This window comes from Zymomonas mobilis subsp. pomaceae ATCC 29192, from assembly GCF_000218875.1.
GTDB classification, from domain to species: Bacteria; Pseudomonadota; Alphaproteobacteria; order Sphingomonadales; family Sphingomonadaceae; genus Zymomonas; species Zymomonas pomaceae.
On record NC_015709.1, the window covers coordinates 1,610,344 to 1,667,729 of the forward strand.

Genomic DNA, 57,386 nt, shown 5'->3' on the forward strand with positions numbered 1-57,386 from the left:
TGGTGGAGAAATGGATCTCCACAATCCGGCCGATATGCCCGATGTTACTAAAATCGAATCCATTGATGAGCCGTGGATTGAAGCGACTATCTATGTGCCGGATCAATATCTTGGGGCTATTTTGAAATTATGTCAGGATCGCCGCGGGATTCAGAAAAATATGACCTATGTCAGCGGTCGCGTCCAGCTAGTCTATGAATTACCGCTCAATGAAGTAGTTTTTGATTTTTATGATCGCTTGAAATCAATAAGCCGTGGTTATGCGAGTTTTGATTATCATCAGACGGGGTATCAAGAAGGTGATCTCGTCAAAATGACGATTATGGTAAATGGTGAAACGGTCGATGCGTTATCTATGATCGTTCATCGACAGGCTGCCGAAGCTCGTGGACGACAGATGTGTCAGCGGATGAAAGAATTAATTCCAAGGCATCTCTTTAAAATTCCGATTCAAGCTGCGATCGGTGGTAAAGTGATCGCGCGTGAAACCATCGGTGCTATGCGAAAAGATGTGACGGCTAAATGTTATGGTGGAGATATTTCGCGTAAGAAGAAACTTTTGGAAAAACAAAAAGAGGGCAAAAAGCGGATGCGGCAATATGGTAGCGTCGATATTCCGCAGGAAGCCTTTATCGCTGCTTTACGAATGGGAGATGACGGTTAAACCGCCTTCTTTTCTATAAAATTGCTTCTAATCTAAGGAAAATATTTATGACTGATACGCCTCCTGATCATCTTTCGGTTTTCCCTGACAGTGAATGGTTTGATGCGGCCCCTTTACGGCGTGGTGTTGGTATCCGCTTCAAAGGTCATGAACGCACGGATGTTGAAGAATATTGTGTGTCAGAAGGTTGGGTTCGGGTCGCTGCGGGTCGTAGCCGTGATCGTTTCGGACGGCCTATGACGGTTAAACTATCTGGTGAAGTCGAAGCCTTCTATCAGAATGATAATGCTGAAAGCGAAGCTAAAAAAGAGAGTAATCAGGATACAACCACTGCCTAATCAGGGAAACGTATTACGTTTAGCAAGCTTTTCGACAAGTGGCATACCTTATCGGCTTCGCAATCCGATTGGCGTAATAATGTCACCTGTGTTCATAGGGCAGACTGTCTTATCGTTTCTCGTCTCTAAAGCCCTAAAAGCAGGAGCGAAAGAGTGATATTTGCCCATTCGCCGCTTGTCGATTTGCGATCCCAACCTTTTTTTGAAGATAAAAATCGTGCCTTTTGGATGCTGCAATCGGTCGGATGGACGGGCTATTTTGTCCTGAGAGCTTTAGGTGGTCTCGCCAATTCAATGGGGCTGCTTTATATTGTTCCGACGGCTCTTGCGACCGTAACCGGTTATTCTATTACGCTTTTAATGTCAGTTGCCTATCGTCGTTTAATTCATGCGACACCTGTTGTCACATGGAGTATTTCTATCTTCATTTTAGTGGCAGCTTCTGGCATTTTTTCAATGATAGAAGTTTGGGCTCATGCCACTTTTTATCGGTCGGTTTCTATGCCGGTAGGCATCGAGTTTTTAGGCGCTATTCTTTTGGATTTTGCGTTGCTGATTGCATGGTCGGCGCTTTATTATGGTATCAATTATTATCTTATGCTGGAAAAGCATATGGGACGGATTCACCGGATAGAAGCCCAAGCTTCGGCAGCCCAACTAGCTATGTTACGTTACCAGTTGAATCCGCATTTTTTGTTCAATACTTTAAATTCTATTTCAACTTTGGTTTTATTAAAACAAACTAGCCGCGCCAATGCGATGCTCTCTCGGTTATCCTCCTTTTTACGCTATACTTTGGCGAATGAGCCTACCGCTATGGTGACGCTGGAACAGGAAGTTGAAACGTTAAAGCTGTATCTTGAAATTGAAAAAATGCGTTTTGAAGAACGCTTACGTCCGCATTTTGATATTGATCCTGATGTTGCCCAAGCAAGGTTACCGTCTTTATTGCTTCAGCCCCTTATCGAAAATGCGATAAAATATGCTGTGACACCTTGTGAAAATGGCGCTGATATTTCGCTTTCGGCCCGTTTTGAAAATGGTCATGTGCGTATTGATGTAGTGGATAGTGGCCCCGGTGTTATTGAAGAAGATGAAAGCGACGCTTTGGAAGAGTCAGCTTCTATAAAGATTTCGGATGCCAGTAGAACCTCGATTACGACGGAAAATTTGAAAACAGATACTGTAAAATCAGTTATGACCGAGAAAAATCATCATAACTCTGGTTCAACGGGGGTAGGATTACCCAATATAAGAGACAGACTTTTTCAGGCTTATGGGACAGAACAAAGCTTTCAGACTTTTAATCGTGCTGAGGGTGGATTTGCCGTTGTTATTGAGATTCCCTATCAGACAGAAGATAAGACAGTCAGGAAATAATCATGGCTATTCGTACAATTATTGTTGATGATGAGCCTCTTGCCGTTCAAGGCTTGCAATTAAGGCTGGAAGACTATCCTGATATTCAGGTTATCGAGACCTGTCTTAATGGCCGTGAAGCGATCCGTGCTATTAAAACACATAAACCTGACTTGGTCTTTTTAGATATTCAGATGCCCGGTTTTGATGGTTTTTCTGTCTTGCAAGGTATCATGGAAGTAGAGCCGCCTTTAGTCGTTTTTGTCACAGCCTATATGGACCATGCTTTACGGGCTTTTGAAGCCAATGCAGTTGATTATCTGATGAAGCCTGTTGAAACCGATCGTTTGGCTGATACTTTAGAAAGGGTTCGGGGACGGCTAAAAAATCGACGTGCTGTTGATGAAGCAGAAAGATTAAAGGAAGTTCTGGCCGAGGTGGCGCCTGATGCGGCTGAAAATCTAACCGATCTAAGCAAACAACCTACTGCAAGCCGCTATGAAAAAATTATCAACATTAAAGACCGTGGTCAGATTTTTCGCGTAGATGTCGATACAATCGAACGGATCGACGCCGCTGGTGATTATATGTGCATCAATACAGGTGATAATACGCTTATTTTACGAGAAACGATGAAAGATCTCGAACGCAGATTAGACCCGCGTCGTTTCCAACGGGTGCATCGCTCTACGATTGTCAATCTTGATCTTGTGCGTCAAGTTCGTCCCCATACCAACGGCGAATGTTTTTTGATTCTGCAATCAGGTGCCGAAGTCAAAGTGAGCCGTAGTTATCGAGAAGTTGTTGCCCGGTTTGTTTATTAAATAATTTGAGTATCCTCATTATCCAACTGTAAGCGGTTTGCTGTGAAAGTCTGTTCTCTGTTCTTTTCCTGTTTCTACCGCTTTTTTAGGTAAGAACAGAAAACATGTCTTTTAAAATAGCCTATATCATCAATTCTGTAGAAGGCGGCGGGGCCGCCTTACCTATACCCTGGATTGGCGAAGTTCTTAAAAAGGGAGGGGCTGATGTACGTATTTTTGCTCTCACGCGTCGTAATGGTCGCGCTTTAAGGCCCATTCAACAGGCGGGTCTTGATATTGTTGTAAGGGAGGGGGGTGAAAAGGATCACTTAGCGGCCTATTTATGGCTTAAGAAAGAAGTCAAAAGCTGGGGGGCAACTCATCTTTGGACATCCCTTACACGGGCCACTTTATTAGGCCAAACGGTTGGTCATCATTACAAATTACCTGTTATTAGCTGGCAACATTCTGCCCGTCTCAAGAACATAAATACCTTTTTATTAAGGCAATTCCAACGACGTTCAGCTTTTTGGCTTGGGGATTCTCAACAGGTTACTGACTTAACAGGCGCACGATTGCATATCCCGCCCGCACGGCTTTTTTGTTGGCCTATTTTTCGGGCTAATCCCGATGCTCCACACGCTAAGGCATGGCAACAAGGCGAAGTTCTCCGTATCGGCAGTTTAGGGCGTTTGCATCCGTGCAAAGGCTATGATTTTCTTATTGAAACGGTAAAACAATTTAAAACACTGGTAAAACAGCCTTTTACGCTTGATATTGGGGGCGAAGGTCAAGATAAAGACAAACTAACCGCGGCTATAAACGAAGCGGGTTTACAGGATGTTATCCGGTTAGTCGGCTATGTTGATAATCCCCAAGCCTTTCTTGCTAATCTGCATCTTTATGTGCAGCCCTCTTATTGGGAAGGCTTTTGCGTGGCCGCTCATGAAGCTATTCAAGCTGGGTTACCCGTTATTGCGTCTGCAGTGGGTGAGATGCCACATTCCATTGACAATAACAGAACAGGCTTTCTTGTCCCCCCTCAGGATAAAACAGCCTTAGTAAAAGCTTTTATAAAGGCTTTGGCCCATCCCGAAAAATTATCCGCGATGGGAAAGAGAGGAAAGGAAAAACTCTTCCAAAGATTAAGCCCTGAAAGCTTTGAAAAAACAGGTCTGGAAATCGTATCAGCTTTCCAAAAACTGTGATTCCCCTTTAAAAAAGACGTTTTCTCACTTCATATTGCAAAGCAATCAGCGCGCCTTTGGCAGAGCGTGCCCGATGTTTAACATCAATCAAGGTTACCTCGCCAGCCGCGGATAGCGTATGTACGCCGTCAATGGGATAAGGAAAACCAGAAGGTTCCCCCAAAGGTGCGCCTAGACGCGTTTCTACTTTATCGCGGGATAAACAGTCAAAATAGAGCGGTCGGATAGCCTTCCCATAAGTTTGGGTACAATCTTGAACCGGCAGCACCAGCTTGCTTCCCATAATAAAGGGAGTGCCTCCGGCACGACTACCTGAAAGTCCACGGTGAATAGGGTTATGGGGATGCGGATGCCACGGGCCCGACAGTGTTTTTGCCCATGCTACTTCCAAACGCGTTTTTCTAAATTTTAGAGGCCATGCCGGACTATAGAATAGCCACCATAATCCGTCATAATAAACCGGGGTGGCATCAATCGGAATACAACCGGGGTTAATAATAGAAGCGGCTTCCCAACGATAAGGAAATTCTACAGCCCGATAAAGGGTAAGCTGTCCACTATGCCATGCTTCTGGCAGCATCCATATTTCACCTTCCGCCTCTATTAGATAAGGGTAAGAAAGATGCCATGGTTCAGATAGAATAATACGACGATCTAATAAACGATAACTTTTATCGTAGATGAAAAGCTCGATCGCTCCCTTCTTGTAGCGATAGTCAAAATATTCACAGAAAAGATATAATTTATCATTTTGCCATAGACCAAAAGGATCGGCACGAAAACGATAATTACCAGCATCGGGTAACCAAAAACATTCAAGACCTGCTAGAGAACCACGGCCTACAATTTCAGCTATTGGTGCCTTGATGATTGCCGAATGCCATATATCTTTTCGCAAACCCATGAAGATTCTTTCCCGTTATAGTCATCCTTATTCTCATCCTATGCAGGAAGAGATATAGCTTTATCTATTTTCTATCAGAAAAGCGGATGAATAGAGATTTCTTTTATCCTAATTTTCTAGGATACCTTTCTTCTTCTATCTGATGCGCTATTTTCAAAATAGCTTTAGCTGCCCTATCTTCTGATGGTTCGTCAGTCAGGTTAAAACTTTGGTTGAATAACGCTTGCTGCACAGGTTTATAAATAGACTGCTGCCGTTCAAAGCTTAGCTCTAAGGCCTTATCTAGTTCTTCCTGTACATCAGAAATAACATCTCCGGTTTTCCAATGCAGATAATTCGGATCATCTTGCCAATCAACCTGATGACTATTAATAAAAATGCAAGGCCGTGGTCGATAGAGGAATTCATAAATCTGGCTTGATACATCCCCGAGATAAATATCCGCAGCACTAGTATAGGTCATATTGTTTGAAGCCGGACTTCCAAGATCGATATGGATATTGGGGGCCTTCCAGTATTTTTTAGCAATTCTTCCCGGCATACTAAAGCGGAGCTGATCGATTGTCAGGACAAAAGGGCGATGGAACAGCATAACATGGGGTGCAAATATTAAATTATAGCGGTCGCTTTTTAAAAAATACTCTAAAATTTGTCGCCCATGTTGATACCATGAAGAGAGATGGGGCGCAGGATGGGGATTATAAAGCACCGTCGGACGGCCATTAGCCTGCATCGGCAACAGCGGTGGTTTATCTGGGAGCAAACTGAATTTGGGATAACCGATTACCGAAATTTTATCAGGGCTAACCCCGGCTTCTTGGATAAGACGATCTTGAATCTTTGGTCCTGATACTAAAACATGGTCAAATAAAGCACTGGCCTTATCAAAACCGACCGCACGATCGCCCGCGCCATGCCGTGTGTGAATAATTTTTAGATGATTTAGATGATAGCGACTCTTTAAAATAAGCGAGGTTTTTTCGGCTACGACCAGAATATCCAAGGATCGAAAAAAATTGAGATTATCGTGATAAATACTTAGTTTTTTCGCAGGTAAAAATTTTTCAAGCGCCTGTGCGAGAAAACGTGTGAAAGGTTTCCGTAACTGTAATTCCAAAACGGGTAAATGCGGCATCCCAAGTTTAGCCGCCAAACGCCTTATTTCAGCAGTCAGCTTATCATTAGTCGTTGCAATGATGACCTCCATTTCTGGAGCTATGCGCATAAGAGCAAGTGCTGTCGGCAGAGCATGGGCGATCTGATGAGCTTGATCATGATTAAATAAAAACGCAATTTTGATCGGTGGAACAGCCATGCTTTATAATACCATCTGAATAACAAGGATTCTGTAAAACGTATTTGTTTTAATGATTTATGATGTCGGTAAGCTTTTTAACCCTGCGACGCGCATCGGAAAGCATCTGTGCTGTTCATTCTGTTTGTTTGCTAGCAAGGCCATCCCGCTTTCATTATTCTGATATTCTCAGTTCGAGGTATAGAAGCCAGAAAAATGCCTATTTTATGACAGGCTATCTTAAAAGATTGTGAAAAATACATAATTATTCATTTTTTAAGTCATCTTTAGTTTTTCCGAAGTTTTATAAAATAAAATAGCAAAGAGAAATAACCCGCAACTTTCTAAAATACAGGCATGGATACCTGCACCATAAAGACCAAAATGAATAAGCATCCAAGGCAATAAGGGATAAAGACCGATATTGATAAAAATCGTAATCAAGACCGGATGATGGGGACGGCTGATTGTTGTCAAACCCGAAAGAATCGGAGTCGCAATGAGGCTGATTGCCCGCGCGGTTGCAACTAATAAGACAAGAAGGCTCCCGCTATCAAAGGTTTTTCCACCAACAGAAACCATTAACTGTCGGCCAAATAAAGCAATAAGCGTTAGGAAAATAACAGAAACGATAACCGAAAGACCTGATCCCCGCCAAACCGTATGTTGCAACATACGATAATTTTTACGCGCAGCTATCTTAGCCAAAACAGAATAGCTGGCCTGCAATAAGAGAAGAGCGGGCTGTTGTAAGATATTACTAGCTTTTTGAGCTAAGCTAAAAAGTCCTGTTGCGGATGTGCCTAGGCACCAACCAATAGTCAGAGGAACAAGGTTGGGCGTTAATTCTCGCAAAGTTAAATCAAAATTAGTCATGATAGCAAAATGAATTAGACCCGGTTGTTCTTTTGGAACGCTGCGCCATGCTCCGAAGAAAGGCTGATTATGGGATAATTTGGGCCATTCATGGGCAGCTAGAGCCCACATAGCAAGGCATTCAATAACCGCTGAAATCATCCATACCATGATAAAACTATCTAAACCGCCCCTTGTTAACCAAGCTATTAATGTTCCGATAAGACGAAACAGCGGCATAGTTACCTGATGTAATCCGATAAGATCGAAGCGATGGGCTAACTGTAAAATACCTTGGGGGGTCTGTCTTACGGTAGCTAAAACAGCGAGACTAAAAATTTCCGCTTCTGTCATAATATTGGGTGGCCATCCCAGATGTGGGCCAATAATCGGTGCAAGAATTGCGGCAATGATAACAGCTATAATGCCGCAGCTACCTTCAATAACAGCCATGCAGCGCACAAGACGGGCAAAAAAAGAATAGCGCTTATTTTCCAGTGCAATGGCTCCGTAACGGACAACTCCGTGAAAGCCTGAAAAAGCGACTAAGTTACCAATAAGGAGACTATAGCCATAAAGAAGCGTTAAAACACCGTAACCCGTTGCACCAAGATAGCGCGTTACAATTAAAAGATAAACAATACTAATCAGGCCACCGATAGCTTTTCCACCAACTAGCTGAATAAAATTAATAATTATCTGTAGTAATCCTGATTTTTCAGACGATTTTGATGGTATTTCATCTGTGCTTTTAGAAGAAGAAAAATCACCCTCTACTTTTTTAGAAGAATTTCCTGTATCAGAAGAACTAGATGTCATAATAAATTCATTTATAAAGCCGGTCCTTTTTATTTAAAAAAGACCGGCTTCTGGTGAAATGTAGGGTGATAAGTGCATCACCTGATTATTTATTCGGTACCCTATCGTAAAATGACGTTTAGGCAGCCCCGCTAGCGATTTCCAAAGATTTGAATCGTTTCTGATATGTTTTAGTCAGAGTCTCTGCGAGTAAATGGAATTCCTTCTCGCAAGGGCTTCCCTTACGCCAGACCAGCGAAATTGTCCGTGAAGGATGTTGTGAGGCTAAAGGCCGTGCATCAATTTGGGTATTTTCTAATAATCCCGCATCGATAGCCATTTTAGGTAAAAGGGTAATGCCTAATCCATTATCAACCATTTGTACGAGTGTATGAAGCGAAGTACCCATCATAGTTGCTTCAGCCCGTAATTCTGGTCTGTTGCAGGCCGCCAGTGCATGGTCTTTTAGACAATGCCCATCTTCGAGCAATAACAGCCTTTTTTCGTCAATTTGATCCGGTGTAATGACATCGGGCAGATTGGTGTTCTCACCCGGAGGGAAGGCGACATAGAGTCTGTCATCAAATAGATCAACAGAAGCAATATCACCGCAATGATAAGGAAGCGCTAATAAAACGCAATCCACATGTCCCCGATGGAGAGAATCGCAGGCCGCATTTGTCGTCTCTTCTCGTAAGAAGAGTTTAAGCTCTGGCCATTCCTGGCGCAAATCAGGCAAAATACGAGGTAGTAAGAAAGGGGCTATAGTAGGAATAACGCCCATCCGCAATTCGCCGCATAAAGGTTTCCCTGCGGCACGCGCCATATCGCTTAATTCTTCAGCTTCGCGAAGCACGCGCTGCGCTTTTTCTGAAATACGTAAACCTAAAGGCGTAAAACGGACTACGCGGCGTGTTCTTTCTACCAGCGTAACCCCAATCAGAGACTCAAGCTCACGCAGTCCTGCCGACAAGGTCGACTGGGTGACGAAACAGGCATCTGCTGCCCTTCCGAAATGGCCATGATCCTTGAGGGAAACCAGATACTGCAATTGTTTGAGCGTAGGGAGGTAGGTTGTCATTATTGTCCCTCTCGATCAATGCAAGCTTCATAATCAATTTGATCACAGAAGGGCAACTGTTATTTATAGTTTCAGTAGTAAAGCAGACATTTTGCTGCGATAACTGAGTAAGTGATCTGGTATTGAATTGATACGTACCTATAATATTACAGTTATTGTAGCCCATTCTGTGAAATTTAGGAGTTCTAAAAATGCTTACGGTTGGTGATAAATTTCCTGCGTTGAAATTACCTGTTCAGCAAGGCATCTCAGCTTTGCCAAACGGTGAAACTATTGACCTTGGCGAGACGAATGGCAAGTGGAAGGTTGTCTTTTTCTGGCCGATGGACTTCACTTTTGTCTGCCCTACGGAAATTGTGGGCTATAATGACATTAAAGAAGACCTCTCTTTACGTGATGCTGTTTTGATCGGTGGTTCTTGCGACACAGCCTTTGTACATTATGCATGGCGGAAATCGGATGAACGACTGGCCAATGCTGATTTCCCCTGGATTGCCGATAATTCCAAAAAATTGGCTTCAGCCTTGGGTATTGTTAATGAAGAGGCCGGCGTGGCCTATCGTGCAACTTTCATCGTTGATCCTAATAATGTGATCCAACATGTAACGGTTAACTCTTTGAATGTGGGTCGGAATCCCGCTGAAGCGCTTCGTGTTCTTGATGCCTTACAGACCGATGACCTTTGCCCTTGCAATTGGCACAAAGGTGAAAAGGTATTAGATCCAACGGCCTAAATTATAGGCTTGGTATCTTAGAAGGGTCGTTAGACCTGACTTTCATAATCCTTCTTTTTAGTTCAAAGCAGCCTGATGAACGCGTCAGGCTGTTTTTTTATTAGAGCTGCTTTTTTGCACTATTTGCAAAGCTTGAGGTCTTTAACCAGGTTTTAAAATAAAATTTTTTTGTTTTGATAGCAAAAGATAGATTTTTTTCCTGAAAGTGCAGCGCTTGTTCCTTTCCTATTCCCCGTAATGCTTTATGGTATTTTCTGTTCTCTTTTTTAGAGAAGAAACCGATTTTGAAATAGAGTACATCTTTATAAGGTACCGGCTCTAAGCTACAGGATATGAAAACTGCACAACAGAAGCCTTATGCGGAGTGCCTTTTTTCTCAAAAGAGAGGGTAATCCATGCTAAATTCTTTTATTTCATACCTTGAATCTATCAAAATGCGTGATCCTGCCCCTCGTTCACGCTGGGAGATTTTACTCTATCCTGGCGTATGGGCACTTGCTTTACATCGGCTGGCGCATTGGCTTTATCAGGGAGAGTTATATTTCCTTGCTCGTATGATAAACCATATCTCGCGTTTCTTGACCTGTATTGATATTCATCCCGGGGCCAAAATAGGCCGCAATTTTTTTGTTGATCATGGGTTTGTCGTTATCGGAGAAACCGCTTGTATCGGGGATAACGTTACCCTTTATCAATGCTCTACCCTAGGGGGGACCGATCCGACTAATGGTGTCGGTGGCAAACGTCATCCCACTTTACGTAATGGCGTGATTGTAGGATCAGGGGCCCAGATATTAGGGCCTATCGAAATCGGGGCTAATGCCCGCATTGGTGCTAATGCTGTTGTTACGCGTGATGTAAATGAAAATGCTGTTATGGTGGGCATCCCGGCACGGGCTACTAATGAAGAAGAGGTTCCCGACAAAAAGATTGATACTAAAAAGGCTGAATTTATACCTTATGGAACCCCTTGTGGTGACCAGCTAGATCCTAATTTGCATGAAATACAATTGATGCATACTGAAATAGCTTTGTTACAGAAAAAAATTGAAAATTTTATCGCCAATCAGACTAAGACTTCTATCCCGCCGATTGGGCCTGATAAAGGCTTGCAGCCCTATTCCGATCCCGATATGCTTTCTAAAGGCAATGATAGCGCAGGTTCTTCAGCTTAATGAGTGTTATTACGCCTTTTTCTTCTGCCCATACGCCTCGTCAGGTCGGTTTTACACGGCCTGAAATTTTACAGTTGATGGATGTTTATGGACGTATGGTAGCCGCTGGTCACTGGCGTGATTACGCCCTTAACTTTGAAGCGCATAAAGCGCATTTTTCTGCTTTTCGTCGCACAGCTGAACGACCAGAATTCCGTATTGAAAAGCAGCCGGCACTTCGCCTTAAGCAAGGTATGTGGGTTCTGTATGGTGAAGCCGGACAAATATTAAAACGATCACACGAATTAGAAAGTGTATTAGCCCCCATCGAGAGGCGACTCATAAAATTGATTTCTGAATGACAACCCTTCATTTATTTAATTTTCGTTAAAATCTAGCTTTTTCTTGTCTCTAATTCCTTTCTCCTGCATGAATAAAGAAGGAATAACGATAAGGGAAAAGGCTGTAGTGTCGAAAAATACCGATTTCGGTTCACATATGTCTGTAAAAAGACAGTTTCATACGCTTTATATCTTACCTTTATTTTTGGCGATTCCTGTAGGCCTCTTGGCACAGGCCTCTGCCTTGACCCAAAATAAATCACCTTTTGGTCATTGGCAAAACATTCAAGAATCTCAAGCTGATTTTGTTAATGGCTATAATTCTTCAAAAATAACAGTGAAGTGCGACAAGCCGGCACAACGTCTTGTTCTTGGATTTAGTGGATATTCAGAGCCACAGATCAAAATTGCGACGCATCACTCAGCGCAGGATTACACGCTTTTACCGGATGAAAAAGGTCAGCCTATTCTCGTTTTTAAACGGCATGATTCTTTGATGAAGACATTAGCCAGTGAAACGACTCAGGTAACTTTTGAAGGCCATCATTCTAATAAATGGATGATGCAGAACAACCATCAGCTGGCCCGCATCATCCAATATTGTTGGCACTAATTTTTATTCAGCCGCAATGGTTTCGTTGGTATGAATACCTAAACTTGAGAAATAACGCTTAATATTGCGCGCGGCCTGACGAATACGATGTTCATTTTCTACAAAGGCCAAACGCACATACCCTTCGCCTTTTTCGCCATATCCAACGCCCGGGGCGACCGCTACTTTTGCATGGGTAAGAAGGCGTTTTGAAAATTCAAGACTGCCCAAATGGGCCAATTCGGCTGGTAACGGTGCCCAAGCAAACATAGACGCTTTTGGTGCCGGAATGGGCCAGCCGGCACGCGCAAAACTTTCTACCATGACATCTCGACGATGGCGATAAAGTTCGCGATTTTTAGCAATGATTTCTTGAGGGCCATTGATAGCGGCAACAGCCGCCGCCTGAATAGGCGTAAAGGCTCCGTAATCAAGATAGCTTTTGACGCGGGTTAGTGCCGCAATCAGCTTTTTATTTCCAACCGCAAAACCAATACGCCATCCCGCCATAGAATAGGTTTTTGATAAAGAGGTAAACTCAACAGCCACATCTTTTGCCCCCGGAATCTGGAGAATAGAAGGGGGAGGATTGCCGTCAAAATAAATTTCCGCATAGGCAAGATCGGATAAGACCCAGATATTATGCTTACGGGCAAATTCGACAACCCGTTCGTAAAAAGCCAGATCCGCGACTTCTGCTGTCGGATTAGAGGGATAGCCGATAACCATAGCGCTTGGTTTAGGCACCGTAAAATTAACGGCTCTTTCTAAATCCCTAAAGAAGTTTTCATCCGGTGTGGTTGGAATAGAGCGAATCGTGGCACCGGCAATGATGAAACCGAACATATGAATCGGATAGCTAGGATTGGGGGCAAGAATCACATCACCCGGGGCTGTGATTGCTTGGGCAAGGTTAGCAAGACCTTCTTTCGACCCCAACGTCACTACCACTTCACTGTCAGGGTCAAGATCGACCCCGAAACGGCGCTGATAATAAGCCGCCTGTGCCTTTCGTAAGCCCGGAATACCGCGAGAAGCGGAATAGCCATGCGCATCCGGCTTACTCGCTACTTCAGCTAGCTTATCAATTACATAAGAGGGAGGGGGTTGATCAGGATTCCCCATACCAAGATCAATAATATCCTCTCCTGCCGCCCGCGCGGCGGCCCGCATCGCATTGACTTCTGCGATAACGTAAGGGGGCAGACGGCGGATGCGGTAGAATGGCTCGGACATTTTTACTCCTTGGCCGAATAAAAAAAGTGGAAAAACTCTATTTATAATACGCTTTTATCCGGCGAAAATACTATAGGATTTTCTGCAAGCGGTGATAAGAAGATATTATGTTTTTTTACAAAAATAGTAGAAAGATATTTTATCATAAAGATAGCCTTAAAAGATAGTTTAAGCGGACCATTTTTACCGATATAAGTGTTCGCATTATCTTGTTTATGGCTTTTTGTGGTGTCATATCACCCTAAACAGCAGTCTATAGGCAATTGCCGATTTGCCGAGGCAGGCATAGCCGCCTTTCTTCAACAATTTACCTTAGGGGATATCATGAGCGGCGATAAGGATTTTGATCAGGATAATGAAAATGACGTCACAGTCATTACCCGCACCACACCCCAGACAAAAAAACCACAACCCTATAAAGTCTTAATGTTAAATGACGACTATACCCCGATGGAATTTGTGGTTCTTTGTCTTCAACGTTTTTTCCGTATGGGAATCGAAGATGCTACTAAGGTGATGTTACAAGTGCATCAACGCGGTGTCGGGATATGCGGAATTTTCAGCTATGAAGTGGCCGAAACCAAAGTTAATCAGGTTATCGACTTTGCGCGGCAGCATCAGCATCCATTACAATGCACTTTAGAAAAAGCCTGATGATTTTATCCGGTACTTCAAGCCCGACAGACTAACTAATATACCATGAATCGTTTTTTCCTGATTTTTCAGGATTAAGGGCGCTTGGCGGCAGGATTGTTTAAAGATAGAGACAGGCTATGGATCGTATTAAAATTCGCGGTGGCCAACGCTTGAAAGGCCGTATTCCTGTCTCGGGCGCTAAAAATGCTGTTTTAGCGCTGATGCCTGCTAGTCTTTTAACCAGTGAGCCCTTAACGCTTATCAATCTCCCGCGACTAGCTGATGTTGATAGCTGTTGCCATTTGTTGAATGAGCTAGGCGTTTCTACCATGATCGCCCGTTGTAAGGGGGATCATCCCGGCCGTGAGATTACCTTAACGGCCGCTTCTATTGCTTCAACCGTCGCCCCCTATGACATCGTCCGTAAAATGCGGGCGTCAATTCTTGTGTTGGGGCCATTATTAGCGCGAGAAGGGGAAGCAACTGTTTCGTTGCCGGGTGGTTGTGCTATCGGTAACCGTCCTATTGATTTACATTTACGAGCTTTAGAGGCCTTAGGCGCTGATATTGAATTGGCGGCAGGTTACGTGCGTGCGCGGGCACCCGATGGTGGTTTAAAAGGGGGTATTATAAGTTTCCCGGTGGTATCAGTAGGGGCCACTGAAAATGCTATCATGGCCGCTGTTCTAGCGACAGGCGAAACCATTATTAATAATGCCGCGCGTGAACCAGAAATTGTTGATCTGTGTCGGTGTTTGCTGGCGATGGGCGCTAAAATTACAGGTATTGGTAGTAGCCGTCTAGTTATCCATGGGTGTGATCGATTACATGGGGCAACGCATGTTGTCATGCCTGATCGTATCGAGGCTGGTAGCTATGCTTGTGCCGCCGCGATTACAGGGGGGGATGTTTTTTTACAAGGCGCACGGGCTATTGATATGGCCGAAGTGCTGGTTGAATTGGAACAAAGCGGTTTAGGTATAGTAGCTGAAGAAGAGGGCGTAAGAATTACAGCCGATAAGCCTTTGGAATCCTTAACCCTTTCAACGGCACCTTTCCCTGGATTTCCGACAGATATGCAGGCTCAGTTTATGGCTATGCTTGTTCTGGCAAAGGGAACTAGCGTTTTGACCGAAACGATTTTTGAAAATCGTTATATGCATGTACCAGAATTAGTGCGGATGGGCGCCGATATTCAGGTCCAAGGGCGTATGGCTGTCGTAAAAGGCGTGCCCCGTCTATTTGGTGCCGAGGTCATGGCTACAGATTTGCGGGCTTCTATGAGTCTGATCATTGCCGCTTTGGCGGCTGAAGGGGAAACACAGGTGCATCGTGTTTATCACCTTGATCGGGGTTATGAACGATTGGAAGAGAAATTGTCAGCCGTAGGGGCTGATATTGAACGCGTAGATGGTTAAAAATTGGGAACAGATCGAATGCGCATCTGTTCCTAAATTATAGGTTTAAATTTATTGGACTATCAGAATTTTTATTTTCTGAAATTCAGTTCATTCTCGATAGCTTGTTTTTTTAAGCCTGATAAATTGAGTAATAAAATGACTAGTTCTGAATGTCCTAATCCTAATATTGATACGCTTTCTAGCCAGATGGCAGCGGCTGGGTCAGAAATTGATCCTTATGAAACCCTTGACCCTCATGCCAAGGCTCAGGCTATTCACCGCTTTCATCTGCAAAAATTATTTTTAATTATTTTAGGGGCTATTGCTTGGATTTTTGCGGCGGCTAGTTGGCGTTTAGGCCCTTCTGCCCATGCTATGGGATTGTTCAGAATAATCTGGGCACCGATTTTTTTGACTTTTTTTATTTTATGGGCACGCTTGCCGCGTAGTTTAAGAGGTCACGTTATAAGGTCGGTGTTATTTCCAAAACTGACAAAATTTTTTTTAATACGGGACTTGAGTTTACCCTGTTTGTTTTTTTGTGTTTCTCTTTTGGCGGCAGGGCAGGCTTTTAACCTTTTACCTTTTTGGAAGCTCTGACTATGACTGATACCGTTCAACCGAGGTTTTCTTCCCTTTTAACTTCGGTCGCGCATGGTTTTTTTGGCCGTGAGGGCGGGGTATCATCAGGTCTTTATACCAGCTTAAATGTTGGTCTGGGCACAAAAGACGACCGTTCGGCCATTTATGAAAATCGTAAACGGGCTTTAAGGGCTATTGCGCCGCAGTCAGAATTAGTAACACTTCGTCAGGTTCACTCTGCCAAAGCTATTTTTATTGACCATCCAATCGCTGATGAGGATCGGGTCGAGGCGGATGCTATGGTTACAGATCGCCATGGATTGGCATTAGGTATCTTGACGGCGGATTGCGTCCCCGTACTTTTTTCAGATTCTTCTTCTGGGATTATTGGGGCGGCTCATGCAGGATGGAAAGGCGCTGTTCGAGGGATTATAGAAGCTACTATCGATCTCATGGTCGAAAAAGGGGCTTTAAGACAGAATATTGAAGCGGCTGTTGGACCAGCTATTCAGCAAAATTCTTATGAGGTTGATGATAATTTTTACAATAAATTCTTGGAAGAAGATTTTGATAACAAAGAATTTTTTTTAGAAGGCCGTGAAGCACATTGGCAATTTAATTTACCCGCCTATGTTGAAAGACGTTTAGAAAAAGCAGCTATTGGTGCGATAAGTCGTTCTCTGCTTGACACCTGTCAGGAAGATTCACAATTTTTTAGTTATCGCCGCGCCTGTTTACGCGGTGAAGAGGATTATGGCCGTCAGATTTCGATAATCTCTTTGTAAAAAATTATCGTTATTTTGTGCCACGCTTCATAAGAAATATAATATTTTTTCAAAAGAGCTTCTTCTGATAAAGCATTAAGTGTTTCTTTCAGGGAGCCTTTAATGAAAACGCGTGCCGCTGTTGCTTTTGCTGAAAAACAACCCCTCGAAATTGTTGAATTAGATCTTGAAGGCCCCAAACAGGGCGAAGTCTTGGTTGAAATTATGGCGACAGGTATTTGCCATACAGATGCCTACACTCTAGGGGGATTTGATAGTGAAGGCGTTTTTCCCGCTGTATTAGGGCATGAAGGCGCCGGTATTGTAAGAGAAGTCGGAAAAGGCGTCACCTCGGTCAAAGTGGGTGACCATGTTATTCCCCTTTACACACCCGAATGTCGACAATGTAAAAGTTGTCTTTCCGGGAAGACTAATCTTTGTACTGCCATTCGGGAGACTCAGGGGCGGGGATTGATGCCTGATGGGACAACTCGATTTTCCTATAAGGGGCAGCCCATTTTTCATTATATGGGATGCTCGACTTTTTCTAATTTTACAGTTCTTCCAGAAATCGCTGTAGCCAAAATTCGGAAAGATGCCCCGTTCAAGACAGCCTGTTACTGTGGCTGTGGGGTTACTACAGGTGTGGGCGCCGTTATTAATACGGCTAAAGTCGAAGCGGGGGCAAATGTCGTCGTTTTTGGCCTGGGGGGTATTGGTCTTAATGTTATTCAAGCGGCACGCATGGTTGGCGCAGATAAAATCATCGGGGTTGATACCAATGATGATAAAGCAGAGTGGGGCCGCCGCTTTGGTATGACTGACTTCGTTAACCCTAATAAGATTGAGGATGATATTGTCTCTCATCTTATCCGGTTAACAGAAGGGGGCGCTGATTATACCTTTGACTGCACAGGTAATACGGAAGTGATGCGTCAGGCTTTAGAAGCCTGTCATCGGGGCTGGGGGGTCTCTGTCGTGATAGGCGTTGCTGAGGCGGGTAAAGAGATTTCAACGCGGCCTTTCCAGCTGGTAACAGGGCGCGTCTGGAAAGGTTCGGCTTTCGGGGGTGTCAAAGGACGGACAGGTGTACCAAAAATTGTTGATTGGTATATGAAAGGTAAAATTGAAATTGATCCTATGATTACCCATGTATTATCCTTGGAAGAGATCAATAAAGGCTTTGATCTTTTGCATGAAGGTAAATCAATTCGATCAGTTATTATTTACTAATTATTGGTAATGATAATTTAGAAAACATTATAAAAATAATTTTCTTCTTTAAAGGAATGTCTCCATGAGTAGTATTATAACACATATTACTATCGGTACGAATGATATGAAAAAAGCACGGCGTTTTTATGATGCTGCTTTTGAAGCTCTAGGTATCAAACGGATGCGTGATGTTGAAGGTAAACGTTCCGTTTACGGTAGAGAGGGGCAAGAAGGTCGGATTATTATTGTAAAACCTATTAATGGTGAACCGGCTACAGTCGGTAATGGGATTACCATTGGTTTGGCCGCCGACACTGACGAAGCTGTAGATGCTTTTTACAAGGCCGGTCTTGAACATGGCGGTAAGGATGCTGGTGCACCCGGCCCACGGGCAGGGGCTAATGATTCTTATGGTGCCTATCTGTATGATCCAGATGGCAATAAAATTTGTACTTTTAATTTCAAATAAGAAAACCTTTATTCGGGCGGTTGTTGAGAGTGTATCTTGGCAACCATCCTTTTTTAGGAGATCAATTTTTTAAAATTATCGGATATTTTTTATACCCTCATCTCATTCTTGATTTTGAAAATAAAATCTGCTATTTATAACTATCCTTCTATATTCTTAAAATGGAGCGTTGTATGGCGCGCGTAACTGTCGAAGATTGTATCGACAAAGTTCATAATCGTTTCGATTTGATCTTATTAGCAGCCCAACGTGCTCGCCAAATTTCCGGTGGTGCTGAATTAACGCTGGATCGGGATCGGGATAAAAATCCGGTAGTAGCACTGCGTGAAATTGCAGAAGTCACGGTAACACCGGTTGAATTGCAAGAATCTTTACTCAACAGTCTTCAGCAAGTGCATCTTGATGATGATGATGTGCCGGATGAAGTAGGCTCTATCTCAGCTTCTGCTGAAGCTTTGCGTCTAACTGCAGAGACGCCTGCTCGCAATCAGACATCTGCACGACGTGCAGCTTCTGCTGCGGCAGCCGCTGCGGCAGCCGCAGAATATGATTAATTATATGATTAATTGAAATAATATAATTTTATTCTGAACACTTACTAGAAAAGCCGCTTCTTTTAAAAAGAAGCGGCTTTTGAAGTTTGGAAATAGAGTTAATTATTTAAGCATTATTCAGCTGGCTGTCTGACAACAATTGTCGGCTTTGAGGATAAGCCCCCAACCGATTCAAAACCTTGTGCCACATCCGATAATTGTGACTTAGAAGGTTTATCCACGTTGTTCTGAGCGGCAAGCGCCAGCGCGAAAGCGCCCATCATGCCGGCCTGATCGCCTAAGCCAGGTAAGACGATTATTTTATTGAAGTCGGCACCTCCAAAATAACCATTGGCAATTTCAGCCGTCTGACGGCGTACAGAAGCCAACATACCTTCAACATGCATAACACCCCCACCGAAGACGATGCGTTCTGGTGAGATGAAAGCCTGTAAGGTAACATTGAATTGAGCCAGATAAAAAGCAATGATGTCTCTGGCTTTTTCAAATTCAGAAGTTGACATTTCGTTAAGCGCCTTACCCCAACGCTTACGAATAGCCGTACCGCTGGCTAAACCTTCATAGCATCCGCCATGGAAAGGGCAGCAGCCTTTAAATTCTTGATCATCGGGATGGCGGATAGGAATACCATGACCCATTTCAGGATGAGCAAGCCCGTGGACAGGCTGGCCATCAATCAAGATACCACCACCAAAGCCAGTGCCAACGGTTACATAGACTGAATCATTGGTGCCTTTTGATGCACCCCAATAATTTTCAGCAATAGCCGCGCCATTGACGTCTGTATCAATTTCAACAGGGCATCCAAAGGCTTCTTTAAAGGGCGTTACAACATCCGTGTTGGGCCAGTAAGGCTTCGGCGTGTTCGTAATATAGCCCCATTTAGGATCTTTGTGATCTAAGCACAGCGGACCAAAAGTCGCAATACCGATAGCCGCATAAGAATCCGCATGAGCGGGTAAAGCCTTTTTGAAGAAATCGACACTTTTGCCAAGCGTTTCTTCTGGAGTGGTAGTCGGAACACGTTCTACAGCTAAAACCTGTCGATCAGAGTCGATGAGGGCCAGCATAAATTTCGTTCCGCCGCCTTCAATGCATCCATAAATTTTTTTATCGTTTTTCATTATTCTCACCACTCACAAAATCACCCCATTAACTGGGGGTTTGGGATTGTATCGTCACTTTATATGTTGAAGTGATTACTCTATGGATTACGAGCCCCTTTCAAAAATGAAGCTTCCTAATCGATGAACAGTAACCCTTCAGCGATTCGATGCAACAAAGGTGATTATAGCCAAATTCTGCTTCTTAATTAAGAAAGATATTAAAAATATTTTGAGCGATAAGCTTTGTAATAAATTTTATCATTTTCAATATTTAAAATTACTTTAAATTTTAGGGTATAGTTTAAATAGTTTATTTAAAAAATTTGATAACTCCAGAGGATGCGGTTTATCTGGAAATATAATTTAATTTTAAAAAAAATTTAATTTTTTAAATAAAAAAATAATTTTTTTACATTTTTTATATTTATAAACTAAAATAGTTCTATTACGCTTACTAAGCTTGGATTCCCAAATTATTTTTGGTTCAAATTTGACCAAGTATTGGCAGCGTTGTCACTAAATATTAGATTTTTTTTAGGAAACAATATTATTTTTACCGAGCAATAAAAATTCAATAAAGTATCTAGGCGGTTTCGATCTTATCAGGTGTCAAGAAACTGCATAAAAATTTGATCCTATTAAAAAATTGTTTTTTAAGATCACTATAAAATTTTTTGTGATCATTATTGCAATTAAATAGAGTAAATTATAATTGTAATTATTAAATAATATATTCATATTTTTTATTTTTTAATAGAAATATTTTTCCCGTTATTCGAATAAAATAGATGAATAGATTTGTTATTCAGAATAACGGGGTAAATTTATTTATAAATTATCATAATAATAATTTTTACATTAGAGATGGTGATTCCTGAGACAAGGGCCAAGACCGCCTAAAACTACTTTATAATCTTCCGCAACCGCCAGCATATCATGGCCTGATAGGGTAGATAAAACAGCTTGCGGCATAGCTTTTGGTAAACCACAGGCAAGGCGATACCATAAAAAGCTGTGTGGCGCAGGAGGGGTAGCCTCTTCATCGGTCATTTCCCCTAAGGCTACAGCCCATTGAGGTTTTTCTTGCGGGCGACGTAAAATATTTAATGAAATAGGCTGACGGCTAGCCGTTTGTAAAAAAATTTGGCTTTCGCTTTCACCCGGTAACGAACCCGGGACATAAAAAGCCCCAGTGATAGCCGTGATCTGTGGGGCAGGGGTATTTGACAGAATATCTCGGGTAATAGAAGCGGCCGTGGCCTCATCGTTTTCTGTCCAAATCAGATTGGCATAGGGGCGTGTCAGAACCACTTGTTCAGGATGACCCGCAACCGGCTGTCCAAAAATAAGATATTGTGTTTTTTCTTTAATACGCTGGGGATGTCCTCTTTCATCATCCTTAGTGTCGACTAGATACGTAATATCATTGGCTAAGCCCTCAGCGCCCCGAATCAACGTCACGACTTTGGCTTCTACAAAAAAACGACTTTCCCCTTCAGGTAGATCTGGTGTTAATTTCTGAGATAATTTTGTTGCGCGAACAATATCAACCGAAGCAACAATAGGAGAAGCTAAAATAAGGTCAACAAAATCGGCATAAGTAAAGTCATTTTTTTGAACATTTTCTGTGTTATTTAAGGGCTGTGCCTGAACATTTACAGTAGAAAAAATATTTAATGCTATTAATATAAAAGCCGTTTTTATCCATTTCATCACTATACTCCTTATAGTATTCAGTATAATGTATTTTACATTGTTAGAAAAAATATTATTCTTATTAAAATTACTTTATTGAAAATATTTTAACAGCTTATAAAAATAAGCTTTCTTATTTGGGTAATACACATGCTCAATAATGCACAGATAAAGCAATTGCATGTCTCACATTGTCGGGATAAGATTGATTTGTAGAGCCGTTCGCGGCCATGGTCGTCTAAGATACCATTTATGATAGGGAACATGAATGGTTATCGACAATCACGGGACTTGCGTGTGGGCTCGTTAAGGGGGCTTCGATAATTTCGACTGTCTGGCGGGTGCCACAGCTTGAGGACTGGAGGGAGTAAATTTCCTGAATGGCTTACGCTGATCAACAACCAATGAGCCGACGTAAAATCGTCTCCATCGGCTTAGTGGTGGTGGTTCATATAATTCTTATTTATGGCATGGTCTCTGGTTTAGCTGTCAAAGTATATAAACATGCGACCACAGATATGAAGGTGTTTGATATTAAAACACCGCCGCCACCGCCACCGCCACCGCCGCCACCACCACCTAAACAGGAGCAGCCGAAGGTCATCCAAAAACCAACGCCGCATCCTAAAGCTACTACACCGCCCCAAATTGTTGCTCCACCTGTAAAGGTTAATGTGCCTCAAGTGGAAGCGCCGCCTATTCAAACTGTTGTTAGCCAACCTTTGCCACCGATAACGGCACTTGCAGGGCCTGTTTCCAAAGGGCCAGTCGGGCCGCCTTCTGTTGGCACACCTACGGGGGAGGGTTCTGGTGGCGGTGTCGCCACTCGAGCACGTCCACATGGTGATCAAACGCAATGGGTAACCCAGGATGATTATCCATCACGGGCAATGCGGGACGGTCGTTCCGGTGTTACAGCTATCAGTTTTACTATCGGCACTGATGGACATGTTTCTCAATGCCATGTGACTTCATCAAGCGGAACACCCGAACTTGATGAGGCGACGTGTAAGTATTTCACGATGCGTGCGCGTTATTATCCGGCAAAAACCGCTTCCGGTGATGCTGTCGCTAGTACAGGCGTACAGCGTATTATCTGGCGTATTCCAGATGATTGATCGGAATATCTAGATCGTTCAGTTATGAAAATTTTCTAAGATATAAACCGAATTAACGGTCATTGTTGTTTTAAAAATTTTCAAGACTGTTTGCGCACACAAGACATAAAAAGATGAAGCATAGCCTAGGCTCTAAAATCATCTGAATGTCTTAAACAAAATAACGTGATGTCATCTATCTTTTGCTAAGAGGAAATAATTAGTCATGGCCACCCCAGCAGCTCCTGCCGTCGATGCCAGTGCTTATGGTCTTACTGGCGCACTTCAACAGGGCGGCGCACCTACATGGACGGTTCTTATTATTCTGGTCTTGATGTCTGCCGCTTCATGGTATGTCATATTTACCAAATTATGGGAGCAACAGCGCGTTCTTTCCCAAGGCCGTCAGATTGGTGCCCAGTTTTGGAATGCAATTTCCTTGAAAGATGCCGCTAAAAAACTTGAAGAAAATACGGCCTATCGTCAGATTGTAGAAGATGGCCTTGAAGCGGAAGATCAATATGGAAAAATTCCTAATGCGATTGATCAGCATGAATGGTTAAATGATTCACTGGAACGCAGTGTGGGTTCCATTAACTCACGGCTCGGTTCTGGACTGGCTATCTTGGCAACCGTGGGTGCGACCTCACCCTTTGTCGGTTTGTTCGGTACTGTTAACGGTATTTACGGTGCTTTGGTACAGATTGGTGCCTCTGGACAAGCTTCTATCGGTAAAGTTGCAGGTCCTGTTGGTGAAGCTTTGATCATGACTTCTATCGGTCTTGCTGTGGCTGTGCCTGCCGTGTTGGGTTATAACTGGTTAAACCGTCGTAACAGAACTATTGCAGAACGCATTGGTTCTTTTGCTATCGATGTTCATGCCTATCTGGTTTCTGGTGGGGCTGTTCGGCCTACTTTTAAAGCTATATCTTCTCAAAAACCAGCGCCAACCAAGCATTAATTCCAGTCATTCTGGCCGGAAAGTTCCTCTTTCCGGTCAAATGCCCTTTAAAATAACATCTTATCAAGACTGTTATTCGAGGATGAACCGACAATTGAGGCTATAGGAACTATCACCAATGGGAATGAGCTTAGGAGGGGACGATGATGCCCCAATGTCAAATATCAACACAACACCCCTTGTGGATGTTATGCTGGTGTTGCTCATCATTTTTCTGATTACTGTCCCGGTGGTGGTTGAAACAGTGCCGGTAAAGTTACCTGATACGCGGTATGAACCTACACGGACGCAACCTGAAGATGTGGCGCTTTCTGTACGGGGCAATTCTGATAATACCTGTGAAGTTTATTGGAATCTAACACGTGTTAATGCACAGGAACTGAGCAATCGGGCAGTCGCAAAACTGAAAGCTGAAATTGATCGTCAGGGTGGGCCGAATACACCGGGTCTTGTATTACCTGAAGTCCATATTCGCGGTGATGTCGATACACCTTATCGTTGTATCGGAGGGGTCATCTATACGATGCAAGAAGCGGGTTTTGCTAAAGTCGGTTTTATTTCAGAACCACAGCCCGGTCCCGCATCGGCAGACGAAAATCAATAGGAACAGAGCGTATCCTCGTTTCTTCTCCATAAAGGCGACTAATCTGTTTTAAGGAGTTTTGGCTATGGCAATATCTGCTGGTGGTGATAATGACGAACCGATGATGGATATCAATACAACACCGTTGATTGATGTCATGCTGGTGTTGTTGATCATGTTTATTATCACTATTCCTATTGAGACCCATGCTGTAAAAATAAATCTGCCGCAGAATAATTCACATAATCAGGATCCTATTGATCCTGTTAAAAACAAAATTATGATTAATGCTTCGGGTACCATTTTTTGGAATGGACAGGCAACGGAGTTGCCTGATCTTCGTCGCTATCTCGACGAAAGTCAGGCTATGAATCCAATCCCAGAACTTCAACTTCAGCCTGATCCACAAGTCCGTTATGATGTGGTGGATAAAGTTCTGGCCGAATGTAAAAAGGCCCAGGTCGAAAAAATGGGTTTTGTGGGTAATGAAACCTATCGTTCTTTCTGACCTTAGGCTTAGCTAAGATTTGAAAAACGCTTCTACTTTATAATGTAAAATAGATGATGCCGGATTCCAGAGTAGAGACATATACTCAAGGGACCGGCATTGTTTTTATTGGTCTTTTGATAAAATAGTGCTATGAACCGCACAAATTTGCTAAAAGATGGCTCAGAATTGCTTGTGGAATCGTTTGTATTTTGATAAGCGCCCCATCTGAAATAAGTATACCAATGTCTGGTATATCAACGAATTTATGCGACAGACCTTTTTTGAAGGATATATTCCTCTCATTTTTTTTCTGTCTAGCAGGAGATATGAATTCTTATGCAGATCATCGTTCGCGACAATAATGTCGATCAAGCTCTTCGCGCTCTTAAGAAAAAGTTACAGCGTGAAGGCGTCTATCGCGAGATGAAGCTGCGTCGTCATTATGAAAAGCCGTCTGAAAAGCGGGCTCGTGAACGGGCTGCTGCTGTACGTCGTTCCCGGAAGCTGGAACGGAAGCGTGCAGAACGTGACGGTATCCGTTAAGTTTTTTAATAAAGCGATAGGCTTTATTGCTAGACTATGTATCGCCTCCCTTAATAATGTGGGAGGCGATTTGTTTTCATTTAAAGAAAAATGACCTTATCATTTTTTAAATGAAGACAGGGTATTCGATGACGCTTACTTCTTTGAAAAGATATTTTGCCCTTTACCTATCCGACAGTATTTTTCTGTATGAATAATTTTAAGGCATTGTAGCTTCATCTCTCTTTGTTCTTCTGTAAATCCTAAGAGCACCAAAAAATGGTTGATTCCTGGGACAACGCCAAAGCGTTTAAGAATAGAGCAGAAGATTTCCGAAATTAGGTTATCTTTAAAATGGTTAATGATAGCCCTTTAAAGATAATTGAAGAAAGGGCGTAAATATGGCCTCTGATGAATCTCCATCTGCTGCTGTTTTTTTCCGCGCATTGCGGACGCCCTTGTGTACAGTTGCTCTTCTTTCAGTAGCAGGGGCTACCCTTGCAATTGCGGGTACTTCTGCCCCTTTACAGTTAGCGCTGTCGCCAGAAAAATTTTTAGCCAAAAATGAACAGGTTAAAGGGGTTCAAAAAACAGCTTCAGGCTTACAATATAAAGTCATAAAGCTTGGTAATGGTCCCCAACCTAATGCCAGTGATATGGTTTCTATCGATTATCAGGGTAGCCTGACAGATGGCACGGTTTTTGATTCAACAGCGCGTAATGGCGGTACACCGATGGTTATGCCTGTTTCCAAAGTTATCCCCGGATTTTCAGAAGCCTTACAACTTATGAAACAGGGTAGTGAATATCGTTTTTGGATTCCCCCCCATTTAGGCTATGGCGCAGAAGGTGCAGGGAACGTTATTCCCCCCAATGCTGTTTTGGTTTTTGATATCAAGCTTATTTCTGTTGTACCGGTTCCTGCCGAACAAATGGCGATACCTTCAGCACAGCCTTAATTTTCTAAAAAAACGGTTAGACAGACCTTACTTAGACGGTTTTTTTTCTGGCTTGAATGTGAATTGTTTTGCATGATTTTTCTGCTGAATTTCTTCTCGCTCTGATATAATCTTAGAATATTCTTCTAAAGAAACTTTAGCGATAGCAACTAGGGGATCCGCTAAAGCCAGTCCCATGATACCAAAGAGAGAGCCTAGTAATATCTGAGCCCCCAATTCCAAAGCGGGGGGGAGATTAACCGAGCGTCTGGCGACAATGGGGACTATTAAATACCCATCAATCATTTGAACCACAGCATAGACACACATAGCCCATAAGCCGGTTTGAACACCTTGGCTAAAACCGACTAAACAAATAAGGACCCCGGAAATAAGTGCCCCAATATTAGGAAGAAAGGCGAGTAATCCGGTCAACAACCCTAACAGAGTGGCCATTGGGACACCGGCTAATAATGATAATAGCCATGTACCCACACCTTCGATTGCCATGCCTAGTAAACGTCCGGCCATTAAACGGCGTAAGTTATCATTCGCAATATTAAATATACGGTAAAAATCAGACCTTTTTGCAATCGGCAACATCCATGCAAAGCCGCGTTCATAAAGCTGGGGTTCAATCGCGACAAAAATACCGATAACCAAAATCATAGCCCCGCCAGAGACAGCGCCTAAGGCGTTACCAACAAAAGCACTCACTTCCCCAAACGACCCAAAAAGGCGTTGAGCAATATCTGTACTGGAAACATTGGGAGACATCAGGCCATTGCTGACCAACCAATCACGGATACGAATAAACTGGGTTGATAAGGTTGCCTGTAAGGCATCTAACTGTCCGCCCAGCTGATAGACCGCAAGATAGACTGTGAAGGACAAAAATATAGCGACGCATACGCACACAATGGCTAACCGATAGCCACGGCCTATTTTTAGAAAATAGCCTAATAAACGAGTGCCATCATCCAGCAAGGAGGCGAAAACCAAACCTGCAATAATAAGTAGAATCGGCTGGATTAACAGACAGATTAAAGCCACCCCTCCTGCCATAGAAATCCATACCGCTGCGCGTTTGAATTCACGGATTGTGAAGTCATGGAATAAGTCACTTGGGCCGGATTTTTCCGGAGGGCGCTTTTGGGTTTCCGGCATATTACATGAACCTTATGGCTTCGAAGCTGTAGGATGAAGATCAATTCCGCTGCGTCCTGAGCGAAAAGCCCTAAACCAACTAAGTGGATTAAAATATTGCGAAGAACCATCAAGTGAGAAGGTGATAAACTCTGCGCGCCCGCCCAGACTTTCAATAGGGACGGGGCCACCCAAGCCGTGCTCTTCTAAGGAAAAACGACTATCGGCTGACTGATCCCGATTATCCCCCATTAAGAAGACATTACCAGCGGGTACCGTTACAGGGCCGTAATCATCTGCTTGTGGAATATACCCTAAATCCAAAGTGTCATAACTTACACCATTGGGTAAAGTTTCCCGAATACGCGGCATTTTGCAATAAAGCCGTCCGTCTTTACCGGTTACCTGCTCCATGGCGAGATAGCCGTTTCCTTCACAAGGCATGTTAGGATCAATAGGGATCATAGCCGCTGTCATCGCTTCGCGTTTAACGGGTTTACCATTGATAATCAAAATGCCGTTATCAACAGAGATAGTATCCCCTGGTAGGCCGATGACCCGTTTAATATAATCGCTTTTTTGTCCACGGGGCACGACAATTACCACATCACCCCGTTTAGGCATGTGACTCAATAAACGACCATGCATGAAAGGTAAAAAGTGGAAAATGGGTGAAGCATAAGACCATCCGTAAGGATATTTTGATACGACCAGTCGATCTCCATTCAATAGAGTCGGCATCATTGATTCAGACGGAATATAAAAAGGTTTAACTAAAAAACTCTGAACAAGACCAACTAAAATTAGAATATAAAAAATGCCCTTTATTTCATGCCAAAAACTATTTTGTTTTGGAGCATTTTCTTCTTTGGATTTTAAATGACTTATGTCTGACTGACTATTTTGATCCATTCAGATTATTACCTTTTTAGGCCAGATAATGCTGACGCTATTGTAAATTTAAATATATTCAGACTGGGCTTCAATGATAACAAAGGCTAATGCCCATGGCGGATCATCGCTGAGGCTAAGATGAATAGTTGTTTTATGCTGTGCTGGTTTTTTTTCTTCAAGTAAAAGCGCCGCCTTTCCCGATATATTTAATGTAGGGGCACCAAGCGCATTATTGGATATAGTTATATCCTGAAAAGAGATAGCCTGACGGAAACCTGTGCCCAAAGCTTTTACGAAAGCTTCTTTGGCAGCAAAACGTTTGGCAAAAAATCCTGCTTTAGTAGCAGAAAGTGCAGCAGAGGCCTCAATTTCTTCATAAGAAAACAGGCGTTTCAAAAAACGCCCGCTTTCTTTTTTATCAAGAATGGTGGCGATACGATCAATGTTACAAAGATCTGTGCCAATGCCTATAATCATAGAGGGATATGCTTCACCAAAAAATCGGCGGTATCTTCTGCACGCGCGGCATCCATTAAATAACGCATACGTTTAATACTGGCTTCTAATCCGATAAAGATAGCCTCACCAATAAGAAAATGACCGATATTTAATTCTGCGATTTCTGGCATCGCGGCGATGGGCATAACATTTTCATAGGTCAGACCATGACCTGCATGGACTTCTATATTAAAGCTTCTGGCAAGCTTGGCGGCTTCTTTAATCCGATTGAGCTCTGATGATAACTCTTCATTGACGCTATTGGCATAGCGTCCGGTATGAAGTTCAACAACAGGTACCCCTAGAGTTTTGGCGGCTCTAACTTGGGTGTCATCCGGTTCAATAAACAAGCTGACCCGAATACCAACAGCCGTTAATTTTTCGACAATTGGTTTTAAAAAGGCGATCTGACCTGCCGCATCCAATCCGCCTTCGGTTGTCTGTTCTTCTCGCTTTTCTGGCACAATGCACACAGCATGAGGACGATGATGAACTGCAATGGCGACCATCTCTTCTGTTGCCGCCATTTCAAGATTAAGAGGCAGCGTGATCTTGTCTTCCAGATTTTTCAGATCATTATCGCTGATATGACGTCGATCTTCGCGGAGATGGGCTGTAATACCATCAGCGCCCGCATAAGCTGCTAATTCTGCGGCTTTTAAAGGGTCAGGATGGGCGCCACCACGCGCATTACGAATAGTCGCCACATGGTCAATATTGACCCCAAGCCTTATTCTGTCAGTCATTATAGCCTCTTTAACAGAGTTATTTAAGCAGGCTTAGCCCGGCTGCCGGGTTTAACAGCGGGAATCGCTGCCAGTTCCGGGGGAAGCTTATCAGCAGCATAGGTCGGTACGTCCAGTTTCAGCAAGGGAAAGAACGGAACGTCAAATTGAGCCTTGCCATTAGAACGATCTACTAAGGAGGCTGCCGCCACCACTTTACCCCCTGCTTTTTCGATCGCTGAAATCGTTTCTCTGGAAGAAAGGCCTGTCGTTACGACATCTTCAACCATCAGAATTTTTTGACCTGGATTTACTGAAAAACCACGGCGTAATTCAAATGTGCCGGTTGGGCGTTCCATAAACATGGCATCAACGTTAAGAGCGCGGGCTACTTCCTGTCCGATAATAATGCCGCCCATCGCAGGAGAAATAACGGCTGAAATTTCTTGTCTTAAGGCTTCAGGAAGTCGGGCTGCCAAAGCAGAGGCAAGACGGCCTGCACGCATTGGATTCATTAAAACACGAGCACATTGCAGATAACGGGGGGATCTCAAACCGGATGAAAGAATGAAATGCCCTTCCAATAAAGCACCTGCTGAACGGAATTCGGCTAATATCTCTGCATCTGTCATGGGGGTATCTCTCGCAGGGGAAATAATTCGGTCATAAGCTGGAAAGAGGCAGATTTCTGAAAAAGGATTTTTCAAAAAACGTTTGATTATTCCTGTCAAAATATAAATCAGACTAGATAAACAAAGGCACTATCCCAGCAAAAAATCGCAGCTGGTATTATCGACATTAAGGGCATTCTGCCAGTCTTTTGATAGAAAAAGGATGTTTTCTTCTCTCTTTTCATGAAAATGAACATAAACCCTTTTGAAAAAGGATATATCGGCCATTTTCTGTTACAAAAAAATGAGGTTATTATTTTTTTGTATGTATGACGATTTCATCACCGCCCATAATTCCCGTTGTTCAGGGGTTGGCAAGTTCCTCTTCTTTCCCCACATAATTATAAAATAAATCTGATTAAGGTAAAGGACACTGATTGTGTCAACATTAGGACTGAATAGCGCTGATCAGAAAGCGATTGATACTTTTCGTCGTGAAGCTGTCGAACCTTCGCAGACGAAACTTGTTCTTCTCTATTTCACGGCGTCTTGGTGTAATCCTTGTAAAACTTTTGGCCCTCTTCTTGAAAAGGTTGTCAAAGGCTACACCGCAAAAGGCGTCACACTGATCAAATTCGATATCGATCAGAATAAGATTATTGCCGATCAATTACGGGTGCAATCAGTGCCTACTGTCTATGCCTTATTCCAAGGGCAATTGGTCGCTGATCTTACGCCTGCACGCAGTGAAAGTCAGATTAAGCAATCGCTTGATCAACTTTTAAGTCAGCTCCCCATTGAAGCAGGGGATAATTCTCAGGCTAATGTCGCTGATCTATTAGCTATGGGAAATAATATCTTAGATTCTGGCGATGCCGAGAGAGCCTGTTCTATTTTCGGTCAAATTTATGATATGGAGCCCGATGATCCGGCTGTGATCGGTTCCTATGCCCGCGCCTTAATTATGACGGGGGATGTGCATAAGGCAGAAAGTGTACTTTCCAATTTACCGGAAACTGTGGCCGATAAACCAGAAGTTCACCGGGCCCTTTCCGCGCTTAAATTAGCGCAACAGGCAATGTCGGTGGATGTTGACCAGCTAGGGGCTCTTCGTGCTAAAGTGGCTGCCTATCCAGACGATGATGAAGCGCGTTTCACTTTAGCCGGTGATTTAATGGCCATAGATGATCGGGACGGTGCCGCGGATCAGCTATTCGCTATTCTCGAGCATGATCGTAACTGGAATGAAGGTGCTGCACGCACCAAACTTCTTCAACTATTTGAGGTGGTTGGCATTGAAGATCCATGGGTTTCTACCCAGCGTCGTCGCCTGTCAGCTATATTGTTTCGCTAATGACTGCCAAAACTTTTAATATACCTGTTTTTCCGTTGCCGGGCATTGTATTATTTCCGCGTTCGGTTTTACCGCTTCATGTTTTTGCCTTGCCTTATCGCTCCTTGGTATCACAGTCTTTGGCCCGTGATCGGCGTATAGGCATCATCCAACCGCGCATAGCGGTGGGAGAAATTGTAAAACAGGATACGCCGCTTTATTCCATCGGTAGCGTGGGTCAGATTACTGATGTCGAAGCGTTAGAAGACGGCTGTTACAATATTGTATTAGAAGGGGTCAGCCGTTTTAATATGATACGTGAGATTAAATCTGATACCGCCTTTCGACAAGTCGAAGCGAGTATAACAGGTTTTAATGACAAAAGATTACCTAAATCTTTGGATCGTGCGGTGCGATGCCAGATAGAGGAAACCGCCCATTGGTTTGCCCAAGCCCGCGGTCTTAGCGTCGATTGGCAATCGGCTGATCAGTTAGACGATGAAGCCTTAATCAGCAATATTATCCAGTTATCACCCTTTGATGTCGCCATTAAACAGGCACTGTTAGAAAGTGGTGATTTAATGGAACGGGCTGAATTATTGATGCATGCCTTGAATTTTTTTGGCCATCAAAAAGGTGAAGATAGAAAAATTACGCTTCACTAAGAGAATAATTAATATATTTATTATCAACAGCCCTGTTTTTCATGAAAAAATCAGGGCTGTTCATTTTTAAAGGGATTTACCTGTTAAAAGACGCGGTAATTTCCCCCTATCGCCTCTAGCTTCTGATAAAAACATTTTTTTCACAAATGGTAGATAACGTACGACATTTAGTCCCGTGCGACGGAAGAAAGAGGCTGTCCGACCTGGGATCGCAAACAGATGTACTAAACTGTCAGTTACCGCTGCAACTGTCAGATTATCAAGACTACGCCAACGTTCATATCGGGATAATAAGGCTGAATCGCCCAGATCGAGCCCTAAACGGCGACCTTCAACTAAGATTTCGGTTAAAGCCGCCACATCACGTAGCCCAAGATTAAGGCCTTGCCCCGCAATCGGATGAATACCATGGGCTGCGTCCGCAATCAAAGCCAGACGTATATCAGTGATTTTGGCTGTATACTGAAATGAAAGGGGATAAGCCATAGGCTTGGATGCAAAGTCGAGCGTACCCAGAACATCGCCTGTTAGACGACTCACTTCTGCTAAAAAGGGGCGTTCTGATAATTTTTTAACGGCGTCTGCCTCTCGTCTCGGTACTGTCCATACCAAGGCAGAACGATGCCGTCCTTCTTCATCCTGCATCGGAAGAAGGGCAATTGGCCCCTTGGGATAAAAAATTTCATGGGCAATATGCTGATGAGGTTTTTCATGGAATAAAGTGCAAATGACAGCAACGTGATTGTATTCCCAATGCGCTAAATTGATTCCTGCCTCTTTACGGGTAGGCGAGGCTCTGCCTTCTGCACCCACGAGCAAAGAGGCTGTAATCTTTTGACCATCTGCTAAGGTTACAGAAACACCTTCATTATTCCGTTCAGTTTCAATCGCGTGGGCAGGGCGTAATAAAGTAATGTTTTGAGCTGCCTGCGCGGCTTCATTAAGGGCTTGTTTTAAATAGCGATTTTCTAGCATGTAACCAGAAGGGCCGTCTTCTTTTGAAGACTCAAAACGGAGATCGGGCATCTTTAACTGATCACTGACCCTTACAATCTGAATAGGGCAGCCTTTGCCTTCCAAGCTGTTTCCTAAACCAATCGCTTGCAATAATTTCCAACACGCACTCGCAATAGCGGTTGTACGTCCATCGAAATCTTTTTTCAAAGTGTGAACAGGTGGTGCTGTATCAATTACTATGGAGGTAATATCATAGCGATCAAGCGCTATAGCGAGGGTCAAGCCAGCGAAGCCACCACCTAATATTATTATATCTGCTTTTAAGGTCATCGCCGTTCTACCCTATTTATGGATATAGTCTTGTGTATTTTAAATCCTAACCTTCAATATATCCATGATATTATAGCGATAATTATAAGTGATTTTATTCTTGGAATAAAAAGGGATAGACAATATTTAAATCTCCAAAATTAAAAATTTTTTATATTAAAATAATACCTAGGGAGATATATAGTGAAACATAAAGTAAATTTAATATTATGTGCTTTCGGGATTTTCTCTTTTATAAATCCAATGGCTATTAAGGCTGAGCCCGGTGGATGTTTAAAATATGGCGCGATGGGTGCTGTTGGTGGGCATTATGTCGGTAAACATGGGGTGATAGGGGCTGCTGCGGGATGTATCTATGGAAGAAAGGTGCGTAACGATTATCGTAAACAGTTAAAAGCCAATGAAAATCATCAAAATAATTTAAAAGATCATCATAACAATTAGATGTATGGATAAATATTTTTTCATTTTTATAAATAAAGCCGATCTTAAGAAGATCGACTTTATTATTGCTATAATAATACAATATTGATTATCCATACATCCTATTTAAACAGATAAATTCACACCCGATAAGGCAATAAAATACTGAATAATTTATCTGTAATAGCGCTATCGCTTTTTATCTTGGGCGATTTTGGTTGGAAGGCCTGCGTTGATTATCTCGCCGATTGTTCTGGCGATACCTGTTATCAGGCTGACGACGGCGGCGGTCGTATCTTGGCCGCTGATAATTGTGACGATAATAGCCCGGTCGCATGTCGCCCCGACGACTGTAGCTGTTAGGCGCACTGTAAGCAGAAGTAGGTAAAATCGGCAAAATAGCCATGAGTCCTGCTGTACATAAGAGCAGCAATTTCTTGAGCATTTTATTATCCTTCTGCGGCATCTAAATTTAATAATTCCGATATAAGAAGGATGCTAGTTCTTTGCTGTATAAAGAATGAATTCTTTTGCTTAAAAATTCGTCCATTCTAGTAGAGAAAAAACAATTCATAGAGAAAAAGCAATTGATGATGCTCTAATCTATTTTTAATCCGTCGCTTCTTTTTAGAAATTAGTATCAAGGAGGCGTTAGATCTCTTCTAATCTTTGAAAGAGGATAAAAGAGGCCTTGGGAAAACGGGCGTTAAACAGACGATCTTAAAGGAGAAACGCCATGAAATTTGTATTGGCGCCAGATTCATTCAAAGGCAGTTTAACTGCTAAACAAGCGGCGACAGCGATGCAAAAGGGTATTCAGAAGATTTTCCCAGAGGCTGATTTTATTCAACTCCCAATGGCTGACGGCGGTGAAGGCACTGTTGAAGCTTTAGTCGATGCTACACATGGTCAATTTATTGAGACGACGGTTGCCAATCCTTTTATGCAAGAAACGAAAGCGCGTTATGGTCTTTTAGGGGATAGAAAAACGGCTGTTATCGAAATGGCGGCGGCAAGCGGCCTTCAATTTGTTAATGATCAAACAAAAAATCCGCTTTTAACAACGACCTATGGTACAGGTCAGCTTATTAAATCAGCCTTGGATCATAAAGCCAAAAAGATTATTATTGGCATGGGCGGTAGTGCAACAAATGACGGTGGTGCCGGCATGGCTCAGGCTTTAGGCGTGCGACTGCTCAATAACCAAGGTCAATCCATAGAAAAAGGGGGCGGTGGCTTAGCCGAATTATCCACCCTTGATATAACCGAAATTGATCCTCGTCTTTTGGAGACCGAGATTGTTATTGCCTCAGATGTAACCAATCCTTTGGTCGGGGATAAAGGGGCCAGCGCTGTCTTTGGTCCACAAAAGGGCGCAACCTCTACTATGATTGCGCAACTCGATAAAAATTTACGCCATTATGCGGCTCTCATTAAAGAAAAAACGGGTAAAGATATTGCTGATTATCCGGGGGCAGGGGCTGCTGGTGGTCTTAGTGCAGGGTTGCTCGCTTTTACTTCTGCTACACTGGAGGCGGGTGTCAAAATCGTTGTTCAGATGACAGGTCTTATCCCAAAAACCCAAGATGCCGATTTTGTTTTTACCGGAGAAGGGCATGTCGATTTTCAAACCCAATATGGTAAAACGCCTATGGGCGTTGCTCAAGCAGCGAAAAAATCTAATCCCAAAACTACGGTTATCCTATTAGCGGGCGCAGTTGGGGAAAAGATTGAAGAACTTTATAGTCTTGGTATAGATGTTATTCTAGCAACAACCCCCGGTGTCCTTACTTTGACTGAAGCTATGAAACATGCTGAAGAGAATTTAGCAAGGACAGCTGAAAATGTAGCGCGCCTTATTAAAACACAACAACATTTTCATTGTTCTTAGGGGCCGTAAAGTCTCATTGAGTCGGTCGCATACGGCCATTACCCTTAAGAAGTTCAGTTCTTTTTTTGAGATGAGGTTAAAGCATGGCAAGCGGCATAATCGCCGAAATTTCTGGAGCGGAATGGCAAGCCCGCGCCCGATATTTTTTAGGGCGAACTTTATCCTTTATCTCTGCCTTTATTTTGCTTGGCGGGACTATTTTTCTTTTTGCCGCTTTTATGAGCTATAATTCAACAGACCCAGCTTTTAACACAGCCGCGGCTGGTCCTGCCCATAATATTGGTGGTAATTTGGGGGCTTGGCTTTCTGATATTTTACTCAGCTTAATAGGCTTGCCGGTTTTATTAACCTTGCCCCCTATGATTATTACCGCTTTTCGATTGCTGCGTAATGTACATCAACCGCATCCCTTGCGGCATGGTCTGCTTATAGTATTAGGCATTATGCTGATAGCCAGTGCGGCCGGTCTGGTCGGTATTGACAGTCAAAGTGGCCTTCCTGCGGGTTGGGGTGGCAGTATCGGTCTTTTAAGCAGCGGCCTTACGCATAGTCTGTTGAACCTGCTGCCTGTTTCTTCTCTGAGATTTACCCATGGTGCTATTCTGGCCCTTTTTGCAATTGGGGGTATCGCTGTTTGGCTTTGGGGATTGGGCTTTGATGCTTATGAGCGGGCTTTTATCCGTCGTTTCTTGTCCCGTGTTGGCACCAGAAAAAAAAATATTCTCAAAAAAAACGACGTTGCAAAAGAAAGCAAAAATAAAAATAGTTCTACTTCTGAAAGGGCAGACGTAAAGATTAGCCCTCCCCTAATAGCTAAAGTCGCAGATATACCTGGATCAGATGATGATTTCTCAGAAATTACGCCGATAGAAGCCCATATTAATAAAGAAATGGGTATTGAATCCCGTCCGATTATTACAACTTATTCTCCGGCAGTAGATTCCGGTGATCCGGCCAAGCGGAAACCGCTGAACGAACATACGCATTATGAACTGCCCTCTATTGATTTTTTACAAGAAATGCCTGTCCACGCCGCGCACCATGTCGACCATGATGCTTTAGAACGGAATGCGCGCTTATTAGAAACTGTCTTACAGGATTTTCATGTCCGTGGGCAGATTGTCGAAATCCGGCCAGGGCCAGTCGTGACCATGTATGAACTGGAACCTGATGCTGGCATCAAAGCGAGCCGTGTTATCGCCTTGGCCGATGATATTGCGCGTTATATGTCGGCTGAATCCGCGCGTATTGCAGTCATTCCGGGGCGGACGGTTATTGGTATTGAATTACCTAACCCGAAAAGAGATATGGTCTCGCTGAGAGAATTAGTGGGTTCGGAAGTTTATGATAATCAAAAAGGCTCTTTACCGCTTATTTTAGGTAAAAATATTGCAGGTGATCCGGTCATCACCGATCTTGCACCCATGCCCCATCTTTTGGTGGCAGGTACGACGGGATCAGGTAAATCTGTCGGTATTAACTGTATGATTTTATCACTACTTTATCGTTTGACGCCTGAGCAATGCCGGATGATTATGATCGATCCTAAAATGCTCGAACTTTCTATTTATGATGGCATCCCCCATCTTTTATCCCCTGTCGTTACTGAACCTTCCAAGGCGGTGCGTGCCTTGAAATGGGCTGTTGAACAGATGGAAGAGCGCTATCGAATGATGGCTTCTGCTGGGGTGCGCGGTCTTGCGGGTTTTAATCAAAAAGTAAGGGAAGCTAAATCACGCGGAGAGCCGCTTAGCCGCAAAGTGCAAACAGGCTATGATAAGATAAGCGGACAGCCTGTTTATGAAGACGAAACGCTCGAATATGAACCGCTGCCGCAAATTGTCGTGGTGGTTGATGAACTGGCCGATCTGATGATGACGGCAGGTAAGGAGGTTGAATATCTCATTCAGCGCCTCGCCCAAAAAGCGCGTGCTGCGGGTATTCATCTTATTATGGCAACGCAACGCCCATCAGTCGATGTTATCACAGGGGTTATTAAAGCTAACCTTCCGACCCGTATCAGTTTTCAGGTAACTTCGAAGATCGATTCCCGCACCATTCTTGGAGAACAAGGCGCGGAGCAGCTTCTGGGTAAGGGCGATATGCTCTATATGCCGGGAGGAAAACAGGTTTTACGCGTTCATGGACCTTTCGTGAGTGATGGAGAAGTACAGGCTATTGCTGATCACTGGCGATTACAGGGAACGCCTGAATATATCTCTTCTGTCACAGAGGAACCGGTAGAGGGTGGCTATAAACTGGAAGGGCAGCCTGACGGAGATCATGACCCTGAAACCAAACGCTACCGTGATGCCGTACAATTAGTAGTCGAAAGCCGTAAAGCATCGACCAGTTGGCTACAACGTCAACTCCGTGTGGGCTATAATAATGCCGCCCGTTTAATTGAGCGTATGGAAAAAGAAGGTATCGTTTCGGCGGCGGATCATGTCGGTCGCAGAGAAGTCTTGATCGAAGCCGATGATCTCGCCACTTTATTATAAGCTATAAGGGAGGTTTTTCGGTTTTCTCGAATTAACGATGGGTTCACCTCACTTCTGCATATGAAGAAGATATATAATCTATCCTCATTTGCTTTTTTCTAGGTTCTGAGGTGAGCTCCGTCAGTCGGATGTTAAGGAATTAAGAATAATGATATATTCTGTCTTTTCAAATCCGAATAGGGCTTTTTTTGCAGCCTCTCTTATCCTGGCGACAAGTGTTTTTCATAGTGCAGGAAGTTTGACCGCTGCTCCCCCCTCAGCCAACGTCAGTAACACTTCTTCTTCTACAACTTTTTCACAGATTCAAGCCCATCTGCGCGATGTAACTACGATGACTGCGCAATTTGTCCAGATCGATCGGAATGGTCAAGCGCTTAGCGGAACGCTCACCTTAAAAAGACCAGGCCTTATCCGTTTTCAGTATCAAAAGGATGTCCCTTTACTGATCGTTGGTGATGGTAAAGCCTTGGTGATGATTGATTATTCAGTAAGACAGGTTTCCCGTTGGCCGATTGGGGATTCTCCCCTCTCTATTTTGATCGATCCTTCCAAAGATGTCGCCCATTATGCGACGCTTACGTCTGATGATGGCAAACATATTGTTATTACGGGACGCGATCCAAAACATCCCGATTTTGGTACTATTGCCATTGATTTTGAGCGAGACACAAAGGCCCCCGCTAATCTGATGCTAATGGGTTGGACCGTTATTGATGCTCAAAATAATCGTTCACAGATTGTTTTATCAGACCAGAAATTTAATCAGCCTGTTTCTAATAATATGTTCCGTTGGAATGACCCGCGTAGTAACGCTGGTCCCCGTTAAATTCATTTTTTAAAGAGAAATGAATAGGTTTTTTTAAAACTATTCTTCATTTTTGTAAAAGCTGAAATGAAGCGAGAATAAGTCATTGATCTTAGTATGCTCTTTTTGTTGTAATGCACGCTATGTTCTTTTTGTGCTATGGAATTAGGGCGTGTATCCGGTAGCATTCTATATTTGCCTTTATATAAAAATTCATAAAGCCTTTGCTTTAAACGTCTAAATTCTCGGTTTGGGCTATGATCAAAGAATGAGCTGACGTTACCATACAGCTGTTTAATATTGTCATGGAAAGGGTCTGTTTCGATCTCGCCTACAAGATGATATAGAATGCGTCCACGACCATATTCTTTATTTTCTACTAAAATATCGACCATACGTAATAATATGGTTCTGACATCTGTCGGTATTTGCGCTTTCTGTCCCATCTTTTTATCCAATGTTATAAGATATTTATCTGTAATATTTACTATATAGTCTTTAATTATCAATAAGTGATTAATGCTATTCAACTTAATGATATATTTATATTATTTGCTTATTAATATTATTATATTACCAATAATAATTTAAATAAATTTGCTGTTCTGATCAGCCTGTCAATATTACGAATTTTCAAAACATTCAGGCAGAATATTTCCTGCTTTATTCTACCATATAACAAGGCATTTTATAGCGGCTTTTTCGCGAGGCTATCCCCTAATATTTTGTTCGGTTTCACATTCATTCTATCTCACAATAAAAAATTTGAACAATTTTCGTGTAATTATATTTTATATAATTATGTTTTTTAATTTTAAAAAATATAAAAATTATAATTTTTTTATAAAAATTCCAAAATAAAATTTTTGGATATTTAATAACGGTTAAAATGTAAAAAATTTAAATTTAAATTTAACTTTTATTCATCTTAGTGACAGCTTTTAGGGTGTAGTGACATTTTTGTGGCAAGTATGCTGGCAGAATTTTCCCCCCTGTTGTCTGTCAGTATTAAGCCATCTCGCGTGACCAAACGCAGGTCAGCCCTCGCTTCATGCCCCCGAAGCGAGGGCCTTTTTTTATCTTTTTCAGAATATCTGTAATCGAGAATAGCTTGCTGACAGACTGGTTTTTATGCTTAAATCATAGGCATAAAAGGATAGGTTTAAATTCAGTAAGGCAGTCTTACTGCGCTATAATTTTTGTTCAGTTTAAAGCTGGAATTGATCAAGAACAGGGAATTAAAAATTTTGCGTATTGTCTCGTGGAACATCAATTCAGTACGGGCGCGGTTATCTCATATTGAACGTTTCTTAAAAGAAGAGCAGCCCGATATTTTGTGTTTACAAGAGACTAAGGCCACGAATGCGGTTTTTCCTGCCGTTTTTTTTAAAGAACTAGGATATATTTATCAGGCCATTCATGGACAACCTAGTTATAACGGCGTTGCCATTCTAAGTCGGGTTCCCTTCTGTGAGGCCGAAACTATCAAATATGACTGGCAAAATAATCAAGAAGCGCGTCATATCGGTATCGAGCTGGCAAATGGCGTACGTTTGGAAAATGTATATATTCCGGCAGGGGGCGATATTCCTGATCGCGATATTAACCCTAAATTTGGTCAGAAGCTGGATTTTATTACCCGAATGACCAAATGGTCTTCTTCGCTTGAACAACCGACTATTCTGGTTGGAGATTTTAATATTGCGCCTTTGGAATCCGATGTTTGGAGTCATAGGCAGCTTTTGAATGTTGTTAGCCATACTGCTGTCGAGATTGCGCATCTTGCTCAATTTCAGGCCAGCCATGATTGGATAGATTTAGGCCGTCATTTCCATGCCGCACCCAAGCGCCTTTACACATGGTGGAGCTATCGCGCCAAGGATTGGACCGTTTCTGATCGTGGTCGTCGTCTTGACCACATGTGGGCTAGTCCATCCTTGATAGATAAGGCTATTGCACATCGCGTTTGTGAATCCTGCCGGAATTGGATAAAACCTTCCGACCATGTTCCTTTGCTTACGGAGTTTCGTTTTTAATGGTTGATGACCGCAAAGCCGTTGCTGTTGCTCAGGCTATTGATGCACTACGTCGCGGATGGCCTGTCACCATTAGCGATGAGAACGAGGCCCTTAGTTTATTGGCGGTCGAAAGGGCAGATGATTATCGGTTGGCTTCTTTTGATCCTGATAAAAAAGCGAATATCCTTTTATCGGCTGCTCGTGCTGAGACGCTTAAATTAGCCAATGAAAAAGAAGCGGCCACGCCCAATCAAGCCGTAACCTTAATAAGAACGCCCTGGATAGATTGTGCAGGAGCGCTTGCTCTAGCTGATCCTTCTATGGATATGGAGAAGCCTTTAAAAGGCCCTTTTAAATTACGACCTACGCCTGTAAAAAAAGCCGCGATGGCCGCGTTAGAACTTGCAAGGTTAGCGGGAATTCTTCCTGCTTTTTTTATGCAGGAAGGCGTATCCGCACAAACGCTTATCAATATTCCAGCGATAGATATTAATAATTTTTCTTCGGGAGAGGGCATTTATATCGCTGCAAGAGCGCGTTTGCCTATTGCCTTGGGCGATCATGGACCGGCAATCGAAAATAGCCAAATTGTTGCTTTCCGTAGTGCCGCTGATGCGGTTGAGCATGTGGCTATTGTTATTGGTCATGCCAATGATCAACCTCCGATTATCAGGCTTCATAGCGAATGTTTAACGGGCGATGTCTTTGGTTCATTAAAATGTGATTGTGGCCCCCAGCTTCATCAGGCCTTAAGAATAATAGCTGAATCGGGTTATGGTATATTATTATATTTAAGGCAGGAGGGACGGGGTATCGGCCTGATCAATAAATTGCGGGCTTATGTGCTACAAGATCAGGGTTTCGATACAGTTGATGCCAATCTTCGGCTTGGCTTTGCCAATGATGCACGTGATTTTCGTCTTGCCGCCCGAATGTTAAGCGAATTAAACGTGGGTAGGGTTCGCCTTCTTACTAATAACCCCGATAAGGTTAGTGGCCTAAAACAAGCGGGTATTGATGTTCTGGAACGTATTCCTTTAAAAATTACACCTAATGCTCATAATCAGGCCTATCTTGAAACCAAGCGCGACCGTAGCGGCCATCAATTGTAAATTTCGGGTGTATCCCTTGGTGAGTAGCGTATAAATGACCCGACTTTATGTCGATAGTAAGCAAGGTATCTTAATCGAAGAAGGGGACGGGTACCGCTGTCAGACAACTTGTGCGATCGGTCGAAAGGGTATTGTTTCCGCACAGGAAAAAAGAGAAGGGGATGGTAAAACGCCTTTAGGCTGTTGGCCCATTCGATCGGCTCTTTTAAGACCGGATCGCCTTTCTTACTATTCCTTTGATTCCAAAGCTCTCCCTTTCAAACTGGAAAAGATCAAAATACCGTGGCGGTGGGTTAGACCCAGTGATGGTTGGTGCGATGATAGTGACCATCCCAGCTATAATCAGCCGGTAACTTTACCCTTTCCCGCCTCTGCTGAGACTTTATGGCGAGAGGATGGTCTATACGATATTATTATTACTCTAGGTTATAATGATAGCCCCATATATAAGGGGTGCGGTAGTGCTATTTTTCTTCACTGCTCAATTCCAGATCGTCAGACAGCAGGATGTGTGGCTGTTATGCAAGATTTTCTTCAGAATTTGCTGTTAAGACTGCAATTAGGGGATAGCCTTACGATATTTTGAGGCTATCAAGCTTTATAATGGCTGTGTAAGCATTGCAGTCACAGTTTTTATAACAAATTGTCACTGGACATTTTGCTATCTGTTAAGCTTTAGCATTCAGGCTAATATAGCCTATAGACAGGAAGTTTCTGTTGCCTATCAGGGGAATAAAACTAGATGGCTTTATAAAAGCCGCTGATATGTTTTCTTGGTACAATAAAAAATTAAAGAATACCTGCAAGAACCGGAAAAAATCCGGTCATATCGCGGTAAAGGAGAGGATGGAATGACAGGGTATTTTTGTCGGCTGTTGGCAGGCACTGCGCTTATCGCCTGTACACAAGCAGCTTATGCACAGGGTGTTCAATATAAAAGACCTAACGGTTCGTCTCAAGCGCTTGGTAATCAACCCTCGGCGGCGGCGAATCCTGCTCCAGCTCAGACAACAGGGGCAATCCCTCCAGGACAAACGCCAACAGCTAAACCTTCCAGACCTGTTCCAGATAAGCCTTTACTCAGGAAGGCGGATATTACTCAGCCTCGGGCGAAAGACGATGGCGCAGGCGGTTTGGTTAGCCGTCGTGTCGGACGTGACGATATTGCTAATATAGGCTTTGGTCAAAGCCGTCAGCAATTCACTATAACGGGTGCTAATTTCAGCCGAATGACACCTGGAACGTCTGCTTTGAGTGTTATTTCTACCTTACCCGGTGTGAACTATCAGTCTGCTGATTCTTTTGGACTCGATGAAAAAGCGACTAGCCTTTATATTCATGGTTTCTCACAGAACCAGATTGGTTTTACCATTGATGGTGTACCCCTCGGTAATATGATGGATAGCAGCAACGGTTTGTCCATCAACCGGATGATTATGCCGGAAAATATTGATGCCGTAACCGTTAATTCGACATCGGGTAGTCTAGGTTTAGCGGCTAATAATAATGTCGGCGGCTCGGTACAATTTATATCCCATCGGCCAGGCGATAAGCTCGATATTGTTGGTTCTGGTACTTATGGTTCCAATAACACATGGCGTGGATTTACCCGGGTAGAAACGGGTGACTTAACAGGGAATGGCCTACGGGGTTCCTTTAGCTATGGTTATCTTACCAGTGGTAAGACCCGTGGATGGGGTAAAGAAAAAGAGCATCAGGTAAATGCTAAAATCGTGCAGGATTTGCATGATGGGTATGATGGCGAAATCGGTGCCTTTTTTGATTATTCCAGTCAGAATCAAACGAACTATATGGATACCAGCTATGACATGCAAAAAAGGCTAGGTACCTATACCGACTATACCCATAATTGGGGTATAGCAGAGCAAATGGCAAGCGCTTATCAGAGTGGTAGCAATAACTATCCTGCCCCTTATTCATCGGTTAATGACACCTATTATAGCGCTTCCACTTTACGGCGTGATTATATCGGCGGTCTGCATTTTAAAAGACATCTTACCAAAGAAATCAGCGTTGATGTAACTGGCTATTATAATCGGGAATATGGCCAGGATCTGATGTATGATCCTTATGTTTCTACGCCTGGTGGTTCTTCTTTATCGGTTCAAGGGGTTACTTCAACACAAAACCGAGGGGGTATAACCGGTCACGTCGCTTGGGATCACGATTTTTCAGTTTTCAAAAACCATTTAGAAGCCGGTGGTTGGTATGAATCCAGCACTAGCCATCAAGCGACAGATTATTATGATCTCGCAGCGAATGCCAGCGGACCTTCTCGTAATATCTTACAATATCAGAATGACCCGTTCAGTTCTCAATGGGCGCATAAAATTGGTACAGAAACAACCATGTATTATGTTTCTGACCGGATGGACTTTGGTAAAGTTACCTTGTCCGGTGGGTGGAAAGGCTTCCAGACAACCAGTGAGAATAAGGCTTTAGGTAATCTCAGCGATTATAATCGCGCAACGGGTAAGATGAATTCAACGGATTGGTTCCTGCCGCAATTTGGTATTTTGTGGAAACCTGATTCCCGTATCGATTTCTTCTTTAATTATTCTGAAAACATGCAGGCGCTTAATGCTAATCTGTTAGCGGCAACCTCGCAGGCTAATTTCGACAGCTTGGCCAGCAATCGCAAAATGCGGCCCGAAAAGTCGACCAATTATGAAATTGGTATGCGCTATCATGAAGGCCGTTTCCAGACAGCTATTTCGGGCTATTATAGCTACATTACGAATAATATGCTGGCGACCTCGACGACCGGTAATGCGCCGATCAATCTCTATAATGTCGGCGGCGTCAAGAATTATGGCGTTGATGTAAGCGCCATGTATCGTGTCCTTCGTCCATTATCTTTCTTGGCCAGCTATTCCTATACGCATGCTACTTATGCCAATAATATTATGAGTAGTAACGGTAGTGTGCTTTATCAGACCAAAGGCAATTGGGTACCGGGCATTGCACGCAATATGTTCAAGGCTGATATCGTTTATGACGATCACCATCTTTTGATGCGAGTAGGGGCGAACTTTATGGTTCACCGTTCCGTTGATTTCATGGATACCGTCCATACTCCCGGACAATATGTTTTAAATGGGGCGATCGGTTATCACTTCGGTGATGAAGTACCTTATATGAAAAACTGGACGATTATCGGCAATGTTACCAATATGACGGGACAACGCTATGTCTCAACAATTGGTACGACCGGTTTCGCTGCAAGTGGCGATGCCCAGAATTTACAGGCTGGTGCGCCCCGTCGTTTCTTCATAACGCTGAAACGGGGTCTTTAATCCTCGCTAAGACCTATAATTTATTTGAAAATAAAAAAGCCGGAAGTAAAAACCTCCGGCTTTTTTAATAAGGAAAGCATTTTAAATTCGCGCTATCAACTGAATCTAGCGTCCTGTCTGCCCTCGATGAAGCAGCTTTTGATCGGCTAAGACCAAAGCGACCATTGCTTCTACGACCGGTACAGCCCGAATACCCACACAAGGATCATGTCGGCCTTTAGTGCTTACTTCTACCGCATAGCCTTCGCGATCAATCGATTGAAGGGGAGATAAGATAGATGGTGTCGGCTTTAAAGCGCATCGCAGGACGATGGGTTGCCCTGTCGCAATGCCTGCTGTGATGCCGCCCGCATGATTAGAGAGAAAAAAGGCTTTTCCGTCTTGTTCATCGGGGCGAATTGCATCCGCATTGTCACGACCATTACTACGCGCTGCAGTAAAGCCATCCCCAATCTCGACCGCTTTTACGGCGTTGATACCCATACAGGCCGCCGCCAGCTCAGCATCAAGCTTGGCATAAAGGGGGGCACCCCAACCGGCTGGCACCGAGGTAGCAACACATTCCACGATTGCACCCACTGAGTTTCCATCCTTTCGAGCCTTATCAACAATAATTTCCCATCGTTTTACAGCCTCGGCATCAGGACAAAAAAACGGATTATTTCCAATTTCTGCCTTGTCAAACCGTGTCCGGTCGATGGCATCGCCCCCTAATTCGACCAGATAACCTTGAATATTGACTTCAGGAATAACCAAGCGGGCAACAGCCCCTGCTGCGACGCGTGCTGCTGTCTCACGTGCAGAAGATCGCCCTCCACCACGATAGTCTCGTAAGCCATATTTGGCATCATAGGCAAAGTCGCCATGCGCAGGACGATATTGGCGCGCCACCTCGCTATAATCACGGGATCGCTGATCTGTATTTTCAATCATTAAGCTGATCGGCGTGCCTGTCGTTTTACCTTCAAAAACACCTGATAATATCTGAACCTTATCTGGTTCACGTCTTTGTGTGGTAAAACGGGAAGATCCCGGTTTTCGTCGATCAAGCCAAGGTTGAATATCTTCTTCGGACAAGGTCAAACCCGGAGGACAGCCATCGACTACTGCGCCTAAGGCTGGCCCATGACTTTCACCCCAACTGGTAAAACGAAAAAGATGACCAAAACTATTAAAGCTCATTGGGCAAGCGCAATATCTGGAGCATCGATCCGTTTCATACCCACAATGTTATATCCAGCATCGACATGATGGATTTCACCCGTCACACCCGAGGACAAATCAGAGAGCAAATAAAGCGCTGATTTGCCGACTTCTTCAATCGAAACCGTCCGTTTTAAAGGCGTATTAAGTTGATTCCATTTCAAGATATAGGAGAAATCGCCAATGCCCCGAGCCGCCATCGTCTGGATTGGGCCCGCTGAAATTGCATTGACCCGAATATTACGGTCACCGAGATCTGCTGCTAAATATTTAACCGATGTTTCCAACGCAGCCTTTGCAACGCCCATAATGTTGTAATTAGGCATAACTTTTTCTGCGCCATAATAGGTCAGGGTCAAAATATTGCCGCCTTCCGGCATCATATCCCGCGCATGTCTGGTTACTGCAATTAAAGAATAAGCCGAGATTGCCATCGTGGTATTGAAATTTTCAAGGCTTGTATCTGTGAAGTGACCACGCAGTTCATTCTTGTCTGAAAAGCCGATTGCATGAACCACAAAATCAAGAGTCGGCCATTTTTCGGCTAAAGTTTTAAAAGCGTTATCAATTGCCTTCATGTCACTGACATCACAATCGATCAAGATGTCAGAACCCAATTTTTCAGCCAGCGGCTGTACCCGCTTTTTTAAAGCCTCCCCTTGATAAGCGAATGCCAACTCGGCACCCTGTTTTTGTAAAGCACAGGCGATACCCCACGCTAGAGACCGATCATTGGCAAGTCCCATGATCAGTCCTCTTTTCCCTTCCATCAATCCGGCCATACCATTCCTCAATATATCAAAATTATGCATCATTTTTTGGCGTAACAGGCGTAGATCTGTCAAATGCCAATGTCGCATTCAGATGAACACCGACAACCAAGCCCAACCCAATGATCCAAAAATAAATCAAAACTATGACTGAACCGGCTAATCCTCCATAGCTTCGATTATAATCAAGCATATTATTAAGGGCGATGGGCAAAATCATAGAAACCATTTGCCACCAAAAGGCAGTCAGTAAAGCCCCTGGCCATTTGAAATAATGAGCCTCACGATATTGTGGAGGGGTCACTGTATAAAAGAGAATATACAGCGCCCCGAATAACAAGCCGCCAGAAATAATCCGTGAAAGAATTGAAAACGCCGTAATATGATCCAAAAAAGTACGCATACGATCGCTTGTGATGCCGATGAGCGCTAACTTATCCATTAAATTCTGATTATCTGACAGGCTGATATGAGGAAAGGCTGCACTTATATATTGAAGTAACCAACTAAATTGTTCCGAAAAAATATGTTGGAGTGCTGCCAGCATGACTTGAATAGACAAGATAAATAGCAAAAGAAATACGGCCATAATATTAATAGCCATAGCCCCCAGACGATATTTAATAAAAGCCGTAGGGGGTTCGAGTCGATAAGTGCGATATAACAATTCGCGGATACTTGAAATAAAACTGCTGACAGACCACAAGCTAACGAGCGCACTCCACCATATTAACGATCCCGAACGCATAGCTAAAACTTGAAAGATAGGGCCGCTGAGTTGGCTTGACACATTGGGGGGTAATGCGGAAAGAAAAGAATGAACTGCTGCAAAACCATCAGCGCCTCTTCCAATGCCACTCGCTATAATGATGGTTAAGATCATAAATGGGAAAAGGGTTAACAATGCCATATAGGCAAAGTTTCCTGCATGTACGAAGCCTTCGTTCATTACCCCGTTAAAAACCTGCACCACGACAGAGAAAAAGGAATGTCGCTTTTTCATCTGTTTTTTTTCAGCAGGCTTTCTGTTTTTTTGTTCAATTTTTGTCATAAGCAAGCCCATGCTCTCTTACTGCCCACTTTATGACAAGTAATAATCAAACCGTGCTGGTTTGAAAGTAAAAATCTGAGGCTTCCATAGCTGTTAAGCCACAGTCCAGATTGAGAAAAATTCTTGTTTGTAAATAGGGTATATTTTTACTTGGATAGAGAAAAATATCATTATTTAAAATAAGATTTTCTATGAAAAATAGGTCTATTTGCTCAATAAAAAAGGAATATAGTGTATTTTGTAAAATTTTAAGCTGTTTTCCTTCTTTGAAAAAGTATTCTCTTTATGAAATAAGAGCCAGCTTTTGTAAAAGCTGGCTCTCATATTTAAAAAAATTTAATGAAGGCTTTTTAAAGACCTAAGGCTGTCCGTGGATTTTCCTTATCTTTGGCTGCCCATCCCTGAACAAACTGTTTCAGATCTGAATCGTTTTCGGGCAGAGTAATCATTAAAGTGATCAGTTCGTCGCCTCGTCCACCCGCTTTTTTATGAAAACCTTTACCCCGTAACCGCAAAACTTTTCCAGAATTAGAGCCTGCCGGTACGGATACCATGACAGCGCCTTCCGCAGTTGGTACTTTTATTTTTGCCCCCTCTACGGCTTCAGCCAAAGAAATAGGCAGATTTAAGGTGATATCATCACCTTTACGCTGAAAAAACGCATGGGGTTGAATATCAATGGTAACGATAGCATCGCCCGCCCCCCCGGGGCCCGGTTGTCCCTTACCAGCAAGGCGCATTTGTGTGCCATCTTCCACACCAGCGGGCAATTTCAGATCAATAGTCTTTCCATCGCCTAAGGTAATTCGTTGCGGATGTAATGTCGCCGCATCAATAAACGGTACTTTTAGGCGATAGAGGTTATTGCTTCCCTTGGGTGCCGCTTTACCGCCGAAACCGCCCCCGCGTTGTCCACGTCCGCCGCCAAAGATACCTTCAAAAAGATCGCTGAAATCTCCATGATCGGCACCGCCGCCGCCGCCAAAGTTGAAGCCGCCGAAGCCCCCCCCATTATTACCACCTGCGCGACCACCGGCATGATGGAATCCATCAAATCCGCCCCCGTTAAAGCGCGGATTGCCCTGTTCATCTATTTCACCCCGGTCATATTGTCCGCGTTTTTCTTTATCGGACAGGATTTCATAAGCAGCTGACACTTCTGAAAAACGCGTTGCCGCTTGGGGATTGTCTTTATTGCGATCAGGATGAAGCTTCTTCGCCAGATTGCGATAGGCTTTTTTAATTGCCGCTTCATCGGCGCTGCGGGTTATTCCCAGTCTTTCGTAAAGATCAGCCATGACGTTTTTTGTGCCCAATCTGTCTAAATCATTATATGTAGCAAATATGCCACATAAATGTGTATGCCCCCTTAAGATCGCAAGGGGCTCATTATAAAAAGCTATTTTATAAGGATATTCGAAGTTGTGTATAAAAAAGTAAAACCATATTTGCCCAAACAATCTTAAAAAAACTTTTTCAAAAAGAAATAATAAAAATTATTGGGCTGAATCGAAGGTATTTACTTTAAAAATCACCATTTCTTGCGATAGTTCTTCGAATTATAATCATCATCTGATCAACCTATAGACGAATCGTCACTAAGGTAGCGGCTAAGATTTTTTCCGTGATAAGGTGAATCATGGCACCTATTATTACACCTAATAAGACACCAAATCCACGATCGAGACCAGCGATAATTGTTTTATCACTTCCATGATCCCCAATCAGCACAATAACACATGTCCACATACCTACCCGTAATTTAGGATAACAACGGGCGATAATAGCGCAGATAGCCACTGAAATTGTTAATTCAGTGGTTACATCATGGAACAGCATATCGACGATAACCGCTGTCACAATACCAATAACAGTGCCGATAATACGTGATATAACGATAGCTTGGGTTTCATGAAATTTGTCTTGTGACACAATCAAGGCCGAAATAGCTGCCCATGCGGGATATTTAAGCCCTAGCATTGTTGCGCAAAGATAGCCGGCTGTAGCAGAAACTGAGCATCGCAAAATAAAGGCAATAAAGCGGATAGCATCTTCTGTTTTTAGCGGACTGATTTTTTGGCTTAGATTATAAGTCATCTGACTTAGCATGATATAATTCTGCAGGACCCTTTTAAAGGCTTGCATCCTTCAGCTGGCGTTTCGCCGCTGCATATAAGAAAACACGCACGATCCTAATAAGTAATAATTTTGACTATAGTTAAAAGTATTTTTCGATATAAATATTATCGATCTTTTTTTTGAAATAAATTTTTACCTAATAAAGTAATATTACAATCCGACTATGGTAAAATCATTTTACCATAGTCGTCTTACTTTTTTGAAACTGTCTTATTCTAATAATTCTGTGCGCAAACTGTCTTGAAAACGCAACGGTTGTCCCACAGGTTCACCATAAAGATGACCTTCCCACATGACTTTATTACCTCGAATAATCGTGCCGACCGGCAAACCTTTCAGAGTGTTACCTAAAAAAGGAGACCAACCACATTTAGACGCCAGCCATTCATCTTTGATAATCCATGAGGCTTTCAGATCGACTACGGAAAAATCGGCATCATATCCGACAGCAATGCGCCCTTTTTCTAATAAGCCGAATAAACGTTGTGGCCCAGCAGATACCAAATCGACCAATCGGCTCAGGCTCAGATGACCTTCTGATACATGATTCAGCATTAAAGGTAATAAGGTCTGAACACCGGGCATCCCACTAGGAGACTGGGGATAAGGATGGTGTTTGTCTTCTATCGTATGCGGAGCATGGTCAGAACCAATGACATCGGCAATACCTTGTTGCAAGCAATGCCATAAACCTAAACGATGTTTTTCAGATCTGATCGGCGGATTCATCTGGGCATAACTGCCCAAAGTCGGATAGGCAGTCTCGGCGGACAAGGTCAGATGTTGAGGCGTCAATTCACAGCTTGCAATATCTTTATGCGCGGCAATCAGCGCCATTTCTTCAGGGGTCGTCACATGAAGAATATGGATAAGACGACCGGTTTTTCGGGCCAATGATAAAATACGGCGTGTTGCAAGGATAGCAGTTTCATCGTCTCTCCACACGGGATGAGAGGCAGGATCACCGGGAACACAATATTTTTTTCGTTCTTTAAGACGGGCTTCATCTTCAGCATGAATAGCGATACGCCGCCGTCCAGACTGTAAAATCGATAACAAAGTATCATCATCATCGACAAGTAAGTTGCCAGTCGAAGAGCCCATAAAAATTTTGATACCGGCACAACCGGGTAACTGTTCTAAGGCTGCTAACTGATCTTTGTTCCCCAATGTCGCCCCAATGTAAAAGGCGTGGTCACACCACATCCGGTGATGCGCGCGGGCGAGCTTATCGACTAACGCTTCTACGGTATCTGTTGGCGGATTGGTGTTCGGCATTTCAAAAACGGCGGTAATACCGCCTAAAACTGCCGCTTTACTGCCACTTGCTAAATCTTCTTTTGTTTCATGTCCTGGTTCACGAAAATGAACTTGGGTATCGATTGCCCCAGGTAGAATGGTCAAACCTTCACAATGCAACAATTCTTCAGTCTGATCTTTATGAAAATCGCCAATAGCGGCAATTTTTCCTCTTTTGATGGCAATATCCTTGGCGACAAGACCACCAGGCGTGAAAAGGGTTCCACCTTTTAAAACTAAATCATACTTCATCAGCGACCTTCCATTTCCGCTTCTAATTTCCTACTATGCCAATATGAGTGCAACGACTGATATTACCATGCCTAAAACCAGCTTGCTGGATGATCGGGCTATTATCCGCTTATCTCCCTTAAAAGAGGATACAACGGCTGATGTTGTGGATTTTTTGCAAGGGTTGGTAACACAGGATGTCTTGTTACTAGAAAAAGGGGCGCCTCTTTGGTCAGCTTTGCTGACACCACAAGGCAAAGCCCTCTATGATTTTATTTTGTGGGGTGAGGGTAAATCGGTTCTGATTGACTGCGAAGCTATAGCCGTTGAAGGGTTGATCCGCCGTTTGACGCTTTATCGTTTGCGGCGCGCTATTGCGATTGAAGTGGATCCCAATATCACGGTTCATTGGTCACTGATAGAAGCGGATGATAAATGTATAAGGGGCTGGCCTGATCCACGGTTGCCTGATTTAGGGTTCCGTTGGTTACAGGAATCGCAAGATAACGCTTTATCCGCCGTTACACTTTGGAAAAAGCATCGTTTAATCCTCGGCGTCACAGAAGGTCAGGCTGAACTAGGACAAGACAAGACTTTATGGCTAGAAGCCAATGCTCGCGAATTAAATGGGGTTAGCTTTACCAAGGGTTGTTATGTCGGACAGGAAAATACTGCCCGAATGAACTGGCGACAGAAAATTAACCGTCGTTTAGCGGTAGTGCAGACTGAAAATCCACCAGAAGATCAGGGGCGATGCAGGATTTTTTATCCTGATTTTCAATTGGCTGTTATTAGTCAGCGGGTTGCCGAATGGGATAAACTTCCAGAAGGGCAGCATATTATTACACCATCATGGTTAAAGCCAGCCTTGGAAGAGAACGCTTAATTTTTATTTTTAAGTGCCCTCATTAAAAAAGCCGGAAAAACTTCCGGCTTTTTATTCAATTATGAGAATTCTTTCTATCAATCCAAGAAAGGATCACGGACAAGAATAGTATCGTCCCGTTCTGGACTGGTTGACACTAAAGTCACCGGACATTCGATTAATTCTTCAATCCGACGAATGTATTTAATGGCCTGCGCTGATAATTCACTCCAGCTTCGCGCACCGGCGGTTGATTGTTTCCACCCTTCCATCGTTTCATAGATAGGTTTAGCCGCTGCCTGATCTTCACAATAAGGTGGCAAATAATCGTAAACCTTATCGCCAATCTGATAACCGGTACAAATTTTGATTTCATCAAAACCGTCCAATACATCCAGTTTGGTCAAGGCGATGCCCGTGATACCTGCAACCGCTACCGATTGCCGCATTAAAACAGCATCGAACCAACCACAACGGCGACGGCGTCCCGTAACGGTTCCAAATTCATGCCCTCGTTCGCCTAAGGTCTGCCCAACTTCATCTTCAAGCTCGGTCGGGAAGGGGCCTGCACCAACGCGCGTTGTATAGGCCTTAGCAATTCCTAGCACGAAACCGACCGCAGATGGCCCCATACCGGAACCACCGGCCGCTGAACCCGCAATCGTATTGGATGAGGTAACAAAGGGATAGGTGCCGTGATCGACATCTAACATAACCCCTTGTGCCCCTTCGAACAGAATACGACGATTTTTTTTCTGCTGTTCTGCCAAAATACGCCATGCCGGTTTTGAAAAGGGCAAAATAGTATCCGCGATTTCTCGTAAATCGGCAATCAATTTGGCTCGATCAACCGGTGGTTTCCCAAAACCAGCCCGTAAGGCATCGTGATGGGCAATCAGACGATCAAAACGCGGCCCTAATTGATCAATATGGGCAAGGTCACAAAGTCGAATAGCGCGCCGTCCCACTTTATCTTCATAGGCGGGGCCGATACCACGACGGGTCGTACCAATTTTTTTATCGCCTGATTGATCTTCCCGAAACCCGTCTAATTCACTGTGAAGCGGTAAAATAAGTGGGCTGGTTTCCGCAATCGCCAAGGTGTCGGGATTGATGGTGACGCCTTGTTCTTTAAGACGGGTCATTTCATCCCGGAAATGCCAAGGGTCAATGACTACCCCATTTCCAATAATCGATAAAGTTCCACTAACTACCCCAGAAGGTAATAAGCTTAACTTGTAGGTGACACCATTGACGACCAAGGTATGACCGGCATTATGCCCACCTTGGAAACGGACGACGACATCGGCCCGCTCGGCCAGCCAGTCGACGATCTTGCCTTTGCCTTCATCACCCCATTGGGCACCGACGACCGTAACATTGGCCATATTTTTCCTGCTCCTGCTGGTTGCTTGCTTGCGCGGTATCTTGCGCTATGAAGAATCAATTTCAGAGCGGCTGAATAGTGCCGCTGTTCAGTATATCTGTGCAATGATGGCGAATAGGATCATCGCTTTCATCAAGGGCTGCAATAGTGATCCATCCCTGTTGACGCAAGTCATAGGCTTGTTTTGGATCATGCCCTAACGGTAAAAAGATGCGTTTAGATGCCTGCTGTCCCAGCCCTGCATCGACTAACGGATCAATATAAAGTGAAAAACCGACGGCCTGTTCTTCCCGTTTATCCTGATGGATAATCGTATAGCTGCCGCCGCGCCCAATCTCACCTAAAATTTCAGAACCGAATAACGAAAAACCAATCCAGCTTTGATATTCAAAACCATGATGCTCTGTGGGATCAAGGGTGACCTGCACCGTTTCGTCTAAGGAATCGCGAATTTTCTGAAAAGCATCCAAACGATCGGCAAAACCGAATTTTTCAGCAAGAGGCTTTAAGCGTTTTATCGCTTTATCAAAGGGACCGGCTGTTTCTAATAAAGGCCGATATTCATCTGCCCCCAAAGCCGCTAGACCTCCCGCATCTTTGGCATCAAGTGCGGCATATACGGCTTCCCGTTTATCTTCATCAATAGGAAGAACCGAATCCGCCAATCTCTCGACCAGATTCGGCATCGTCAAATCGACGCTGATATGTTTAACTCCTGCAATTTTTAGGGTTTCTACGGCCATACCTAATACTTCAATGACAGCCGCAATCGAATCATTACCGATCAGTTCGGCGCCAGCCTGAATTAATTCTCTTTCAGGGCGAAGCTGAGTTTCCCGTAATTTCATTACGGTGCCCCCATAAGCGAGACGCAAAGGTCTTGGGCGATGATTAAGCCTTGTCGTCGCAATACGACCGATTTGTCCGGTAATATCTGGCCGAAGGGCTAGACTTCGTTGAGAGACAGGATCAACAAATCGTAATAAATCCCGCTTACGGGCAGATTTTAGTCGCCCGAGTAAGCCTTCTTCAAATTCGGCCAAAGGCGGAGAAACCCGTTCATAACCATGTCGGTTAATGGCTACAATAACATGATGCAGCAAACGGGAAGCTGCTTCTGCTTGAGGGGGAAGGCGGTCACGTAATCCTTCGGGGAGCAAACCATGCGCTATCGTCATTGATCAAAAAGCTTTTATTATCAGGACAGAGGCCTTTCTAATCATGTTACGGCAACATTCCACCCTGTTTCTTTCACAAAAACCGTTTCATGACATATTTTTTAAATATCAGACCCGATAATCTGGACATAAATTTAATATATCAACAGAATATCAGGCCTGATTTCACCGACTTAAAATATTTTAAGCCTTTCTAAAATTTAGAGAAAATGGAGCGATTTGACCTGACGTACTCCGGCCAGTTCGGCAACTTTTGCCATTTTTCCAGCGGTTACCGGCGAATCAACCGATAATAACAAGACGGCTTCTCCCCCTGTTGAACGGCGTCCCAGATGGAAAGTACCGATATTGACACCCGCTTTTCCTAAAAGCGATCCTAAGCGACCAATAAAGCCCGGTGTATCATCATTGACGATATAGAGCATGTCACCGCTTAAATTAGCTTCGACCTTAATACCAAAAATATCAACAAGCCGAGCACCGTCACGCCCGAATAAAGTGCCTGCTACAGATTTTTCCTGTCCTTGGTCATCTTTTACGGTTACCCTTACCAGGGTATTATAAGCGCCTTTCCGATCGTGGCGAATTTCACGCACATCCAGATCACGCTCACGGGCGAGGAAGGGGGCATTCACCATATTAACCGACTGAGAATAAACACCCATCAAACCCGCAAGCACTGCACTGGTAATCGGTTTTTGATCAAGACTGGCGGCAGCCCCTTCAACTTCGATGGAAACCGCTTTTAGGGAATCCCCTTCCAACTGGCCAATAAGCCTTCCTAATTGTTCGGCCAAAGCCATGTAGGGCTTTACGCGGGGCGCTTCTTCTGCCGATAATGACGGCATATTTAAGGCATTTGAAACCCCGCCCGTCAGAAGATAATCTGACATTTGTTCTGCAACCTGAATAGCGACATTTACCTGTGCTTCTGAGGTTGATGCCCCTAAATGGGGCGTAGCAACAAAGTTAGGCACCCCAAAAAGCGGATTTTCCTTAGCGGGCTCTTTTTGAAAAACATCCAAAGCCGCCCCTGCAACATGACCGGACAACAAGGCATCTTTTAAGGCTTCTTCATCAATTAACCCACCACGGGCACAATTGATGATGCGAACCCCTTTTTTTGTTTTTGCCAAATTTTCACGAGATAAAATATTCCGCGTCTGATCCGTAAGCGGCACATGCAAAGTGATAAAATCGGCACGACTAAAGAGCACATCAAGTTCGACTTTCTCAATGCCCAATTCTAAAGCCCGATCAACAGTTAAAAACGGGTCGTAAGCCACCACTTTCATTTTCAGACCGACAGCACGATCCGCTACAATAGAACCAATATTACCCGCACCAATCAGGCCTAACGTTTTGCCGGATACTTCAACCCCCATGAAGCGATTCTTTTCCCATTTTCCGGCTTGGGTTGACGCATTAGCTTCGGGAATTTGGCGAGCAACAGCAAACATTAAGGCAATTGCCTGTTCAGCCGTTGTGATAGAATTACCAAAAGGCGTATTCATCACGACAATGCCAGCAGCAGAAGCCGTCGGAATATCAATATTATCAACACCGATACCCGCTCGACCGATTACTTTTAGATTTTTAGCTTCGGCAATGATTTCTTGGGTTACTTTGGTAGCGGAACGGATTGCCAAACCATCATAGTCACC

57 protein-coding genes (2 of these 57 only partly in view) are annotated in these 57,386 nt (G+C 43.5%); 33 read left to right on the top strand and 24 right to left on the bottom strand.

Going from position 1 to position 57,386, the window contains the following annotated elements; genetic code table 11:
* The 5 genes from lepA to ZYMOP_RS07170 form a co-directional block, all read left to right on the top strand.
* A protein-coding gene (lepA, locus tag ZYMOP_RS07150) for a translation elongation factor 4 (RefSeq protein WP_013934656.1) crosses the window boundary here: on the top strand, positions 1-664 show its end. Its footprint begins 1,145 nt before the window's first position; only the last 664 of its 1,809 coding nucleotides appear in the window; its start codon lies beyond the left edge, outside the window; its stop codon occupies positions 662-664.
* Between the two features lie 47 nt (positions 665-711).
* The gene (locus tag ZYMOP_RS07155) at positions 712-1,002 is read left to right on the top strand and encodes a DUF3297 family protein (protein ID WP_013934657.1); all 291 of its coding nucleotides are present in this window, start codon (positions 712-714) and stop codon (positions 1,000-1,002) included.
* A gap of 156 nt (positions 1,003-1,158) precedes the next feature.
* Complete coding sequence (locus ZYMOP_RS07160) at positions 1,159-2,382, top strand: sensor histidine kinase (RefSeq protein ID WP_041582141.1); 1,224 nt, start codon at positions 1,159-1,161, stop codon at positions 2,380-2,382.
* Positions 2,383-2,384: 2 nt separating this feature from the next.
* Positions 2,385-3,185 (top strand): LytR/AlgR family response regulator transcription factor, encoded by an 801-nt coding sequence (locus ZYMOP_RS07165; protein WP_013934659.1) that lies wholly within the window; start codon positions 2,385-2,387, stop codon positions 3,183-3,185.
* Between the two features lie 104 nt (positions 3,186-3,289).
* Positions 3,290-4,372, top strand: coding sequence for a glycosyltransferase (locus tag ZYMOP_RS07170; RefSeq protein WP_013934660.1), 1,083 nt, complete (start codon positions 3,290-3,292; stop codon positions 4,370-4,372).
* 7 nt (positions 4,373-4,379) lie between these two features.
* Here ZYMOP_RS07170 and ZYMOP_RS07175 read toward each other — a convergent pair whose 3' ends face one another.
* From ZYMOP_RS07175 to ZYMOP_RS07190, 4 genes are all read right to left on the bottom strand, one after another.
* On the bottom strand, positions 4,380-5,276 hold the full coding sequence (locus tag ZYMOP_RS07175; RefSeq protein ID WP_013934661.1) for a glucosamine inositolphosphorylceramide transferase family protein: 897 nt from the start codon (positions 5,274-5,276) through the stop codon (positions 4,380-4,382).
* 103 nt (positions 5,277-5,379) lie between these two features.
* Positions 5,380-6,591, bottom strand: coding sequence for a hypothetical protein (locus ZYMOP_RS07180; protein WP_013934662.1), 1,212 nt, complete (start codon positions 6,589-6,591; stop codon positions 5,380-5,382).
* Between the two features lie 255 nt (positions 6,592-6,846).
* On the bottom strand, positions 6,847-8,244 hold the full coding sequence (locus ZYMOP_RS07185; RefSeq protein WP_013934663.1) for a lipopolysaccharide biosynthesis protein: 1,398 nt from the start codon (positions 8,242-8,244) through the stop codon (positions 6,847-6,849).
* A 118-nt stretch (positions 8,245-8,362) separates the two neighbouring features.
* Positions 8,363-9,304 carry a LysR substrate-binding domain-containing protein gene (locus ZYMOP_RS07190; protein WP_013934664.1) on the bottom strand — a complete coding sequence of 314 codons (942 nt, stop codon included), beginning with the start codon at positions 9,302-9,304 and terminating at the stop codon, positions 8,363-8,365.
* A 191-nt stretch (positions 9,305-9,495) separates the two neighbouring features.
* On the opposite strand from ZYMOP_RS07190, the gene ZYMOP_RS07195 reads away from it, so the two are divergent.
* The 4 genes from ZYMOP_RS07195 (at position 9,496) to ZYMOP_RS07210 (ending at position 12,146) form a co-directional block, all read left to right on the top strand.
* On the top strand, positions 9,496-10,038 hold the full coding sequence (locus ZYMOP_RS07195) for a peroxiredoxin (RefSeq protein WP_013934665.1): 543 nt from the start codon (positions 9,496-9,498) through the stop codon (positions 10,036-10,038).
* A 395-nt stretch (positions 10,039-10,433) separates the two neighbouring features.
* A complete protein-coding gene (epsC, locus tag ZYMOP_RS07200; protein ID WP_013934666.1) occupies positions 10,434-11,213 on the top strand; it encodes a serine O-acetyltransferase EpsC in 780 nt (259 codons plus the stop codon).
* Positions 11,213-11,554 carry a DUF2794 domain-containing protein gene (locus ZYMOP_RS07205; RefSeq protein WP_013934667.1) on the top strand — a complete coding sequence of 114 codons (342 nt, stop codon included), beginning with the start codon at positions 11,213-11,215 and terminating at the stop codon, positions 11,552-11,554. The genes epsC and ZYMOP_RS07205 overlap by 1 nt, the downstream gene beginning before the upstream one ends.
* Before the next feature lie 106 nt (positions 11,555-11,660).
* Positions 11,661-12,146: a hypothetical protein gene (locus ZYMOP_RS07210; protein WP_013934668.1), complete on the top strand. Its 486-nt coding sequence runs from the start codon at positions 11,661-11,663 to the stop codon at positions 12,144-12,146.
* Between the two features lie 3 nt (positions 12,147-12,149).
* Here ZYMOP_RS07210 and ZYMOP_RS07215 read toward each other — a convergent pair whose 3' ends face one another.
* Positions 12,150-13,361: an LL-diaminopimelate aminotransferase gene (locus tag ZYMOP_RS07215; protein WP_013934669.1), complete on the bottom strand. Its 1,212-nt coding sequence runs from the start codon at positions 13,359-13,361 to the stop codon at positions 12,150-12,152.
* Between the two features lie 324 nt (positions 13,362-13,685).
* Here ZYMOP_RS07215 and clpS point away from each other — a divergent pair, with 324 nt between their 5' ends.
* From clpS to rpoZ, 7 genes are all read left to right on the top strand, one after another.
* On the top strand, positions 13,686-14,015 hold the full coding sequence (gene clpS / locus ZYMOP_RS07220; RefSeq protein WP_013934670.1) for an ATP-dependent Clp protease adapter ClpS: 330 nt from the start codon (positions 13,686-13,688) through the stop codon (positions 14,013-14,015).
* Positions 14,016-14,134: 119 nt separating this feature from the next.
* The gene (gene murA / locus ZYMOP_RS07225) at positions 14,135-15,415 is read left to right on the top strand and encodes a UDP-N-acetylglucosamine 1-carboxyvinyltransferase (RefSeq protein ID WP_013934671.1); all 1,281 of its coding nucleotides are present in this window, start codon (positions 14,135-14,137) and stop codon (positions 15,413-15,415) included.
* 138 nt (positions 15,416-15,553) lie between these two features.
* Positions 15,554-15,997 carry a hypothetical protein gene (locus ZYMOP_RS07230; protein ID WP_013934672.1) on the top strand — a complete coding sequence of 148 codons (444 nt, stop codon included), beginning with the start codon at positions 15,554-15,556 and terminating at the stop codon, positions 15,995-15,997.
* A 2-nt stretch (positions 15,998-15,999) separates the two neighbouring features.
* The gene (gene pgeF / locus ZYMOP_RS07235) at positions 16,000-16,764 is read left to right on the top strand and encodes a peptidoglycan editing factor PgeF (protein ID WP_013934673.1); all 765 of its coding nucleotides are present in this window, start codon (positions 16,000-16,002) and stop codon (positions 16,762-16,764) included.
* Between the two features lie 102 nt (positions 16,765-16,866).
* Entirely contained in the window at positions 16,867-17,976 is a 1,110-nt protein-coding gene (locus tag ZYMOP_RS07240; protein ID WP_013934674.1) for an S-(hydroxymethyl)glutathione dehydrogenase/class III alcohol dehydrogenase, read from the top strand.
* Positions 17,977-18,040: 64 nt separating this feature from the next.
* Positions 18,041-18,427, top strand: coding sequence for a VOC family protein (locus ZYMOP_RS07245; protein ID WP_013934675.1), 387 nt, complete (start codon positions 18,041-18,043; stop codon positions 18,425-18,427).
* A gap of 173 nt (positions 18,428-18,600) precedes the next feature.
* Complete coding sequence (gene rpoZ / locus ZYMOP_RS07250; protein ID WP_013934676.1) at positions 18,601-18,981, top strand: DNA-directed RNA polymerase subunit omega; 381 nt, start codon at positions 18,601-18,603, stop codon at positions 18,979-18,981.
* Positions 18,982-19,094: 113 nt separating this feature from the next.
* Here the strand turns inward: rpoZ and ZYMOP_RS07255 are convergent, their stop codons facing one another.
* Positions 19,095-20,105 (bottom strand): fructokinase, encoded by a 1,011-nt coding sequence (locus tag ZYMOP_RS07255; protein WP_013934677.1) that lies wholly within the window; start codon positions 20,103-20,105, stop codon positions 19,095-19,097.
* Positions 20,106-20,945: 840 nt separating this feature from the next.
* Positions 20,946-21,800, bottom strand: a complete 855-nt coding sequence (locus ZYMOP_RS07260) for a hypothetical protein (protein ID WP_013934678.1) — start codon at positions 21,798-21,800, stop codon at positions 20,946-20,948.
* Positions 21,801-22,162: 362 nt separating this feature from the next.
* Here ZYMOP_RS07260 and ZYMOP_RS07265 point away from each other — a divergent pair, with 362 nt between their 5' ends.
* The 6 genes from ZYMOP_RS07265 (at position 22,163) to ZYMOP_RS07290 (ending at position 26,394) form a co-directional block, all read left to right on the top strand.
* Positions 22,163-22,900 (top strand): energy transducer TonB, encoded by a 738-nt coding sequence (locus ZYMOP_RS07265; RefSeq protein WP_013934679.1) that lies wholly within the window; start codon positions 22,163-22,165, stop codon positions 22,898-22,900.
* A 205-nt stretch (positions 22,901-23,105) separates the two neighbouring features.
* Entirely contained in the window at positions 23,106-23,840 is a 735-nt protein-coding gene (locus tag ZYMOP_RS07270) for a MotA/TolQ/ExbB proton channel family protein (RefSeq protein ID WP_013934680.1), read from the top strand.
* Between the two features lie 118 nt (positions 23,841-23,958).
* The gene (locus ZYMOP_RS07275; protein ID WP_013934681.1) at positions 23,959-24,444 is read left to right on the top strand and encodes an ExbD/TolR family protein; all 486 of its coding nucleotides are present in this window, start codon (positions 23,959-23,961) and stop codon (positions 24,442-24,444) included.
* 64 nt (positions 24,445-24,508) lie between these two features.
* Complete coding sequence (locus ZYMOP_RS07280; protein ID WP_013934682.1) at positions 24,509-24,931, top strand: ExbD/TolR family protein; 423 nt, start codon at positions 24,509-24,511, stop codon at positions 24,929-24,931.
* A 318-nt stretch (positions 24,932-25,249) separates the two neighbouring features.
* Complete coding sequence (gene rpsU, locus ZYMOP_RS07285; RefSeq protein ID WP_011241460.1) at positions 25,250-25,456, top strand: 30S ribosomal protein S21; 207 nt, start codon at positions 25,250-25,252, stop codon at positions 25,454-25,456.
* A gap of 380 nt (positions 25,457-25,836) precedes the next feature.
* Positions 25,837-26,394, top strand: a complete 558-nt coding sequence (locus tag ZYMOP_RS07290; RefSeq protein WP_013934683.1) for an FKBP-type peptidyl-prolyl cis-trans isomerase — start codon at positions 25,837-25,839, stop codon at positions 26,392-26,394.
* A 27-nt stretch (positions 26,395-26,421) separates the two neighbouring features.
* Here ZYMOP_RS07290 and ZYMOP_RS07295 read toward each other — a convergent pair whose 3' ends face one another.
* The 5 genes from ZYMOP_RS07295 to pyrE are packed head-to-tail and all read right to left on the bottom strand — an operon-like array spanning position 26,422 to position 30,268.
* Positions 26,422-27,540, bottom strand: coding sequence for an AI-2E family transporter (locus tag ZYMOP_RS07295; RefSeq protein ID WP_013934684.1), 1,119 nt, complete (start codon positions 27,538-27,540; stop codon positions 26,422-26,424).
* Between the two features lie 12 nt (positions 27,541-27,552).
* Positions 27,553-28,431: a signal peptidase I gene (lepB, locus tag ZYMOP_RS07300; RefSeq protein WP_013934685.1), complete on the bottom strand. Its 879-nt coding sequence runs from the start codon at positions 28,429-28,431 to the stop codon at positions 27,553-27,555.
* 48 nt (positions 28,432-28,479) lie between these two features.
* Positions 28,480-28,890, bottom strand: coding sequence for a holo-ACP synthase (gene acpS / locus ZYMOP_RS07305; RefSeq protein WP_013934686.1), 411 nt, complete (start codon positions 28,888-28,890; stop codon positions 28,480-28,482).
* The gene (locus ZYMOP_RS07310; protein WP_013934687.1) at positions 28,887-29,657 is read right to left on the bottom strand and encodes a pyridoxine 5'-phosphate synthase; all 771 of its coding nucleotides are present in this window, start codon (positions 29,655-29,657) and stop codon (positions 28,887-28,889) included. Before ZYMOP_RS07310 ends, acpS begins: the two co-directional genes overlap by 4 nt.
* 23 nt (positions 29,658-29,680) lie before the next feature.
* Positions 29,681-30,268: an orotate phosphoribosyltransferase gene (pyrE, locus tag ZYMOP_RS07315; RefSeq protein ID WP_013934688.1), complete on the bottom strand. Its 588-nt coding sequence runs from the start codon at positions 30,266-30,268 to the stop codon at positions 29,681-29,683.
* A 418-nt stretch (positions 30,269-30,686) separates the two neighbouring features.
* Between pyrE and ZYMOP_RS07320 the strand changes: the two genes are divergently transcribed.
* Together ZYMOP_RS07320 and ZYMOP_RS07325 are read left to right on the top strand one after the other, a co-directional pair.
* Positions 30,687-31,601, top strand: a complete 915-nt coding sequence (locus ZYMOP_RS07320; protein WP_013934689.1) for a tetratricopeptide repeat protein — start codon at positions 30,687-30,689, stop codon at positions 31,599-31,601.
* Complete coding sequence (locus tag ZYMOP_RS07325) at positions 31,601-32,245, top strand: LON peptidase substrate-binding domain-containing protein (RefSeq protein WP_013934690.1); 645 nt, start codon at positions 31,601-31,603, stop codon at positions 32,243-32,245. The genes ZYMOP_RS07320 and ZYMOP_RS07325 overlap by 1 nt, the downstream gene beginning before the upstream one ends.
* 66 nt (positions 32,246-32,311) lie before the next feature.
* Here the strand turns inward: ZYMOP_RS07325 and ZYMOP_RS07330 are convergent, their stop codons facing one another.
* Positions 32,312-33,532, bottom strand: a complete 1,221-nt coding sequence (locus ZYMOP_RS07330) for a UbiH/UbiF/VisC/COQ6 family ubiquinone biosynthesis hydroxylase (RefSeq protein ID WP_013934691.1) — start codon at positions 33,530-33,532, stop codon at positions 32,312-32,314.
* Between the two features lie 183 nt (positions 33,533-33,715).
* Between ZYMOP_RS07330 and ZYMOP_RS07335 the strand changes: the two genes are divergently transcribed.
* Positions 33,716-33,976, top strand: a complete 261-nt coding sequence (locus ZYMOP_RS07335; protein WP_013934692.1) for a hypothetical protein — start codon at positions 33,716-33,718, stop codon at positions 33,974-33,976.
* Between the two features lie 178 nt (positions 33,977-34,154).
* Here ZYMOP_RS07335 and ZYMOP_RS07340 read toward each other — a convergent pair whose 3' ends face one another.
* Positions 34,155-34,400: a hypothetical protein gene (locus ZYMOP_RS07340; RefSeq protein ID WP_158498506.1), complete on the bottom strand. Its 246-nt coding sequence runs from the start codon at positions 34,398-34,400 to the stop codon at positions 34,155-34,157.
* 291 nt (positions 34,401-34,691) lie between these two features.
* Here ZYMOP_RS07340 and ZYMOP_RS07345 point away from each other — a divergent pair, with 291 nt between their 5' ends.
* The 3 genes from ZYMOP_RS07345 to ZYMOP_RS07355 all read left to right on the top strand — a co-directional run bounded on the left by ZYMOP_RS07345 (position 34,692) and on the right by ZYMOP_RS07355 (position 39,173).
* Positions 34,692-35,846 carry a glycerate kinase family protein gene (locus tag ZYMOP_RS07345; RefSeq protein WP_013934693.1) on the top strand — a complete coding sequence of 385 codons (1,155 nt, stop codon included), beginning with the start codon at positions 34,692-34,694 and terminating at the stop codon, positions 35,844-35,846.
* Positions 35,847-35,929: 83 nt separating this feature from the next.
* Entirely contained in the window at positions 35,930-38,347 is a 2,418-nt protein-coding gene (locus tag ZYMOP_RS07350) for a DNA translocase FtsK (RefSeq protein ID WP_013934694.1), read from the top strand.
* A 148-nt stretch (positions 38,348-38,495) separates the two neighbouring features.
* Positions 38,496-39,173 carry a LolA family protein gene (locus ZYMOP_RS07355; protein WP_013934695.1) on the top strand — a complete coding sequence of 226 codons (678 nt, stop codon included), beginning with the start codon at positions 38,496-38,498 and terminating at the stop codon, positions 39,171-39,173.
* Between the two features lie 2 nt (positions 39,174-39,175).
* On the opposite strand, the gene ZYMOP_RS07360 is transcribed toward ZYMOP_RS07355, so the two are convergent.
* On the bottom strand, positions 39,176-39,598 hold the full coding sequence (locus ZYMOP_RS07360; RefSeq protein WP_013934696.1) for a hypothetical protein: 423 nt from the start codon (positions 39,596-39,598) through the stop codon (positions 39,176-39,178).
* 801 nt (positions 39,599-40,399) lie between these two features.
* Here ZYMOP_RS07360 and ZYMOP_RS07365 point away from each other — a divergent pair.
* The 4 genes from ZYMOP_RS07365 to ZYMOP_RS07380 all read left to right on the top strand — a co-directional run bounded on the left by ZYMOP_RS07365 (position 40,400) and on the right by ZYMOP_RS07380 (position 45,599).
* Positions 40,400-41,188, top strand: coding sequence for an exodeoxyribonuclease III (locus ZYMOP_RS07365; RefSeq protein WP_013934697.1), 789 nt, complete (start codon positions 40,400-40,402; stop codon positions 41,186-41,188).
* Positions 41,188-42,282: a GTP cyclohydrolase II gene (ribA, locus tag ZYMOP_RS07370; RefSeq protein WP_013934698.1), complete on the top strand. Its 1,095-nt coding sequence runs from the start codon at positions 41,188-41,190 to the stop codon at positions 42,280-42,282. The genes ZYMOP_RS07365 and ribA overlap by 1 nt, the downstream gene beginning before the upstream one ends.
* Positions 42,283-42,316: 34 nt before the next feature.
* On the top strand, positions 42,317-42,868 hold the full coding sequence (locus ZYMOP_RS07375; RefSeq protein ID WP_013934699.1) for a L,D-transpeptidase family protein: 552 nt from the start codon (positions 42,317-42,319) through the stop codon (positions 42,866-42,868).
* 265 nt (positions 42,869-43,133) lie between these two features.
* Positions 43,134-45,599, top strand: coding sequence for a TonB-dependent receptor (locus ZYMOP_RS07380; protein WP_013934700.1), 2,466 nt, complete (start codon positions 43,134-43,136; stop codon positions 45,597-45,599).
* Between the two features lie 105 nt (positions 45,600-45,704).
* Here the strand turns inward: ZYMOP_RS07380 and aroC are convergent, their stop codons facing one another.
* The 6 genes from aroC to ZYMOP_RS07410 all read right to left on the bottom strand — a co-directional run bounded on the left by aroC (position 45,705) and on the right by ZYMOP_RS07410 (position 52,313).
* Positions 45,705-46,781: a chorismate synthase gene (gene aroC / locus ZYMOP_RS07385; protein ID WP_013934701.1), complete on the bottom strand. Its 1,077-nt coding sequence runs from the start codon at positions 46,779-46,781 to the stop codon at positions 45,705-45,707.
* On the bottom strand, positions 46,778-47,584 hold the full coding sequence (gene fabI / locus ZYMOP_RS07390; RefSeq protein ID WP_013934702.1) for an enoyl-ACP reductase FabI: 807 nt from the start codon (positions 47,582-47,584) through the stop codon (positions 46,778-46,780). The genes aroC and fabI overlap by 4 nt, the downstream gene beginning before the upstream one ends.
* Positions 47,585-47,606: 22 nt before the next feature.
* On the bottom strand, positions 47,607-48,623 hold the full coding sequence (locus ZYMOP_RS07395; protein WP_013934703.1) for a YihY/virulence factor BrkB family protein: 1,017 nt from the start codon (positions 48,621-48,623) through the stop codon (positions 47,607-47,609).
* 350 nt (positions 48,624-48,973) lie between these two features.
* Positions 48,974-49,921, bottom strand: coding sequence for a DnaJ C-terminal domain-containing protein (locus ZYMOP_RS07400; RefSeq protein ID WP_013934704.1), 948 nt, complete (start codon positions 49,919-49,921; stop codon positions 48,974-48,976).
* 283 nt (positions 49,922-50,204) lie between these two features.
* Complete coding sequence (locus ZYMOP_RS07405) at positions 50,205-50,720, bottom strand: FUSC family protein (RefSeq protein WP_041582149.1); 516 nt, start codon at positions 50,718-50,720, stop codon at positions 50,205-50,207.
* A 252-nt stretch (positions 50,721-50,972) separates the two neighbouring features.
* Positions 50,973-52,313 carry a dihydroorotase gene (locus tag ZYMOP_RS07410; RefSeq protein WP_013934706.1) on the bottom strand — a complete coding sequence of 447 codons (1,341 nt, stop codon included), beginning with the start codon at positions 52,311-52,313 and terminating at the stop codon, positions 50,973-50,975.
* Positions 52,314-52,356: 43 nt separating this feature from the next.
* Here ZYMOP_RS07410 and ygfZ point away from each other — a divergent pair, with 43 nt between their 5' ends.
* Positions 52,357-53,178 carry a CAF17-like 4Fe-4S cluster assembly/insertion protein YgfZ gene (gene ygfZ / locus ZYMOP_RS07415; RefSeq protein ID WP_013934707.1) on the top strand — a complete coding sequence of 274 codons (822 nt, stop codon included), beginning with the start codon at positions 52,357-52,359 and terminating at the stop codon, positions 53,176-53,178.
* Positions 53,179-53,255: 77 nt separating this feature from the next.
* On the opposite strand, the gene ZYMOP_RS07420 is transcribed toward ygfZ, so the two are convergent.
* The 3 genes from ZYMOP_RS07420 to serA all read right to left on the bottom strand — a co-directional run.
* Positions 53,256-54,545: an adenylosuccinate synthase gene (locus tag ZYMOP_RS07420; RefSeq protein WP_013934708.1), complete on the bottom strand. Its 1,290-nt coding sequence runs from the start codon at positions 54,543-54,545 to the stop codon at positions 53,256-53,258.
* 61 nt (positions 54,546-54,606) lie between these two features.
* Positions 54,607-55,722, bottom strand: a complete 1,116-nt coding sequence (locus tag ZYMOP_RS07425) for an ATP phosphoribosyltransferase regulatory subunit (RefSeq protein WP_013934709.1) — start codon at positions 55,720-55,722, stop codon at positions 54,607-54,609.
* 200 nt (positions 55,723-55,922) lie between these two features.
* Positions 55,923-57,386, bottom strand: the 3' portion of a protein-coding gene (serA, locus tag ZYMOP_RS07430; RefSeq protein ID WP_013934710.1) for a phosphoglycerate dehydrogenase. It continues 120 nt past the right edge of the window; 1,464 of the gene's 1,584 nt are visible here — the last part of the coding sequence; the start codon falls outside the window, past its right edge; the stop codon is at positions 55,923-55,925.

What these genes read in the sequence shown, in the direction of transcription:
- ZYMOP_RS07155 (WP_013934657.1), top strand. Translation starts at nt 712, where the DNA reads ATGACTGATACGCCTCCTGATCATCTTTCGGTTTTCCCTGACAGTGAA.
- ZYMOP_RS07165 (WP_013934659.1), top strand. Translation starts at nt 2,385, where the DNA reads ATGGCTATTCGTACAATTATTGTTGATGATGAGCCTCTTGCCGTTCAA.
- ZYMOP_RS07170 (WP_013934660.1), top strand. Translation starts at nt 3,290, where the DNA reads ATGTCTTTTAAAATAGCCTATATCATCAATTCTGTAGAAGGCGGCGGG.
- ZYMOP_RS07175 (WP_013934661.1), bottom strand. Translation starts at nt 5,276, where the DNA reads ATGGGTTTGCGAAAAGATATATGGCATTCGGCAATCATCAAGGCACCA.
- ZYMOP_RS07180 (WP_013934662.1), bottom strand. Translation starts at nt 6,591, where the DNA reads ATGGCTGTTCCACCGATCAAAATTGCGTTTTTATTTAATCATGATCAA.
- ZYMOP_RS07185 (WP_013934663.1), bottom strand. Translation starts at nt 8,244, where the DNA reads ATGACATCTAGTTCTTCTGATACAGGAAATTCTTCTAAAAAAGTAGAG.
- ZYMOP_RS07190 (WP_013934664.1), bottom strand. Translation starts at nt 9,304, where the DNA reads ATGACAACCTACCTCCCTACGCTCAAACAATTGCAGTATCTGGTTTCC.
- ZYMOP_RS07195 (WP_013934665.1), top strand. Translation starts at nt 9,496, where the DNA reads ATGCTTACGGTTGGTGATAAATTTCCTGCGTTGAAATTACCTGTTCAG.
- epsC (WP_013934666.1), top strand. Translation starts at nt 10,434, where the DNA reads ATGCTAAATTCTTTTATTTCATACCTTGAATCTATCAAAATGCGTGAT.
- ZYMOP_RS07205 (WP_013934667.1), top strand. Translation starts at nt 11,213, where the DNA reads ATGAGTGTTATTACGCCTTTTTCTTCTGCCCATACGCCTCGTCAGGTC.
- ZYMOP_RS07215 (WP_013934669.1), bottom strand. Translation starts at nt 13,361, where the DNA reads ATGTCCGAGCCATTCTACCGCATCCGCCGTCTGCCCCCTTACGTTATC.
- clpS (WP_013934670.1), top strand. Translation starts at nt 13,686, where the DNA reads ATGAGCGGCGATAAGGATTTTGATCAGGATAATGAAAATGACGTCACA.
- murA (WP_013934671.1), top strand. Translation starts at nt 14,135, where the DNA reads ATGGATCGTATTAAAATTCGCGGTGGCCAACGCTTGAAAGGCCGTATT.
- ZYMOP_RS07230 (WP_013934672.1), top strand. Translation starts at nt 15,554, where the DNA reads ATGACTAGTTCTGAATGTCCTAATCCTAATATTGATACGCTTTCTAGC.
- pgeF (WP_013934673.1), top strand. Translation starts at nt 16,000, where the DNA reads ATGACTGATACCGTTCAACCGAGGTTTTCTTCCCTTTTAACTTCGGTC.
- ZYMOP_RS07240 (WP_013934674.1), top strand. Translation starts at nt 16,867, where the DNA reads ATGAAAACGCGTGCCGCTGTTGCTTTTGCTGAAAAACAACCCCTCGAA.
- ZYMOP_RS07245 (WP_013934675.1), top strand. Translation starts at nt 18,041, where the DNA reads ATGAGTAGTATTATAACACATATTACTATCGGTACGAATGATATGAAA.
- rpoZ (WP_013934676.1), top strand. Translation starts at nt 18,601, where the DNA reads ATGGCGCGCGTAACTGTCGAAGATTGTATCGACAAAGTTCATAATCGT.
- ZYMOP_RS07255 (WP_013934677.1), bottom strand. Translation starts at nt 20,105, where the DNA reads ATGAAAAACGATAAAAAAATTTATGGATGCATTGAAGGCGGCGGAACG.
- ZYMOP_RS07260 (WP_013934678.1), bottom strand. Translation starts at nt 21,800, where the DNA reads ATGAAATGGATAAAAACGGCTTTTATATTAATAGCATTAAATATTTTT.
- ZYMOP_RS07265 (WP_013934679.1), top strand. Translation starts at nt 22,163, where the DNA reads ATGGCTTACGCTGATCAACAACCAATGAGCCGACGTAAAATCGTCTCC.
- ZYMOP_RS07270 (WP_013934680.1), top strand. Translation starts at nt 23,106, where the DNA reads ATGGCCACCCCAGCAGCTCCTGCCGTCGATGCCAGTGCTTATGGTCTT.
- ZYMOP_RS07275 (WP_013934681.1), top strand. Translation starts at nt 23,959, where the DNA reads ATGGGAATGAGCTTAGGAGGGGACGATGATGCCCCAATGTCAAATATC.
- ZYMOP_RS07280 (WP_013934682.1), top strand. Translation starts at nt 24,509, where the DNA reads ATGGCAATATCTGCTGGTGGTGATAATGACGAACCGATGATGGATATC.
- rpsU (WP_011241460.1), top strand. Translation starts at nt 25,250, where the DNA reads ATGCAGATCATCGTTCGCGACAATAATGTCGATCAAGCTCTTCGCGCT.
- ZYMOP_RS07290 (WP_013934683.1), top strand. Translation starts at nt 25,837, where the DNA reads ATGGCCTCTGATGAATCTCCATCTGCTGCTGTTTTTTTCCGCGCATTG.
- ZYMOP_RS07295 (WP_013934684.1), bottom strand. Translation starts at nt 27,540, where the DNA reads ATGCCGGAAACCCAAAAGCGCCCTCCGGAAAAATCCGGCCCAAGTGAC.
- lepB (WP_013934685.1), bottom strand. Translation starts at nt 28,431, where the DNA reads ATGGATCAAAATAGTCAGTCAGACATAAGTCATTTAAAATCCAAAGAA.
- acpS (WP_013934686.1), bottom strand. Translation starts at nt 28,890, where the DNA reads ATGATTATAGGCATTGGCACAGATCTTTGTAACATTGATCGTATCGCC.
- ZYMOP_RS07310 (WP_013934687.1), bottom strand. Translation starts at nt 29,657, where the DNA reads ATGACTGACAGAATAAGGCTTGGGGTCAATATTGACCATGTGGCGACT.
- pyrE (WP_013934688.1), bottom strand. Translation starts at nt 30,268, where the DNA reads ATGACAGATGCAGAGATATTAGCCGAATTCCGTTCAGCAGGTGCTTTA.
- ZYMOP_RS07325 (WP_013934690.1), top strand. Translation starts at nt 31,601, where the DNA reads ATGACTGCCAAAACTTTTAATATACCTGTTTTTCCGTTGCCGGGCATT.
- ZYMOP_RS07330 (WP_013934691.1), bottom strand. Translation starts at nt 33,532, where the DNA reads ATGACCTTAAAAGCAGATATAATAATATTAGGTGGTGGCTTCGCTGGC.
- ZYMOP_RS07340 (WP_158498506.1), bottom strand. Translation starts at nt 34,400, where the DNA reads ATGCTCAAGAAATTGCTGCTCTTATGTACAGCAGGACTCATGGCTATT.
- ZYMOP_RS07345 (WP_013934693.1), top strand. Translation starts at nt 34,692, where the DNA reads ATGAAATTTGTATTGGCGCCAGATTCATTCAAAGGCAGTTTAACTGCT.
- ZYMOP_RS07350 (WP_013934694.1), top strand. Translation starts at nt 35,930, where the DNA reads ATGGCAAGCGGCATAATCGCCGAAATTTCTGGAGCGGAATGGCAAGCC.
- ZYMOP_RS07355 (WP_013934695.1), top strand. Translation starts at nt 38,496, where the DNA reads ATGATATATTCTGTCTTTTCAAATCCGAATAGGGCTTTTTTTGCAGCC.
- ZYMOP_RS07360 (WP_013934696.1), bottom strand. Translation starts at nt 39,598, where the DNA reads ATGGGACAGAAAGCGCAAATACCGACAGATGTCAGAACCATATTATTA.
- ribA (WP_013934698.1), top strand. Translation starts at nt 41,188, where the DNA reads ATGGTTGATGACCGCAAAGCCGTTGCTGTTGCTCAGGCTATTGATGCA.
- ZYMOP_RS07375 (WP_013934699.1), top strand. Translation starts at nt 42,317, where the DNA reads ATGACCCGACTTTATGTCGATAGTAAGCAAGGTATCTTAATCGAAGAA.
- ZYMOP_RS07380 (WP_013934700.1), top strand. Translation starts at nt 43,134, where the DNA reads ATGACAGGGTATTTTTGTCGGCTGTTGGCAGGCACTGCGCTTATCGCC.
- aroC (WP_013934701.1), bottom strand. Translation starts at nt 46,781, where the DNA reads ATGAGCTTTAATAGTTTTGGTCATCTTTTTCGTTTTACCAGTTGGGGT.
- fabI (WP_013934702.1), bottom strand. Translation starts at nt 47,584, where the DNA reads ATGGCCGGATTGATGGAAGGGAAAAGAGGACTGATCATGGGACTTGCC.
- ZYMOP_RS07395 (WP_013934703.1), bottom strand. Translation starts at nt 48,623, where the DNA reads ATGACAAAAATTGAACAAAAAAACAGAAAGCCTGCTGAAAAAAAACAG.
- ZYMOP_RS07400 (WP_013934704.1), bottom strand. Translation starts at nt 49,921, where the DNA reads ATGGCTGATCTTTACGAAAGACTGGGAATAACCCGCAGCGCCGATGAA.
- ZYMOP_RS07405 (WP_041582149.1), bottom strand. Translation starts at nt 50,720, where the DNA reads ATGACTTATAATCTAAGCCAAAAAATCAGTCCGCTAAAAACAGAAGAT.
- ZYMOP_RS07410 (WP_013934706.1), bottom strand. Translation starts at nt 52,313, where the DNA reads ATGAAGTATGATTTAGTTTTAAAAGGTGGAACCCTTTTCACGCCTGGT.
- ygfZ (WP_013934707.1), top strand. Translation starts at nt 52,357, where the DNA reads ATGAGTGCAACGACTGATATTACCATGCCTAAAACCAGCTTGCTGGAT.
- ZYMOP_RS07420 (WP_013934708.1), bottom strand. Translation starts at nt 54,545, where the DNA reads ATGGCCAATGTTACGGTCGTCGGTGCCCAATGGGGTGATGAAGGCAAA.
- ZYMOP_RS07425 (WP_013934709.1), bottom strand. Translation starts at nt 55,722, where the DNA reads ATGACGATAGCGCATGGTTTGCTCCCCGAAGGATTACGTGACCGCCTT.